Origin of the sequence: Streptomyces sp. NPDC057682 (genome assembly GCF_042799575.1) — a bacterium.
Lineage (GTDB): Bacteria > Actinomycetota > Actinomycetes > Streptomycetales > Streptomycetaceae > Streptomyces.
The window spans coordinates 452,513-510,183 of sequence record NZ_JBHVIN010000001.1 but is presented as its reverse complement, the minus strand read 5'-3'; the positions used below and the strand labels follow the sequence as shown (position 1 = coordinate 510,183).

At 73.9% G+C, this 57,671-nt stretch carries 25 protein-coding genes and 1 pseudogene (2 of these 26 running past the window's edge); 11 read left to right on the top strand and 15 right to left on the bottom strand.

The features are described 5' to 3' along the window. A protein-coding gene (locus tag ACFVDM_RS02155) for a fatty acyl-AMP ligase (RefSeq protein ID WP_383631748.1) crosses the window boundary here: on the bottom strand, positions 1 to 662 show its beginning. The gene continues 1,162 nt to the left of window position 1, outside the view; the window shows 662 of its 1,824 coding nt (coding positions 1–662); its start codon is at positions 660 to 662; its stop codon lies beyond the left edge, outside the window. A gap of 154 nt (positions 663 to 816) precedes the next feature. Here ACFVDM_RS02155 and ACFVDM_RS02150 point away from each other — a divergent pair, with 154 nt between their 5' ends. Beyond that, a complete protein-coding gene (locus tag ACFVDM_RS02150) occupies positions 817 to 1,782 on the top strand; it encodes an ACP S-malonyltransferase (protein ID WP_383631745.1) in 966 nt (321 codons plus the stop codon). 67 nt (positions 1,783 to 1,849) lie between these two features. On the opposite strand, the gene ACFVDM_RS02145 is transcribed toward ACFVDM_RS02150, so the two are convergent. Together ACFVDM_RS02145 and ACFVDM_RS02140 are read right to left on the bottom strand one after the other, a co-directional pair. After that, positions 1,850 to 3,445 carry a PQQ-binding-like beta-propeller repeat protein gene (locus ACFVDM_RS02145; protein WP_383631743.1) on the bottom strand — a complete coding sequence of 532 codons (1,596 nt, stop codon included), beginning with the start codon at positions 3,443 to 3,445 and terminating at the stop codon, positions 1,850 to 1,852. A gap of 127 nt (positions 3,446 to 3,572) precedes the next feature. Continuing rightward, positions 3,573 to 5,180, bottom strand: a complete 1,608-nt coding sequence (locus ACFVDM_RS02140) for an AMP-binding protein (protein ID WP_383631740.1) — start codon at positions 5,178 to 5,180, stop codon at positions 3,573 to 3,575. 115 nt (positions 5,181 to 5,295) lie between these two features. Between ACFVDM_RS02140 and ACFVDM_RS02135 the strand changes: the two genes are divergently transcribed. Further along, positions 5,296 to 5,565: a phosphopantetheine-binding protein gene (locus ACFVDM_RS02135; RefSeq protein ID WP_383631738.1), complete on the top strand. Its 270-nt coding sequence runs from the start codon at positions 5,296 to 5,298 to the stop codon at positions 5,563 to 5,565. An 82-nt stretch (positions 5,566 to 5,647) separates the two neighbouring features. Here ACFVDM_RS02135 and ACFVDM_RS02130 read toward each other — a convergent pair whose 3' ends face one another. The 3 genes from ACFVDM_RS02130 to ACFVDM_RS02120 form a co-directional block, all read right to left on the bottom strand. Further along, positions 5,648 to 6,898: a pyridoxal phosphate-dependent aminotransferase gene (locus ACFVDM_RS02130; RefSeq protein ID WP_383631735.1), complete on the bottom strand. Its 1,251-nt coding sequence runs from the start codon at positions 6,896 to 6,898 to the stop codon at positions 5,648 to 5,650. Then, positions 6,895 to 8,277 (bottom strand): KamA family radical SAM protein, encoded by a 1,383-nt coding sequence (locus ACFVDM_RS02125; protein WP_383631732.1) that lies wholly within the window; start codon positions 8,275 to 8,277, stop codon positions 6,895 to 6,897. Before ACFVDM_RS02125 ends, ACFVDM_RS02130 begins: the two co-directional genes overlap by 4 nt. Before the next feature lie 263 nt (positions 8,278 to 8,540). Further along, a complete protein-coding gene (locus tag ACFVDM_RS02120) occupies positions 8,541 to 10,214 on the bottom strand; it encodes an MFS transporter (RefSeq protein ID WP_383631729.1) in 1,674 nt (557 codons plus the stop codon). Positions 10,215 to 10,494: 280 nt separating this feature from the next. On the opposite strand from ACFVDM_RS02120, the gene ACFVDM_RS02115 reads away from it, so the two are divergent. Next, positions 10,495 to 10,944, top strand: a complete 450-nt coding sequence (locus ACFVDM_RS02115; RefSeq protein WP_383631726.1) for a helix-turn-helix domain-containing protein — start codon at positions 10,495 to 10,497, stop codon at positions 10,942 to 10,944. 42 nt (positions 10,945 to 10,986) lie between these two features. Next, positions 10,987 to 11,565: a PIN domain-containing protein gene (locus tag ACFVDM_RS02110; RefSeq protein WP_383631723.1), complete on the top strand. Its 579-nt coding sequence runs from the start codon at positions 10,987 to 10,989 to the stop codon at positions 11,563 to 11,565. 117 nt (positions 11,566 to 11,682) lie between these two features. Here the strand turns inward: ACFVDM_RS02110 and ACFVDM_RS02105 are convergent, their stop codons facing one another. Continuing rightward, the gene (locus ACFVDM_RS02105; protein WP_383631720.1) at positions 11,683 to 12,576 is read right to left on the bottom strand and encodes a LysR family transcriptional regulator; all 894 of its coding nucleotides are present in this window, start codon (positions 12,574 to 12,576) and stop codon (positions 11,683 to 11,685) included. An 80-nt stretch (positions 12,577 to 12,656) separates the two neighbouring features. Here ACFVDM_RS02105 and ACFVDM_RS02100 point away from each other — a divergent pair, with 80 nt between their 5' ends. Next, complete coding sequence (locus tag ACFVDM_RS02100; protein WP_383631717.1) at positions 12,657 to 13,679, top strand: NADP-dependent oxidoreductase; 1,023 nt, start codon at positions 12,657 to 12,659, stop codon at positions 13,677 to 13,679. 50 nt (positions 13,680 to 13,729) lie between these two features. On the opposite strand, the gene ACFVDM_RS02095 is transcribed toward ACFVDM_RS02100, so the two are convergent. Continuing rightward, positions 13,730 to 14,242: a Scr1 family TA system antitoxin-like transcriptional regulator gene (locus tag ACFVDM_RS02095; RefSeq protein WP_383631714.1), complete on the bottom strand. Its 513-nt coding sequence runs from the start codon at positions 14,240 to 14,242 to the stop codon at positions 13,730 to 13,732. Here ACFVDM_RS02095 and ACFVDM_RS02090 point away from each other — a divergent pair. The 4 genes from ACFVDM_RS02090 (at position 14,151) to ACFVDM_RS02075 (ending at position 16,753) form a co-directional block, all read left to right on the top strand. After that, the gene (locus tag ACFVDM_RS02090) at positions 14,151 to 14,651 is read left to right on the top strand and encodes an ATP-binding protein (RefSeq protein ID WP_383631711.1); all 501 of its coding nucleotides are present in this window, start codon (positions 14,151 to 14,153) and stop codon (positions 14,649 to 14,651) included. The genes ACFVDM_RS02095 and ACFVDM_RS02090 overlap by 92 nt on opposite strands. 279 nt (positions 14,652 to 14,930) lie before the next feature. Beyond that, complete coding sequence (locus tag ACFVDM_RS02085; protein WP_383631708.1) at positions 14,931 to 15,200, top strand: hypothetical protein; 270 nt, start codon at positions 14,931 to 14,933, stop codon at positions 15,198 to 15,200. Beyond that, positions 15,193 to 15,804, top strand: a complete 612-nt coding sequence (locus tag ACFVDM_RS02080; protein ID WP_383631705.1) for a DUF6879 family protein — start codon at positions 15,193 to 15,195, stop codon at positions 15,802 to 15,804. The genes ACFVDM_RS02085 and ACFVDM_RS02080 overlap by 8 nt, the downstream gene beginning before the upstream one ends. A gap of 97 nt (positions 15,805 to 15,901) precedes the next feature. Continuing rightward, complete coding sequence (locus ACFVDM_RS02075; protein ID WP_383631703.1) at positions 15,902 to 16,753, top strand: methionyl-tRNA formyltransferase; 852 nt, start codon at positions 15,902 to 15,904, stop codon at positions 16,751 to 16,753. 21 nt (positions 16,754 to 16,774) lie between these two features. Here ACFVDM_RS02075 and ACFVDM_RS02070 read toward each other — a convergent pair whose 3' ends face one another. Together ACFVDM_RS02070 and ACFVDM_RS02065 are read right to left on the bottom strand one after the other, a co-directional pair. Further along, positions 16,775 to 18,931: a tetratricopeptide repeat protein gene (locus ACFVDM_RS02070; protein WP_383631700.1), complete on the bottom strand. Its 2,157-nt coding sequence runs from the start codon at positions 18,929 to 18,931 to the stop codon at positions 16,775 to 16,777. Further along, positions 18,928 to 19,338, bottom strand: coding sequence for a hypothetical protein (locus tag ACFVDM_RS02065; RefSeq protein ID WP_383631697.1), 411 nt, complete (start codon positions 19,336 to 19,338; stop codon positions 18,928 to 18,930). Before ACFVDM_RS02065 ends, ACFVDM_RS02070 begins: the two co-directional genes overlap by 4 nt. A 211-nt stretch (positions 19,339 to 19,549) precedes the next feature. On the opposite strand from ACFVDM_RS02065, the gene ACFVDM_RS02060 reads away from it, so the two are divergent. Together ACFVDM_RS02060 and ACFVDM_RS02055 are read left to right on the top strand one after the other, a co-directional pair. Further along, positions 19,550 to 20,005 carry a VOC family protein gene (locus ACFVDM_RS02060; protein WP_383631694.1) on the top strand — a complete coding sequence of 152 codons (456 nt, stop codon included), beginning with the start codon at positions 19,550 to 19,552 and terminating at the stop codon, positions 20,003 to 20,005. Positions 20,006 to 20,090: 85 nt separating this feature from the next. Further along, on the top strand, positions 20,091 to 21,581 hold the full coding sequence (locus ACFVDM_RS02055) for a S1 RNA-binding domain-containing protein (RefSeq protein ID WP_383631692.1): 1,491 nt from the start codon (positions 20,091 to 20,093) through the stop codon (positions 21,579 to 21,581). A 42-nt stretch (positions 21,582 to 21,623) separates the two neighbouring features. Here the strand turns inward: ACFVDM_RS02055 and ACFVDM_RS02050 are convergent, their stop codons facing one another. From ACFVDM_RS02050 to ACFVDM_RS02030, 5 genes and pseudogenes are all read right to left on the bottom strand, one after another. Beyond that, on the bottom strand, positions 21,624 to 23,219 hold the full coding sequence (locus ACFVDM_RS02050; protein WP_383631689.1) for an AMP-binding protein: 1,596 nt from the start codon (positions 23,217 to 23,219) through the stop codon (positions 21,624 to 21,626). A gap of 43 nt (positions 23,220 to 23,262) precedes the next feature. Continuing rightward, entirely contained in the window at positions 23,263 to 39,714 is a 16,452-nt protein-coding gene (locus ACFVDM_RS02045) for an SDR family NAD(P)-dependent oxidoreductase (protein ID WP_383631686.1), read from the bottom strand. Positions 39,715 to 39,825: 111 nt separating this feature from the next. Then, on the bottom strand, positions 39,826 to 44,706 hold the full coding sequence (locus ACFVDM_RS02040; RefSeq protein WP_383631683.1) for a type I polyketide synthase: 4,881 nt from the start codon (positions 44,704 to 44,706) through the stop codon (positions 39,826 to 39,828). Between the two features lie 32 nt (positions 44,707 to 44,738). Next, positions 44,739 to 48,044: pseudogene (locus tag ACFVDM_RS02035) on the bottom strand (type I polyketide synthase); the annotation flags it as partial. A 330-nt stretch (positions 48,045 to 48,374) separates the two neighbouring features. Next, on the bottom strand, positions 48,375 to 57,671 hold the 3' portion of the coding sequence (locus ACFVDM_RS02030) for an SDR family NAD(P)-dependent oxidoreductase (RefSeq protein ID WP_383631680.1). The gene runs 1,080 nt beyond the window's last position; 9,297 of the gene's 10,377 nt are visible here — the last part of the coding sequence; the start codon falls outside the window, past its right edge; its stop codon occupies positions 48,375 to 48,377.

Below are 57,671 nucleotides of genomic sequence, written 5' to 3'. Positions count from 1 at the left end.
AAGTAGGGCAGCCAGCTGCCGAAGACGTCCTCGCGGGTGGTGCGCAGCAGGGTGCGCAGGCTCGCCTGGTTGGCCAGCAGATTGCGGTGCGAGACGGTGACGCCGCGCGGCTCGGAGACCGAGCCGGAGGTGTACTGGAGGAAGACCAGGTCGTCCGCGCGGGCGGCGACGGGCCGCCAGGCCTCCGGGTCGCCGATCTCGGGCACGTCGGTGACCAGGCACTCCGCGGTCGAGCGGGTGTTGCGGGCCAGCCAGAGCGCCACCTCGGGGGCGGCGGAGGTCTCGGTGAGGACGACCGCGGCACCGGTGTCCTTGAGGACGGCGGTGGTCCGGTTGAGCCGCTTGTCGCGGCCGGCCTCGCCCGGCAGCGGGACGGGCACCGCGACGGCGCCCGCGTACAGGCAGCCGGCGAAGGCCTTCAGGAACTCCACGGTCGAGGAGTAGGCGAGCAGCACCGGCTGCTCGGCCACGCCGTAGTCCTGGAGGCTGGCGGCTATCCGTCTCGCCTCGCGGTCGAGCTCTCCGTACGTGAGGTGCTCGGCCACCGGCCCGGCTGCCGTGTCCCGGAGGAAGACGTGCACGTCCTCGTCGGCGAGTTCGGCCGTGCGGTCGCGGAGCAGTTCGGTGAAGGTGGCGAAGCGTGACTCTGACATCCGCGGCATCCCCTCGCGTCTGCGGGCCCGTGGATGGTGCGGCCCTCGTTCCCGCCGATCCTCCGCAACCGCGCTTAAGGTTCGCTTGCGCCGCCGTGCGCGCTCCCCGACTCAGGGGGCGGCAGGGGTGCTCCCGGCGCCGGGCGCGGGCCACGCTCGGCGCATGGACACTCACACCCACGGCGCCGGAGCGCCGAAGACGGCGATCGTCTTCCCCGGCATGCAGCCGACGGCCTTCTCCGAGGTCGGCCGGTTCATGCTGGTCAACCCGTACGCGCGCGAGCTGTTCGCGCGGGCCGACGACACCCTCGGCTACCGGCTGGCCGACCGCTACCAGCGGGCGGAGGGCGACTACTCCCTCTACGGGCAGATCTCGTTCGTGGTCAACTGCCTGGCGCTCGGCCGCTGGGCGACCGAGCGGATGGGGATCGACCCGGTCTGTGTGACGGGGCCGAGCTTCGGCGCCCGCGCCGCCGCCGTCCACTCCGGGGTCCTCGGCTTCGAGGACGCGGTGACGATGACCGCCCGGCTCGCGGACACCATGGAGGACTACTTCACCCGGGAGCACCCCGCCCTGGTCACCCAGTCGATCGCCCGGGTCGGCCGGGAGGGCGTGGAGCTGCTGCGCGGGGAGCTGGAGGAGCGCGGCGAGTGGAGCGACGTCTCCTGCGTCGTGGACGAGGACTTCACCATGCTCACCGTCCACGAATCGGTTCTGGAGTGGCTCCAGCGCCGGATCCGGGCGCTCGGCGGGATGGCGATGTACACGATGAAGCCGCCGATGCACTCGTACCTCTTCGACGGGCTGCGCGACCGGGTCGCCGAGGAGATCTTCGCCCCGCTGACCTGGTCGGATCCCCGGCTGCCGGTGATCGCGGACCAGGACGGCCGGACGGTCACCACCGGTGAGGGCGTCCGGGACATGCTGCTCGACGGTTTCGTGCGCACGGTGCGCTGGCCGTCGGTGGTGGACGCGCTGAAGGAGGCCGGGGTGGAGCGGCTGTGCGTCTCGGGCGCGGACGGGCTGTTCACCCGGGTCGGCTGCACCACGCGGAACTTCCGCGTGCTCCCGGTGACGCCCCGGTCGGCGATGCGGCCGGAGCGGCGCCGGATGCCGGTGGCCGCCTGATCGGCACCGCCCCGCACACGACGGGAGGGGCCGGCGCCCGAAGGCGCCGGCCCCTCCCGTGCGTCGGTTACTTGCCGTCCACGGTGAAGGCGTAGAACGTGCCCTCGGTGCTGCTGCCCGTGGTGCCTGCGCCGTCCGCGAACCGGGCGTAGCCGTTGCCCCAGTAGACGGTGCCGTCGACGACGGCCGGGCCCGCGTTGGAGGAGTACGGTGCGGTGAACTCCCACAGGTACTGCCCGGTGGCGCCGTCGAACGCGTACATGTGACCGCTGGTGGAGCCGCCGAAGACGACGCCGTTCGCGGCGGTCAGGGCGCCCCAGGCGAAGCCGTCGGTGCGGTCCTCGACCTGCCAGAGGATCTTGCCGGTCTGCGGGTCGAGCGCGGCGAAGGAGCTGCGGTTCGTCGTCGAACCGTCGGCCATCTGGTAGTCGAGCCGGTTGAAGTTGGCCTCGGCGAGGTAGATCCGCTTGTCGTCGTTGGCGGTGCCCCACTCGATGCCGCCGATGTGTCCGCCGGGACCGGCCGCCGCGCTCCAGACGACCTCACCGGTGGTGGCGTCCATCAGCCAGTACTCGCCGCTCTTCTCGCCCGCGCCGATGACCTTGCGGGGGCGGCCGTCCGCGCCCTTGATCGTGAACAGGTGCGCGCCGTCACCGAAGTCGTAGTCGTAGCCCGGGTTCGGCGGGCAGTTGTTCGGCGGCAGGCCCGGCAGGCAGCCGGTGTTCCAGGCGTCGAACCGCTTGGCGCCGGTGTGCCACTTGATCCTGCCCGTGGTCATGTCCAGGGCCAGCACGGTGTCGACGTAGTTGTCCTCCGCGTAGCAGGTCGGCGGGGTGCCGCCGGCCGTCTGGCAGTCGGAGACGGACTGCGGGACGGTGTAGTTGTTGCCGGTGGTGAAGTACACCGTGTTCGTCGACGGGTCCAGGGCCGGGGTGCCCCAGACGGCGACGCCGCTGTAGCCGCCCGGCTTGCCGCCGTTGTCCGGGGTGGTGAACTGGCGCCACAGCACCTTGCCGGTGGCGGCCGAGATGGCGTTCACACTGCCGCGGAAGGTGCAGCAGGGGTACGACGGGTCGTAGGCGCCCTCGGACTCGCGCGAGGAGACGCCCTGGTAGACGACCCCGTTGTGCACGACCGGCGACTGGGTCAGCACGGCCTTGTACTGCGTGTCGATCTCGTTCTTCCAGACCAGCTTCCCGGTCCGGGCGTCCACCGACATCAGCAGCGCCTTGGTCCAGTCGGCGATGTAGACCTTGCCGTTGACGACCGTCGGGCTGGACCGGGAGACGGAGGCCGGGTCACCGGTGTACTCGGAGACCTTGTGCGACCAGATCTCCTGGCCCGTCTTCGCGTTGATCTTGTGCAGATAGCCGCCCCAGTCGGGGAAGTACACCGCGCCGTCCACGACCGCCGGCGTCGCCGACACGTCGCCGTGCGTGGCGTACGTCCACTTGGCCTTGAGCCGGCTCGCGTTGGCCGTGGTGATCGTGTGCTCGGCCGAGGCGGAACGGCTGTTGGCCAGGTCGTGGCCGCCGGTCGACCACTCGGCCTGCGGCACGCACGCCTGGGACGGGGCGGCGCCGAGGGTGGTCGCCATCGCCACGGCGGCGAACAGGGTGAACCTGCGGGCCGTTCGGTGCGACGACCGGAGTCTTGTGAACATGACTGACTGTCCTCCTGAGGACGGTGGTGACGGTGGTTCCGGAGATACGTGCGAAGGCTCCGAGGGGCGGCGGCCCACCGGGGCGGGTCTCGAACGGCGCGGGCCTCTTGAGCGGCCCGCGCCGGACTCAGGCGGCGTGCGCCGGTACGGGGGCCGGCGCCGGGGCGCCGTGCCGTTCGGCGGCCAGCGCGGTGAGCGCCAGCCGGTCGGTCTTCTTGTTGGTGTTGAGGGGGAACTCGTCCAGCCGGTGGTAGTGGCGCGGGATGAGCTGCGGCGGCAGGACGGCGGCCAGCTCCCGGTGGAACTCCCGCGGCGGATGCTCCTCGCCGAGGTAGAACGCCACCAGCTCGGTGCTGTTGGCCACCGGTACGCCGACCACGACCGCCCCGGACACCGGGCAGGCCCCGCGCATCGCGTGCTCGACCTCGGCCAGCTCGACGCGGTAGCCCTGCACCTGCACCTGCGAGTCCATCCGGCCGAGGTAGACCAGCTCGCCCCCGGCCAGCCGGCGCACCCGGTCCCCGGTGCGGTACCACCGTGCCCCGTCCCGCTCCAGGTACTTGCCGCGCCCGTCCTCCGGGTCGAGGTACCCGGCGGACAGCTGCGGGCCGGAGAGCCACAGCTCGCCCTCGGACTCCGCCTCCGCGCCCCGCTCGTCCAGGAGCAGTTCGCCGTGGCCGTCGTGGAGCAGGCCGAGCGGCACGACCCCGTTGACGCCGAGCCGCGTCGACTCCTCGGGCGACCAGCGGTGGCGGTGGGTGGTGATCGTCATCTCGGTCGGCCCGTAGACGTTGATCACCGCCGAGCCCGGGGCGGCCCGCTGCCAGGCGTCGGTGTCGTCGAACTGGAGGGCCTCGCCGCCGAAGTACGTCCAGCGCAGCGACGGCATCGAACCGGGCACCAGCCGGCCGGTGCGCCGGGACAGCGAGATCACGCTCGGCGCCGAGAACCACACCGTGATGCCGTGGGCCTCCACGAAACCGGGCAGGTCCCGGTAGGCGTGCGGCGGCACCGACACCAGCGGGGCACCCGCCGCCCAGGCGCACCACAGGTCCGAGACGGCCGAGTCCCAGTTGAGCCCGGCGGCCTGCGAGAAGACGTCGTCGGCGGTGAAGTCGTACCAGGCGTCCATCAGCGCGAAGTAGTGCGCCGTGTTGCCGTGGGTGAGCCGCACCCCCTTGGGACGGCCGGTGGACCCCGAGGTGAACAGGATGTACGCCACGTCCTCGGGCGTCACGGACCGCGGCTCCGCCAGGGCGGTCCCCGCACCGGCGACCAGCACCGGCAGTCCCGAGGCACCGGCGAGCTCCCGCGCCCCCGCCGCGTCCAGATGGGGTGCCAGCACCGGCAGTTCGCCCAGCTCCGCGCCGAGACCGCCGGCCAGCAGCGCCGCACCCTCCTCGTCCACGACCAGGGCGGAGACCCGGGCCGCGTCCAGCATCGAGACGATCTTCCCGGGCGGGAAGTCGGCCGGCATCGGCACGGCCGGCAGGCCCGCGTACAGGCTCGCCAGGATCGCCAGGTACGCCGTGGTGCCGCGCCCGGTCAGGATGCCGATCGCGCCGGGCGGACCGCCGGGCGCGGCCAGGAGCGCCCCCGCCCAGGCCAGTGCCGTCTCATGGGCCGTGGTGTAGTCGACGGTGTCCTCGCCCACCCGGACCGCCACACCGTCCGGGGACTTCTCCAGCCCCCGCAGGAAGCGCGCGTGCAGCGCCCCCGACGCCATTGAATTCATTCCGCTCCTCATTCCCCGGCACTTGATCGGGACATTCAAGCGACCTTCCCGGACATTCCCGGGACCTTTCCGTGACACATTGACAGCCGTCGACGGGCGCCTTCATCATTCCCTTATGCCAGAACTCGCGAATCACACCTGGGACGAAGCCTTCGAGGCCGTCATCCGTCCGTTCCTGCCCTATCTCTCGCCGGGCGAGAAACTGTCCGACGACTCCCAGCTCAAGGAACTCGGGCTGGACTCGATGGGCACGATCGAGCTGCTCGCGGCGCTGGAGAGCGCCTATTCCGTGCGCTTCCTGGACGACGCCCTGAAGCTGGAGAATTTCGCCAGCCCGGATATCCTCTGGAATACCCTGATCACCAAGACAGAAGCCGCCGCCTGAGAAAGTGCGACCCCGCCCGGCCCGACAGGGAATTCATTTCCCGGTCGGGCCGGTCTCATTTACACGCCCCACGGGACGGCCGTCATAAAAGCCGCCCGAAGCCCGCCTCCACCCGGTCGAGCACCGCGCGCACATGAGGCAGGGCGACCGGGTCCGGAGCGGCCAGCGCCTGCTCCTGCTGGGCGGCCGTCTCGCCGTAGAGCATGCTCGTGGCGCACTTGAAGCGCAGCGCGCCGGGCTCGTCGCCGAGGAGGTGCCCGGCCAGGACCACGATCCCGTGGTCGAGCATCCGCCGGGCCAGCGAGGCGGAGTCGGTCACCCCGTGCTTGCCCAGCTCCTCGCGGACCGGCTCGAAGTCGGGGTAGACGTAGAACGCGCCGGTGGGCGGCCGGCAGCGGGCCCCGGCCCCGACGGCGATCCGGTGGACCTCGCGGGCGACGGCGCCGTGCAGCCGGGCGCTGCGGCGCAGCCGTTCGCGGATCTCCTCGGGCTCGCCGAAGGCGTACGCGGCGACCTCCTGCATCGGCCCGGCGAGCGTCGACCAGACCTCGCTGGCCACCGAGACCACCCCGTCGCGCACCGAGGCGCCCCACGGGCCGTCCGGGAAGCGGGCCGCGCCGATGCGCCAGCCGCCGAGCGCCAGGCTCTTGCTGAGCCCGGTGCAGACGACGGTGCGCTCGGGCGCCACCTCGGCGGGGCTGAGGTAGTCGGCGTCCGGGTCGTGCACGACGTCCCGGTAGATCTCGTCCGAGACGATGACGAGGTCCTCCTCCTCGGCGATCGCGCACAGGGCGCGGATCACCGAGGGCGGGGCGAGCGTGCCGGTCGGGTTGTCGGGCAGGGTCAGGATCATGACGCGCGGGTCGTGGCCGAGCCGGCGGGCGGCCCGGATGTGCTCGCGCAGCACGGCCGGGTCCGGGACCCCTCCGCACTCCTCGGGGATCGGCACCGCGATCGGCCGTTTGCCGGCCAGCCGGGCCTGCGGGGCGTAGGTGTTCCAGGCCGGGCGGGGCAGCAGCACATCGCCGGGGACGGTGAGCCCGATCGCCATCAGCAGCGGCTTGCTGCCCGGGGCGACGACGATCCGGTCCGGGTCGGTGGGCAGCCGGCGGCGGTCGAAGTACCCGGCGACGGCGGCCCGTACCGCGGGCGAACCGGCCACCGGGCCGTAGGCGTTGCGCCGCGCCCCGGCCGCCAGCCGCTCCACCAGCGGGGCGAAGGCGGGCAGCCGCGATTCGCCGAAGCCGAGGTGGACCAGGGGCTCACCGGCGGCCTGCCGTTCGGCGACCAGCTGGTTGAGCGCCAGGTTCGGGGACATGCCGTTGCCGCTCATGACCGCCTCCCCGCCGGGGCGACGGCCCGGCTGCCGAAGAGTTCGGGTTCGCCGGACCGGACCGGGCCGACGACCGCGCGGGCGATGTCCTCGGGCACCGAGTGGTCGTAGCGCAGTTCGTCGAGCCAGGCGGCGTCGGCGTCGTAGTGCGCGAGGAACGGGCGGCCGACCAGCGAGGGGTCGCGGGCCTGCAGCATCCGCAGCTGGAGGAACAGCCCCTCGGCCCGCTCCACGACCCCGTCGACGGCGACCTTGCCCGGCGTCGCGGACATGACCGGCCCGCGCACCGTACGGGCGAGGCCCGGCAGGGTCGCGTAGGCGTCGCGGAAGATCTCCGCGGCACGGGCGAGCGGCACCCGGAAGTAGTCGTGCGGGCCGGTGTCGCGCTCCACGAACATGTAGTACGGCACGGCCCCGGCGGCGAGTTCGGCCCGCCACATCCGGGCCCACACCCGGGCGTCGTCGTTGACCTTGGCGATCAGCGGCGCCTGGCAGTAGACGAGCGCTCCGGTGGACCGGATGCGGGCGATCGCGCGGCGCGCGAGGTCGGTCTCCAGTTCGCGGGGGTGGCTGAAGTGGGCCATGACGGCGAGGTTGCGCCCGGAGGCGACGACCTTCTCGAAGAGCCGCAGGGCGTCGTCCGCGTCGGGGTCGGTGACGTAGCGCTGCGGCCAGTACGCCACGGACTTCGTCCCGATCCTGATGGTCCGCACGCTCTCCAGCGACAGCAGCGGCTCCAGATGGCCGCGCAGCCGTTCGGTGGTCATCACCATCGGGTCGCCACCGGTGACGAGCACGTCGCCGGCGTCCGGGTGGGCCTCCAGATAGGAGATCAGCCCGCGCGGGTCCGGGGCGGCGAACCGCAGCTCGCTGTCGCCGACGAACTGGGCCCAGCGGAAGCAGTAGGTGCAGTACGCGTGGCAGGTCTGGCCCTGGCTCGGGAAGTAGAGCACCGTCTCGCGGTACTTGTGCTGGAGTCCGGGGATCTCGACGCCGTCGCGGCTGGGGACGTTGAGCGCCTTCTGCCCGGAGGGGTGCGGGTTGAGCCGGCCGCGGATCTGCTGGACGAGGGCGCGCAGGGCGACCTTGGAGGACGGGTCGGCGGAGAGCCGGGCGAGATCGCGCTCGTTCTGTTCGGTCAGCATCCCCTTCTGCGGGAACACCAGCTGGAACATCGGGTCGTCGGGTATCCGGTCCCAGTCGATCAGCTCCGACAGCACATAGGCGTTGACGCGGAACGGCAGCACCATCGACACCAGTCGGACGGTCTCGCGGAGGTCGGCGGGCAGGCCGTGGCGGTCGGCGATCTCGTCGAGCTGCCGTGGTCCGTAGGCGCGGAACCGTGCCGCCTCGGCAGAATCGGTTGCCAGCAGGGACATGCGGATATTCCTCCAGCCTGGTGCCCGGCCGTTCGAGCGAGTGCTCGAACACGAAGCGATGCTATGGACGCGAATCGGCCACCGGACCCCAGAACCGACCCCAGCCGGACCCTTAGGTCGCACCCGTCAACTCCTGTTCCTCCTGGCCGAGTCCGGGCATGGGGAAGCCGCCCGGGGACGACGGGGGATGCGTCCCTGGACGGCTGGTCCCGGCCCCGTGAGGGGTGGGGGTGCCGGGCGGGCCCGAGCCGGCCCGGAGGGCGTTACGCCAGTCCGGCGCCGGGCTCCTGGGCTCCGGAGGAGGCGGACGCCCGTACCGCCCGTTCGGCCACCGGCTCCCCGGCGCCGGAACCGGCGTCCGGATCGACGGCGTCGGCTCCGGCCGTGGCGGTGGCGTTGTCGTGCTGGACGGAGCGCAGCCCGACGACGGCCACCACGGCCGCCCCGGCCATCACGACGGCTCCGGCCAGCGACGCGGCGTGCACCTCGGTGGTGAACGCCGCCCGCGCCGCGTCGACGAGGTTCCCGCCCGCCTCGCCGGGCAGCCGGGCCGCCGCGGCCAGCGCACCGCCGATGGTCTCGCGGGCCTGGTCCAGCGCGGAGGCCGGCACCCCGGCCGGGCCGTCGAGCGCGGAGCTGTTGCGGTAGGCGGAGGCGCCGATGCTGCCGAGGACGGCGACCCCGAGGGCGCCGCCCAGCTCCTGGCAGGTCTGGAGCAGCGCGGAGGCGGTCCCGGCGCGCTCCGGCGGCACCTGTCCGACGACGAGTTCGGTGACGAGCGTGAGGACGGGGGTGAGCCCGACGGCGAGCGCGATGATGCCGATGAGGATGAGAACGAGGCCGTCCTCGTCGGGGACCTGGGTGAGCATCAGCAGGGCGACGGTGGCGAGCCCGAAACCGCTCGCGATGATGACGGCGGGTTTCACGGTCCGTACGAGCACGGTGGCGACGGGCACGACCGCGCCGACGGCGATGGTGCCGGGGATCGTCCACAGCGCCGACTTCAGCGCGCTCATGCCGAGGACGGACTGCATGTACTGGGTGGAGAACAGCGAGTACCCGACCAGGGTGAAGCACGCCAGCATGTTGACGGTGACCGAGGCGCCGAACGCCCGGTTGCGGAACAGCGAGACGTCGACCATCGGGTCGCTGCTGGTGCGCTGACGCCGCAGGAACACCGGGACGATCGCCAGCCCGACCACGATCGCGACGACGTACGTCACCGAGAACCCGTCCACCGCGATCTTCTTGAACCCGTAGATCACCGGCAGCACCACGGCCAGCGACAGCACCGCGCTGATCAGGTCGAACCTTCCGGCCGCCCGGTCCTTGAACTCCGGCAGCAGGAACGGCCCCGCCACCAGCAGGAGCACCATCACGGGCACGTTGATGATGAACACCGAGCCCCACCAGAACCCGGCCAGCAGCGCACCGCTGACCACCGGCCCGAGCGCCGCGCCCGCCGCCATCCCGGTCGACCAGACGGCCAGCGCGGTGCGCCGCTGCGTCTGGTCCGGGAACAGGTTCCGGATCAGCGCCAGCGTGGACGGCATCAGCGTCGCCCCGCCGATGCCCTGGAACGCCCGTGCGCTGATCACCATCTCCGGGCTGTTCGCGTACGCCGCGAGCAGCGAGCCCGCGCCGAACACCACGGCCCCGATCAGCAGCAGCAGCCGGCGCCCGATGCGGTCGCCGAGCGCGCCCATCGTGAGCAGGACCCCCGCCAGGACGAACCCGTAGATGTCGATCATCCACAGCTGCTGGCCGCTGCTCGGCCGCAGGTCCTCGCTGATCGAGGGGATCGCGAAGTACAGGACGGTCAGGTCCATGGAGACGAGCAGCACGGGCAGCAGCAGAACGCCGAGGGCGATCCACTCCTTGCGGCCCGCTCTGGTCTCCGGTCCGTTCGTGTTGTTCTCGCTCGGGGAGCTGGTCATGAGGACGGTCCAATGCTGGGGGGAGGGAACGTACTCACCAGTGAACGGACGTACCCGCGCGTAGGGGCCCTCCGTTCCCGGAATCAGGGGTGCCGATGCGACCGGGAGTAGGGGTGGGGTGGGGGTGGGGCGGGGTTGCGGCGGGCCCGGGACGCACTCGGGGCCACCGCACGTCGCCCCGGACAGGGCGGAGGCACCCTTCCGGGGTTGCCCGCACCGGACCCCCTGGTTACAGTTATTTCAGATGTAGCCGCGCAGAAGCCAGTGACCGGAGGCGACCATGGCTCGCTCCAGCGTTCTCGCCCACGCCGAGAGGGTCGAACCGGACCCCTCCCACCAGCAGGCCCTCGCCGCGACCGCCCGGATGGCACCGGACTCCGTCGAACTGCTGATGCGGACTCCGGACGGTGCCGAACTGTTCCTGCCGAAGGAATTGATCCATCTCCTTCTGACCTCGGCCGGCGAGCTGGCCCGTGGGCACGCGGTGACGGTCCTGGCGTCCGAGGTGCAGCTGTCCCCCGCCGAGGCGGCCGAGCTCCTGGGGCTGTCCCGCCCCTTCGTCGCCCGCCTGCTCGACGCCGGCGACATCCCCTCGACCAACCTCCCCGGCAGCAGCCACCGCGTGGTTCGCCTCGCCGACATACTCGCGTTCCAGCAGCGCCGCGAGCGCCGCAGGGAGGGACGGCGCCAGATCGCCGAAGCTCTGGCGGACACCGGCCCGTCCGATTGATGCGCGTGCCATCGGCAGCGCAACGGAAGGAAGAGGGGGAGCGTGGCAACGCGGGTCTTCGCGGATACGAACGTCCTGTTTCCGTTCTCGGTGATGGACCTGGTGCTGGCCCTCACCGAGGACTCCGTCCATGACATCGTGTGGTCCGAGAGACTGCTCGCCGAATGGGAGCGGGTGATCGTTCGGGAGGGTGGACGTTCCCCGGAGTCTGCCGCCGCGGTCGCCCGGACCGTTCGGCGCTTCTTCGCCGACTGCGAGATCCCGGCGGCGCTCTATGAACACCTCGTCGACGAGATGCCGGGCGACGACCCCGACGATCGGCACCATGCGGCAGCGGCGGTGGCTGCGGGCGCGCACGCGCTGATCACCTGGAATCTCTCCGACTTCCCTGCCGATAGCCTGGCCGAGCACGGATTGCGGGTGATCGACCCGGATTCCTATCTGTGCGAGTTGTACGACGAGTTACCCCATGAAGTGGCCGACACCGTGTTCAGGCTCGCCCGGGAGAAACGCAACCCGCCGGTGACACGCGCCGAAGCCGTCGCCCGCCTCGCGAAGGCCGGCCTGCCCCGCTTCGCCGATCTGCTGACGCGCGACCCGGGGCGCCGCACGACGTCATGAAGCACGCCCGGTCCGGGCAGACCTCGGCGGCCGGCCGGTGGCATGCATGCGCGGTTCCCGGCAGCAGTGTCCTGGGCCCAACCGCGCCAGATCCCCTTCCGGACGCGCCCTGCCCCATCACCCGCGGGACGGCCGCCCCACCCCCGCCGCTCGTAGTTCCCGTACGAGCGCGCGGACCCCTGCCGTGCGGGCCAGTTCGGGTGTCGCGGCGTAGCCGATGCGGCGGGTGGGGCGGTCGGGGCCGAGGTCGACAGTTTCGACGGAGGGGGGTGCGTCGCGCAGGGAGAGTTCGGGCATGACGGCCATGCCCCGGCCCTGGGCGACCAGGGCGAGGACGGTTCCGTCGTCCTCGGCGGTGACGGTGGCCGGGGGCAGCCAGCCCTGGGCGGACCACCAGGCGGCGGTGTAGGAGGAGCAGTTCTCCTGCCAGTCGACGAGCGGCAGGGTGCGGGGAGCCGGATGGCCGCGGGGGTGGACCAGGGCGTACGGCTCCTCCAGCAGATCGCCGGTGATCAGTCCCGCCGGCAGGGGCGTGGAGCCGCCGAGCGTCGCGATCGCCAGATCGGCGCGCCCGTCGGCCGCTTCACCGGCCGGGCCGGGCCCGATGTCCCGGACCACCCGGACCTCCGGGACGAGGCCGGGGTGACGCCGGGTCAACCGCTCCAGGGCGTCCGGGAGCAGGTGGAGGGCCGCGCTGCGGAAGGCGGCCACACGCAGCGGACCGGACAGCGCGGCGCCGGTGGCGCCGTCGGCGCGGACCTCGGCGGCCATCACCTCGTACAGCCGCAGGATCCGGCGGGCGTGCCCGGCGGCGCGCTCACCGGCCGGGGTGGGCACGGCCCCGGTGCGGGCGCGGTCGAAGAGGACCGCGCCGAGCTTGCGCTCCATGCCGCGAACGGCGTGGGAGACGGCGGACTGGGTCAGGCCCAGGGCGGTCCCGGCGGCGGTGAAGCCGCCCTCGTCCCGCACGGACAGCAGAATGCGCAGCTCGGCGGGGGTGAGTTCGGCCATGAGCGCCTTTCATGTCCAGCGGTGGAGCCATGAGCGTTACGGTCTGCCCGAGCCCGGACGTCCTCCGTAGCGTCGTGGCCATGACGATCACAGCACAGGCCGTGCACCAGGTTGCACGCCCCTCCGGTTTCCCGTCCCTGTCGGACTTCGCCCTCACCGAGCACGTACTCGACGCCCCGTCGCCCGGCACGGCCCTCGTCGAGAACGTCCTGTTGTCCGTCGACCCCTACATGCGCGAACTGATGGACCAGGCCGGCCTTCCCGGCGGCGAGAGCTGGTGGGGCCTGAACGCACCACTCGAAGGCCGCACCATCGGCCGCGTCCTGACCTCCGCCGACCCGTCCCTCGCCCCCGGCGACCTCGTCCTGCACCGCAAGGGCTGGCGCACCCACGCCCTGGTGGAGGCCTCGTCCGTACGGGTGCTGCCGCGCTACGCCGGTGTCCCCCTCACCGCCCACCTCTCCGTCCTGGGCGGCACCGGCCTCACCGCGTACGTGGCCCTCACCCGCACGCTGCGCCTCCAGCCGGGAGAGGACCTCTTCGTGTCCGCCGCGGCGGGCGGCGTCGGCACGGCCGTGGGCCAGTTCGCCCGGCTGATGGGCGCGGGCCGCCTCGTCGGCAGCGCGGGATCACCGCTGAAGGTCGACCGCCTGGTGAAGGAGCTGGGCTTCGACGCCGCCTTCGACTACCACGACGGCCCGGTCCCCACCCTGCTCGCCGAGGCGGCCCCGGACGGTCTCGACGCGGCCGTCGAGAACGTCGGCGGCGACCACCTGGAGGCCGCCATCGGCTCCCTGCGCGACTTCGGCCGCATCGCCTGGGTGGGCGCGATCGCCCAGTACCACTCCCTCGGCACACCCCCGCCCGCCCCCCGCAACCTCTTCGACGTGGTCGGAAAGTCCCTCCGCCTCGAAGGCGTCCTGGTCCGCGACCACACGGACGCCCAGCCCCTCCTGGAGGACTTCGCGGTCCCCCACATCCGCTCCGGCGCCCTCGTCCCGCAGGAAACGGTGGTCGACGGCTTCGAGAACATGCCCGCCGCCTTCCTGGGGGCGCTGCGGGGCGACAACGTGGGGAAGATGATCGTCCGCGCGGGGGCGTGACGGCCGCACCGCCTCCGCGCGCCCACCGGGGGTCCCGGGACAGGCGGGGATCAGCCGACGAAGTCGTCTCTCTTCACAGCTTCGACGAAGGGCCTCCAACTCACCGTGGAGAAGGCCAGTACGGGACCGTGGACAGCCTTGCTGTCCCGCACCGGCACCAGGCCGGCGACCCCATCGGCGACCTCGACGCAGTCGCCGCCCTGGCCGCTGTAACTACTCGTGCGCCACGCGGCGCGTTCAAATCTACGAGTGCTCATGCCTCTTCGGCCCTTCCTGAAGTCCCGCCCGTCACAGCTCGCGATGCGCCCTGGCGATCGCATCCGGGCCGTCACCAGGGCGTCCTCCTCGTCCTGCCCCAGCGTGCAAGGCGGCACCGACAGCACGGCTCTCGCATAGTCCGGGGTCTGCAGCAGTCCGGCGACCACGCTGTTCTGGAAGGAGCGCACGTAGTCGGCCGTGCGCTCGTAGTCGATGAAGTCCGTGTACGAAGGAGGCGCGAGCCCCGCACGCTGGACCCATCCGGGTTCCCGGCTCCGCCGCGCGAGGGCGACGGCTTCATCCACCTGCGCCGAGCCTCGACCCCGTAGAACCGCAGCAAGTCACGCAGTTCACCGAGCGAGATGCCCAGACGCGCGTTCTCGAGCCGGTTGGTTGGGGCCGACTCCCTTGGCCGACTCCGCGATGCTGGTGCTGTCGGAGCTGCTGACGAACGCCGGTCGGCATGCGCGGGTCTCGCCCGGCCGGGAGATCGAGACCCGCTTCGTCCCGGTGCAGGACGGTCCCCGCATCGAGGTCCACGACGCCTCGGAGATGCCACCGGAGGAACAGGATCCGGACGTGGACGCGTGTGAGGGCAGGGGCCTCCTGCTCGTGCGTGCGCCCTCGGACGCCTGGGGGTTTCGGCGAACGCAACGGCCCCGGCAAGGTCGTCCGGGCGGAACTGCGGCTCGGCCCGTCGCCCGGGAGCGGTGATGACGACGACGGCGTGCCGTAGATCCCGGATCCAGGCCGCCGTAACGCGACGAGCCAGGTGATCACCGCACCGGTCGGGCAGACCGAAGCCCCATTGACGCGCCTCGCGGCTTCGGGGGCTGCCCGATCGGTGTGCGTACGGTCGGCCGAGGCACAGAACGCCCAGGGCGACCCACTCCTTGGGGTGGGCCGCTGCCCTCGCCTGGCCGGAAGCCGTTACCCGGCGTTGCGGCACATGTGATCCTGGTTACCTTCGACACGACTGAATGGAGATCGGTCATGACGCGGCCCTGGGAACCCGATCCCTCCTCACCACCGGTCCGCCGTCTGGGCAGATCTCCCGCCGAGCTCGGAACCACGGGCGGCGAGCAGGGATGCCCGGACATCTGGGAACTGGAGAACGGTGACATCGCCGTCGTCGGCCGCGACCTCACCGACTCCTACCTGCCCGGCCTCCCCCCGGGCCTCACCGTCGGCCCCAGCGAGCGGATCGTCGTCGTCCCCCGCCGGACAGCGGCCGCCGCGAAGACGGACCTTCCCGATGCTTAGTCCACGGCCCGAGGGGCCGGGCCTTCGCCTCGGACTCGACGACTACACGGAGGACTTCGGGCGCCACTTCTGGCACTCCGGCTCCGAGGGGTTCTGGAAGCTCGAACGCCAGCAGACCTTCCGGGAACCCGGGGTGGAGAGCTGGGAAGCCTTCCACGCCGGGCACTGGGACGAGTCCCTGGCGCTGCTCGAAGGGCAGCGGGGGCACTACGAGGAGTACTTCCGGCGCATCGCCGCCAGTGGATTCGCCCTCCACCGTGTCCGCTGCGTGGAAGATCCCATCTCGCCGTACCTCCAGTGGGAACTCCATCTGCTGCACCTGAAGGCCCAGTACGGAGAGGACACGAGAGTTCTCGGCGACAACGGAATCCTCCCGTACGAAACGCCGCGCCCGCTTCCGGAGATCGTCGTCCTCGGATCCTCGGTGATGTACGAGGTGCTCTACGACGGGGACGGGAAACTCGCCGGCGGTGTCCGCTTCGACGACCCGGACGACATCCTCCGGTGCCGGCAGGCGATCCAGGAAATGCACCAGGCCGGTGAGCCGTTGGGGGACTTCTTCAGCCGCCGGGTCGCCGGAATGCCTCCACCGGCCGTTCCCTGACCCGAACCCCGAACGGTCGCCCCGGAACACCGGTGGAGCGTCGGTCACCGGGGCGTGAGACATCCCGGCTCATGCCGGTCACACACAAGGGCTGCGTATGCGCGTCATCCCCATCTCGTACTCCGCACAAGGATTCGCCCTCCTCCACCGCGTGTGCGAGCGGGCTGGACACACGCCCGTCGCCTACCTGCACGCACGGTCGCTGCGGCCGGGCGGGCCGACACGTCAAGGTGCGGGTGATGTCGTCGGCGAGATCGTCGATGCACTGCCGGACGGCGTGGACCTGCTGATTCCGGGGCGGAAGGGCATGCTGCCGCACATCGTCGCGGGGTATCGGGCCGATCTCGTCGTCTGCTACGGATTCCCTTGGAGGCTGCCGTCGACGGTGCTCCGGGCCACGGCTCTGGGTGCCATCAATGTGCACACGTCGATGCTGCCGAAGTACCGTGGCCCCCTCCCGGTGAACTGGGCGATCAGGAACGGCGACAAGGAAATCGGCGTCAGCATCCACTGGATGGACAGCGCCTTCGACTCCGGCGGGATCCTGGCTCAGGAGGCAGGGATCGTGTTGGGCGACGATGTCGTCCCCCGATTGCTGTGGGAAGAGGTCGACCGATCCATCGAGCGCCTTCTGCCCGTCGCGCTCTCACAGGCCGTGACCGGATTCCCCGGTACGCCCCAGGAGGAGGGTGCGGCCACCTACGCGGGGTGGATGGAGCCTGAGTTCTCAGAGATCGACTGGAGCGCCCCGAGGATTGACGTCCACAACCAGGTGCGCGCCATCAGGTTCGGCAGTTCGGGGCGATCCGGACCGGTGGCCGGGGTCGCCGGCCACCGGTTGCGGGTTCTGCGCACATCGTTGCGGCCGGCGGAGGGGGTAGAGGTGATGTGCGCAGACGGTCCCTTGTGGATCACGGAGTCCGCACCGGTGGCGGACTCGGACTCCTGAACGGCGCCGGACCACCGGGGGTCAGGTCGCGCCGTCCTGCGTGGTCTCCGCCAGGGAGCGCCGGTACCGCCCGAGCTTGTCCCGGATCGCCCTCGTCCACGGATGATCCGGGCCCAGTACCTGCTCGCGCCACTCCCTGACGACCTCCGCCTCTTCGATGGCTTCCCGGTTCTCGCCGACCGCGTGCAGAGCGCTGCTGAGCAGGCTTCGTGCCGCCATCGTAATGGGGTAGCCGGCTCCGAACCGGTGCTCGTGCGCCGCCAGCGCACGGCGGGCCGACCGCAGTGCCTCGGCATGCCTTCCGGTGTTGAGCAGCGCTCCCGCGCAGTTGAGGTCGGCCGACAGGGTGATCGGGTGGTCGGGGCCCAGCTCGCGGCGGCAGTCCGCGACCAAGTCCGGTCCGGTGAGCGCCTCCCGGTCCAGATCCGGTCCTGGGGGAAGTTCGAGCAGACACGTTCTCGCCTCCAGCGTCAGCGGGTGCCATGGCCCCAGCAGCGCGGTTCGCCCGTCCACCGTACGGTGCATCAGCTGCAGGGCCTCCGTCAGGTGGCCGAGCCAGACCAGGGGACGGGACAGGTGGAGGCAGGTGGTCAGGGTGTCGGGTGCTTCGGGGCCCGACACCCGTTCGAAGTCTCCGAGCAGCGCTCGGTGGAGATTCGCAGCCTCCTCAAGGCGCCCGAGACGATCGGTCGCCTTCCCGATCCGCTGACGCAGGCGCAGCACCAGCAGGTGATCGTCTACCAGCCGTCGTCGTGCGAGAGCCGTCGCCTGCAGGGCCGCGTCCAGCGCGGAGGCGTAATCGCCGGATCGGTGCTGGGCCGTCACCAGGCGCAGTGCACAGCTCACCGCGGACTCGACGGTGCTCTGGGTCGTCTCGGGCCAGTTGGTGACGCGGCGGAGCTGCGCCAGGACGTGTGGGGCAAGGGGGATGAGCAGACTGTCGCGCAGGCCGCGTTCCGGTGCTGCGGGCAGGGAGTGCAGCAGAAGTCCGGCCGCCGCGGCAGTGAGTCGGTCGCGTTCGTCAGCCGGAGTGGCGCGTGCCACGCTGTCGAGCAGTACTCCGTGTGTGCGCAGGCAGCGGATGTCGCCGGGGACGAGTTCGGTGAGCGAGTGATCGAGCAGCCCTCGGAGCGCCGGCTCCACCCGGCCGGCGGGCAGTGGCAGGTCGCCCCCGTCGTGGGCCAGCAGTGACAGGGGCAGCGGGTCATGAGACCAGCAGGCCAGCAGGCGCATCAGGGTGACGGCCTCGGGCAGGTTCTGCCCGGCCAGGGAGTTCAGCGAAAGCTGCCATGTTCCGCTGACCAGATGACGTGAGTCGTCGCCTGTGCCAGCGGCTCCCTGGTCGATCAACTCGATGGGGTCCGGACGTTCCCGCAAGTGGCGCCCGTACTCCTCCATCGTCCAGGGGACGATCACCTGATGCGCCAGGAACCCACCGGCCAGGGTCAGGGCGAGCGGCAGGCGGCCGAGGCTGTCGGCGATGGCGGCCGCGTCCTCGGACGAGCCCGTTCCCGGGGCGAGGTCGCGCAGGACCTGCGCCGCCTCCTCGCGGGGCAGCACATCCACGTACAGAAGCTCGGCGGCGGGCCACCAGTGGCCGGCGGCCTGCCGTGTGGTCACGAGAACGGTTCCGCGCGGGCTGGTGCGCAGCCACCCGCCGTCCCGCAGCACCGCCGGGTCATCGGCGTTGTCCAGCACCAGCAGCCACGGCACGTCGGACCGGTCGAGACGGTCCCAGACCAGATCCGCGGCCGCGCGCAAACCGTTGCGCGCGGCCATCAGCTCGCCGTCCCCGGCGCCTCGGTCGGCGGCCACAGCGAGCATCCCGGCCCGCAGGGATGCCTGGTCGGAGGCGTTGACCCACAGGCCCAGACGTCCGCGTTCACGGGTGGCGTAAGCAAAGAGTGCGCAGGCCACGGCCGTCTTTCCGCACCCGCCCAGTCCGTGCAGGACGAACACGGTGCCTCCGGCGTCGTCGGCCACCGCCTCCCTGAGGCGCCCGACGAGTTCGGAGCGATCCCTGAGGATCGCGGGGGCCCGGCCGATGGGCGGGTGCCTCACCGAGTCCGGGCCGGTCCAGGCGACGCTGTGGTGGTGGTGCTCGGTGATGTGCTGGTCTCCGGAAGCCTGGTAGACCCGCGCCTGATCAGCGGCCCGACCGTCGTTGCGCCCGGTCACCGCTGGTCGATGTTCAGGTCGCGGCCGGCCTGGTACACGCGGGAGCTGCCGGAGGCGGTCGCACGTTGGGTAACGGCCGGGGGGACGGATGTGCCGGGATCCAGCTCGGTCAGCAGGGAGCGCAGTTCCGCCACCAGTTCGGGATGGGCGACGAGCAGGCGGCGCATGCGGCCCTGCCACTCCGCCGCGACCTCCCGCCCGGTCTCCTCGTCCCCGTCGTGCTGCGCGCCCAACAGGTCCCGCCGCGACGCGTCGAGTTGGGCGGCGACCTGCTCCTCATGGTCCGGCCGGACACGTCGCCACAGCGTGATCACGCCGTTCCGCACGCCGTTCCAGGTGTCGGTCGCCAGCAGCGCCGCAATCGTCGTCCCGGCGGTGCCTGCTAAAAGGGTGATCTCCGCGTCCATCCTTCGTCCTCCCTCGCTCCGGCCCGGAATCCCACTCTAGGGAGCCGTGACGGTGGCGGTACACCGGGCGGGAGAGTGAACACCGCACGGGTCGGACAGGCCTCCGAGACCGGGCAGAAGCGCCCCAGGGCCTCGGAGTCCGCCCCGTCGGTGCGGGCGCCACGGCGTCCCGCAAGGGTCGGTTGTCACACCCCTCTGGGACGCTGCACGGATGGAGATGACCGTGCAGCTGACCATCGATTGTGCCGATCCGCAGCGAATGGTGGCCTTCTGGGCCGAGGCCCTGAACTACGTCCCCGAGCCCCCGCCCGCCGGCCACGCCACCTGGCGCGCGTACTGGCAGGACATGGGTGTCCCCGCGGAGGAGCTGCCGCCCGGTGCCGGCGACCTCCCGGAGTCGATCGTCGATCCGGCCGGCCACGGGCCCCGCATCTGGTTCCAGCATGTCCCCGAGGCCAAGACCGTCAAGAACCGCTCGCACCTGGACCTCAAGGTCGGCGGCGGCCGCGACGTCCCCCTCGATGTCCGCACCGAGCGTGTCAGGGCCATGGCCGCCCGGCTCGTCGAGGCCGGTGCGACCGTCGTCGAGTTTCGGGAGGAGCCGGAGATGGGCTTCTTCGCGGCGGCGATGCGGGATCCGGAGGGGAACGAGTTCGACGTGGTGTAAGGGAAGCGGAACCGGCCGGACTGTGCCCGCCGGTGCGCTCCGCACGCCCTGGACAGGTTCCCCGGCCCGGGGCCACCATCGCGACGTGCTTCCCCACGTCCACCGAATCACCCAGTACGACCCCGCCGACCGAGACACGACCGGCGCGTACACCGGCAGCGTCGAGGCGGTGAGCGATCACGGGCCCGTCGAGGCGGCCTATCTGCGCGCGGTGGCCGCGTTCGCGGAGGAGTGCGGTGTCGACCGGCTGGAGATCCGGGAGCCGCAGATCGGCTCGGGGGTGGCCGAGTTCGGGGCGGAGCCCGCCGTCGAGGGGCACGGACTGGAGGGGCTCCTCCCCGCCGGTCTCGCGGGCTTTCACGACGGGGCGGTCGTCCCGCTCGGCGTCGGTCTGGAGCTGGTCCGGGCGATGCTGCGGGAGAACGGGGCCTGGTGCCGGCTCGAAGTGGAGGGGCGGTTCGCGATTCACGTGGGGTGGGACCAGTACGTGTACGTCGGGAGCAGCGAGCCCTGTGAGGAGGCGGTGGCCCGCACCCGCTCCCTCGGCCTGTTCCCGGAACGGATGGACTCCTCCCCGTACGACGCCGCCCACGACGCGGAGCCGGGGGAACAGCGGCCCGCCGACGACGACTTCTGGGCGCGGGTGGGCTGGTGCGTGACGACCGGACAGGCCGGGATGCTGGAGGAGGCGTACGTCGGCAATGCCACGCGCTGGCACCGGCTCCGCGCGGACGGGCTCGACGAAATCCGGGCCGGGCTTACTCCCCGCGCGCGGCTGGCTGTCTGGCCGAGGCTGTCGGAAGATGTCGCCGGTGTGCTCGCGGGCCTTCCCGAGGAGGGGCTGATCGAGCTCGTCTCCGAGGACGCGGAGGGGCGGATCACGAACACCGTGGCCGATGAGACCCGGTTCGCGGAGCTCAGGGCGCAGATCGCAGGGGCCCGTGCGGCGGCGGTACTGTCCATGGACGCGGACGAACGCCGGCCCCTCCTCACCGCCGTCCTGCCCGACAGCGACGGCGTCCTGCGGGCCCGCTGGCGTACCGAGCCGACCCTGAGCGATCGCCACTGGGCCCTGCTCAAGACCCTGCGCCCGGGGCAGATCGTCACCGGGACGGTGGCCGAGATACCCCCGTTCGGTGTCACGTTCGTGGATATCGGCGGCTTCTGCGCGATGATCAACGTCCCCGAACTCTCCTGGCGCCACATCTCCGCCGTCACCGACGTCGTCACCGTCGGCCAGACCGTCACGGCGGAGATCCTCGGCGTCGACATGATCGACGAGCGCGTGCACCTGTCCCTCAAGGCCCTCCAGCCGGATCCGATGCAGAACCTCGTGCACCAGGTCGGCCGCGTCGTCACCGGCCTCGTCACCAAACTCGTCCCGTTCGGTGCGTTCGTCCGCGTCGAGGACCGCGAGGACGGCTTCGAAGGGCTCGTCCACCTCAGCGAACTGGCCGACACACCGGTGGAGAAGCCCGAGGACGTCGTCCGGGTCGGCCAGTGGCTCACCGTCGTCATCCTTCTCGTGGACCCCGAACGGCGCCGGATCGCGCTGTCGCACAAGCAGGCGGTGTAGGCACTCGCCCACGGGAAGGGGGCTGGGCCCACGGCCCCCCGCTCACCCCTCCTCCGCCGCCCGTGCCGCCAGGGCGCGGCGGTCCGTCTTGCCGTTGGGGGTGAGGGGGAGGGAGGGGACGAGGGCGACCTTGCGGGGGATCATGTAGTCGGGGAGCGTCTGCCGGCAGAAGGCGCTGAGGGCCACGGGTTCGGCGGTGAAGGCGCGGCCGGGGACGACGTAGGCGTAGAGCTCGGGGTCCTGGCCGGGGCGGGGGCGGACGACGACGGCGGCGGCCTCGGTGTCGGGGAATTCGAGGAGGCGGCGTTCGATCTCGCCGAGTTCGACGCGGTTGCCGCGCATCTTGACCTGGAGGTCGGAGCGGCCGACGAAGTACAGCTCGCCGCTCTCGCCCCGGTAGGCCAGGTCGCTGGACTTGTAGACGAGCTGGCCGGTGCGGGGGTCGAGGGGGTCGGGGACGAGGACGGCGCGGGTGGCTTCGGGGTCGTCCCAGTAGCCGGTGAAGAGGGAGGGGCCGCGGAGGTGGATCTCGCCGATCTCGCCCGGCTCGTCGACCGGGTGGCCCTCCTCGTCGAGCAGCAGCATCTCCGCGCCCGGGTAGGCGAAGCCGATGGACAGCTTGTCGATGGTGTCGGGGAGCGGGTTGGGGACGTCGGTGAGGGAGAAGGCCATCGCCTCGGTCGGGCCGAAGCAGTTCACGACCCGGACCCGCTCCAGCAGCGTTTGCAGTTGACGCAGCTCGGGAAGCGGGAACGCCTCACCGGAGAACAGCACCCCGCGGATCTGCCCGGACAGGGCGGCCAGTCCCGCCGCCTCGTGGCGCAGGACGGGGCGCCAGATGGACGGGACGCCGTCGACCTGGGTGGCGCCCGTGTCCGCGAGGAAGCGGAGGAACCGGCGCGGCCAGTGCATGAGTTCGCGCGGTACGGGGATGAGCTGGGCGCCCGAGCCCAGGGCGAGGCCGATGTCGAGCAGGGCGAAGTCGAACTGGAGGGGCGAGGTCGTCGCCAGGCGGTCCTGCGGGCCGACGATGCCGTGCCGGAGCATGCCCCGGTAGAAGGACAGGACGCCCCGGTGGCTCATCACGACGCCCTTGGGGCGGCCCGTGGTCCCCGAGGTGAAGATCATGTACGCGGCGTCGGTGGTGACCGGCTCGCGGCGGTGCCGGGTCCGGGGCGCGGGTGCCCGTTCCACGGTCACGCCGTCCGGGCCGAAGCGGGCCGTGCCGACGGTGTCCGGGACGCCCGTACGGGTGCCCTTCACCGTCTGGAGGTGCAGGGCCGGTTCCGCCGTGTCGACGATGGTCCGCAGCCGGGCGTCGGGGACGTCCGGGCTCACCGGGACGAAAGTGAGCCCGAGCATCGAGCAGGCCAGCAGCGCGGCCACCGCGGCGGCCGAGTTGTCGGACTCCAGGACGACGCGGTCGCCGATGTCCAGGCCGAGCGCGTCCAGCGTCACCGCGTAGTCGTGCGCCCTGCGCTCCAGCTCGCGGTAGCTGAGCACCCGGTGCGTGCCGTCCTCGGCGGCCTCCCAGGCGGCCGGGGATTCGGGTGCGGTGCGGGCTGCGGCCAGCATGAACTCATGGATCCGCTCGGCCGGGGCGCCCACCGCCGCCGGGTGCTGCGTACTCAGGCTCATCGGTCTTCCTCCTGCGCTCGTCCAAGTGCGTTGCTCCGCGTGGTCACGAGGAGATCCGCTCCTTCAGGTCCTTCAGCCAGCCGTCGACGACGGGGGCCGTCGTGTCGACGTGCTGTTCGACGATGGTGAAATGCGTGCCGGGGACGGTCGCGACGGTGTCCGCGCCCTTCCAGTCGGCCTGCCACGCCCCCTGGCCGACGCCGGCCTGTTCGCCGGCCTCGAAGAGGTCCCCGGCCCGGACGAAGAGGACGGGCGCCTCGATGTCGGCCTGGGTGAACTGCGGGAGCAGTTCGACGTACCGGCCCATCGCGGAGAGTTCGGCACTGCTGAACGCGCCGAGGGTGGACCCCTTGTCCTCGACGGCGGAGGCCATCTGGTCGAAGATCGCGTCGTTGGCCGCGCCCATGTAGTACGTGTCCAGGAGGACGAGCCCGGCGGGGCGCACCCCGTGGACCCGCTCCAGCCGGGACACGGTGGCGTGGGCGAGGAGCCCGCCGGAGGAGAAGCCGAGCAGGACGAACGGTTCGCCGTCCGCCGTCCGCAGCACGGCCTCGGCGAGGACGTCGACGGCCGCGTCGAACGACTCGGGCAGGGCCTCGCCCCGGGCGAATCCGGGGGTCGGGAGACCGGAGACCGGGACGGACAGCCGGGCCGCGAGGCGGGCGTGCTGGTGGACGCCGCCGGCGACGGTCGGGGTGCTGAGGCAGATCAACCGGGGCCCGGAACCCTCCGCGTCCGGCTTGGTGCGCGCCCCGTAGGACACCGGCTCGGGCAGGGTTTCGAGGTCGGCCGCCGTGGCGAAGGAGGGCCGCAGCGCCGCTACCGAGCGGAGCATCGCCAGTCCGGGCTGGATGTCGCCCGCGGTGATCGCGGACAGGAACAGCCCGTAGAGGGTGTCGTCCAGCGGGGTCGCCGCCGCCGGTTCCTGGGTGGTGACCGTCTCGGCCGGGGAGGACGCCGAGGCGAGGCGGGCCGAGACCAGCCGGGCCAGGTCGAGCGGGTTGCGGCTGTCGAAGACGACCATGGCGGGCAGGGAGAGACCGGAGGCCGCGCCCAGCCGGTTGCGGAGTTCGACGGCGGTCAGCGAGTCGAACCCGGCTTCCAGGAAGCCCGCTTCGGCGTCGACCGCCGTGGCGTCCGCGTGGCCGAGGACCTCGGCGGCGTGGTGCAGGACCGCGTCGAGGACCGCCCGGTCACGGGCCGCGTCGTCGAGTCCGCGCACGGTCCGGGCAAGCCCCCCGGCCTCCCGGGGCGCGGCCGCCGCACCGGCCCGGCGGCGTCCGGCGGGTGCCAGGCCCCGCAGCAGCGCGGGCACCTCGTCGGTGCGGGCGCGCAGCGCGGCCAGGTCGACGCGGAGCGGGACGAGCGCGGCGGTGTCGGCGGCGACCGAGGCGTCGAAGAGCCACAGGCCCTCCTCCTCGGTCAGCGCGGGCGTTCCGGTGCGCCGCATCCGCTGGAGGTCGGCCTCGCCGAGCCACTGGCTGAGCCCGGTCTCGGTGGCCCAGAGGCCGAAGGCCATCGCGGTGGCGGGGAGGCCCCGGGAGCGGCGGTGGGCGGCGAGCGCGTCGAGGAAGACGTTGGCCGCCGCGTAGTTGCCCTGGCCGGCCGCCATGACCTGGCCGCCCGCCGAGGAGAACAGCGCGAAGACGGTCAGGTCGAGGTCGGCGGTCAGCTGGTGCAGATGCCAGGCCGCGTCCGCCTTGGCCTTCAGCACGTGGTCCATCTGCTCGGGGGTGAGCGCCCCGACGAGTCCGTTGTGGGCGACGCCCGCCGCGTGGACGACGCCGCGCAGCGGGTGCGCGGGGTCGACGGCGGCGATGAGCGCGGCCAGGGCGGCCCGGTCGGAGACGTCGCAGGCGGCGATCTCCACCCGGGCGCCGAGCGCGGTCAGTTCGTCGCGGAGCCCGGAGGCGCCGGGGGCGGCCGGTCCGCGCCGCCCGGCGAGCAGCAGATGCCGTACGCCGTGCCCGGTCACCAGGTGCCGGGCGACGATCGCCCCGAGCCCTCCGGTGCCGCCGGTGATCAGGACGGTCCCCTCGGGGTCCCACGGGGTGTCGCCGCCGGCCGCCGAGGACCGGGCGAGCCGGGGGGCGAGGACCTTCCCGCCGCGCACGGCCAGTTCGGGTTCGCCGGAGGCCAGCGCCGCGGCGAGCGTACGGGGCGACGGGGCGTCGTCCTCCAGGTCGAGCAGGACGAACCGGCCCGGGTTCTCCGCCTGCGCGGCCCGCAGCAGACCCCAGACCGGGGCCTGGCGCACGTCGACCGGGTCGCCGTCCCCGACGGCGACGGCGGACCGGGTCACCAGCACCAGCCGGGACGGCGCGTGCTCCGGTGCGGCCAGCCACCGCTGGACGGCGGCTAGGGCCGTGTCCACGGCGGTCCGGGTCCCGGCCGGCACCTCGTCCTCCGTACCGGCACCGGCCCCGTCCGCGAGGACGGGCAGCAGCACCGCTTCGGGCACCTCGGCCCCGAGGGCGTCGAGCCCGGTGACGGCCGGCACCCCGGCCACGACCAGGCCGGGCCCGGCGACCGCCCAGTCGCCGCGCGGCCCGCTGCCGCCGCCGACGGGCTGCCATTCGACGGCGAGCAGCGCGTCGCGGAACCCGCCGCCGCCGAACTGTTCGGCGGCGACCGGCCGCAGCTGGAGCGCCGCGACCGTGGCGACGGGTGCTCCCGCCGGGTCGGCGAGGTCGAGCCGGACGGCGTTGCGCTGCCCCTCGACGGGGGCGAGCCGGACCCGTACGGAGGTCGCGGACGTGGCGTGCAGGGTGACGCCGGTCCAGGAGAAGGGGAGCAGCGCCCGCCCTTCGTCCTCGTCCGCGCCGAGCCCGCCGAATCCCAGCGCGTGCATGGAGGCGTCGAGCAGCGCGGGGTGGAGGCCGAAGCGGGCCGCGTCCTCGTGGGCCTGCTCGGGCAGGGCGATCTCGGCGTACAGCGTGTCGCCGTGCCGCCAGGCCGCGGTGAGGCCCTGGAAGACGGGGCCGTAGCCGAAGCCGCGTTCCTGGAGGCCGTCGTAGAGCCCGTCGGCGTCCAGTTCCTCCGCCCCGGCGGGCGGCCAGTCGGCGAGCCCGTCGCCGGTCTCCTCCGCGGCGGGCGCGAGGAGCCCGTCGGCGTGCCGGGTCCACGGCTCGTCGGGGTGGCTCTCGGGCCGGGAGTACACCCGGACCGTGCGCCGGGCCTCGGCGTCGGGCTCCGAGACGACGACCTGGAGCAGCACACCGCCGCGCTCGGGCAGCACCAGCGGCGCGTACAGCGTCAGTTCCTCCACGAGGGCGCAGCCGACGTGGTCGGCGGCCCGCAGGGCGAGTTCGACGAAGCCCGTGCCGGGCAGCAGCACGCTGCCGTGCACGGCGTGGTCGGCCACCCAGGGCTGGGTGTCCAGGGAGACCCGGGCGGTGAAGGTCACGGACTCCGAGTCGGGCGAGGCGACGACGGCCGCGAGCAGGGGGTGGTCGAGGGCGTCCTGCCCGACGGCGAAGGCGTCGGTGGCGGGCTTCGCCGCGTCGACCCAGTACCGGGTCCGCTGGAACGGGTACGTGGGCAGGTCGACCGTGCGGGCGCCCGTACCGGCGTAGAAGGCCGCCCAGTCGACCCGGGCCCCGTCCGCGTACAGCCGTCCCAGCGCCGTGACCAGCGCCTCGGCCTCCGGCCGGTTCCGGCGCACCGACGGCACGACGACCGTCTCGCCGTCCGTGCCGTCGCGGTCCAGGATCTGCTGGGCGAGGCCGGTCAGGATGCCGTCCGGGCCGATCTCCAGGAAGCGGGTCGCCCCCTGTTCCGCCAGCGCGGCGACGGCGTCGGTGAAGCGGACGGCCTCGCGGACCTGGCCGGTCCAGTACTCCGGGGACCGCCAGTCGGTGGCCGGTTCGCCCGTCACGGTCGAGACGGCGGGGATGCGCGGTTCGGCGTACGTCAGCGACGCGGCCACCGCGCGGAACTCGTCGAGCATCGGCTCCATCAGCGAGGAGTGGAAGGCGTGCGAGACGGAGAGGCGGTTCGTCTTGCGGCCGGCGGCGGCGAAGTGCTCGCCCACCGCCACGGCCTCGGACTCCACACCGGAAACCACCACGGACTGCGGCCCGTTGACCGCCGCGATGGAGACACCGCCGGTGAGGAGCGGAAGGACTTCGTCCTCGGTGGCCTGGACGGCGACCATCGCGCCTCCGGCGGGCAGCGCCTGCATCAGACGCCCGCGCGCGACCACGAGCCGCGCCGCGTCGGCCAGGGACAGCACCCCCGAGACATGGGCGGCGGCCAGTTCGCCGATGGAGTGTCCGGCGACCACGTCCGGGGTGACGCCCCAGGCCTCCACCAGCCGGTACAACGCCACTTCGAAGGCGAAGAGGGCGGGCTGGGTGAGCGCGGTCGCGTTCAACGCGTCCGCGTCCTCGCCCCAGACCACGTCCCGGAGCGAAGACCCGAGATGGACATCGACCTCCGCGCAGACCTGGTCGAAGGCCTCCGCGAACACCGGGAAGGCGTCATACAGTTCGCGGCCCATGCCGAGCCGCTGCGCACCCTGCCCCGTGAACAGGAATGCCGACTTCCCGCTGCGGCGGGCCTGGCCGGCGGCCACGGCGGGGGCGTTGCGGCCCTGGGCCAGGGCGGTGAGGCCGCGCAGCAGTTCCTCGGTGCCGGAGCCGACGACGACGGCGCGGTGCGGGAACGCGGTGCGGGTGGAGACGAGGGAGAGCCCCAGGTCGGCGGCGTCGGGCGCGGGGCCGTCGGCGAGCCGGTCGATCAGCTGCCCGGCCCGGTCGGCGAGGGCCTGCGGGCTCTTGCCGGAGAGCACCCACGGCACGACGGGGAGCGCGGTGCCCTCGCCCCGTGCGGTGTCGGTCGCGGGGGCCTCCTCGACGATCACATGGGCGTTCGTCCCGCTGATCCCGAAGGAGGACACGCCCGCGCGGCGCGGGCGGTCGGCCCGCTCCCATTCCCGGGCCTCGGTGAGCAGGGCGACGTGTCCGGCCTCCCAGTCCACCTGGTCGGAGGGGGCGTCCACGTGCAGGGTCCCGGGCAGGACGCCGTGGCGCATCGCCATGACCATCTTGATGACCCCGGCGACGCCCGAAGAGGCCTGGGTGTGGCCCATGTTGGACTTGATGGAGCCCAGCCACAGCGGCCGGTCCTCCTCGCGTCCCTGGCCGTAGGTGGCGAGCAGCGCCTGGGCCTCGATGGGGTCGCCGAGGGTGGTGCCGGTGCCGTGGGCCTCGACGGCGTCGACCTCGGTGGCGGAGAGGCCCGCGTTGGCGAGGGCCTGGCGGATGACGCGCTGCTGGGACGGGCCGTTGGGGGCGGTCATCCCGTTGCTGGCACCGTCCTGGTTGAGGGCCGAGCCGCGCAGGACGCCGACCACCGGGTGGCCGTTGCGGCGGGCGTCGGAGAGCCGTTCCAGGAGCAGCACACCGGCGCCCTCGCCCCAGGCGACCCCGTCGGCGGAGGCGGCGAAGGACTTGGACCGGCCGTCGGGGGCGAGCCCGCGCTGCCGGCTGAACTCGATGAACATGCCCGGGGTGCCCATGACGGCGACGCCCCCGGCCAGGGCCAGCGCGCACTCACCGGAGCGCAGGGCCTGGGCCGCCATGTGCAGGGCGACGAGCGAGGACGAGCACGCGGTGTCGACGGTGACGGCCGGGCCCTCCAGGCCCAGGGTGTAGGCGGTGCGGCCGGAGACGAGGCTGCCGCCGCTGCTGGCCGCGGCCTCCACGCCGAGCGCGTAGTCGTGGTACATCACCCCGGCGAACACCCCGGTCGACGAGCCCTTGAGGGTCGTCGGGTCGATTCCGGCGCGCTCGATGGCCTCCCAGGACACTTCGAGGAGGAGCCGCTGCTGCGGGTCCATCATCAGCGCCTCGTTGGGGCTGATCCCGAAGAAGACCGGGTCGAACTCGGCCGCGTCGTAGAGGAATCCGCCCTCGCGGGCGTAGGTGCGGCCGGGGGTGCCGGGCTCGGGGTCGTACACCTCGGCGTCCCAGCCCCGGTCGTCGGGGAAGTCGCCGATGGCGTCGGTGCCCTCGGCGACGAGCGTCCACAGCTCCTCGGGGGTGGTGACGCCTCCCGGGTAGCGGCAGCCCATGCCGACGATGACCACCGGGTCGTCGTCGGTGTCCGCGCCGCCGCCCGTGGGCAGGGCGCGGGCGGGTGCGGGCAGCGCGTGGTCCGGGCCGGTCACCTCGGTGCCGATGTACGCGGCGACGGCGTCGGCCGTCGGATAGTCGAAGATCAGCGTGGCGGGCAGCCGGAGGCCGGTCGCCGAGCCGAGCCGGTTGCGCAGTTCGACGGCGGCGAGCGAGTCGAAGCCCAGCTCGCTGAAGGCCCGTTCCGGTTCGATCGCGTCGGCGGAGGCGTGGCCGAGGACCCCTGCGACGTGCGTCCGGACGAGGTCGAGGAGCGCGTCGGCACGGGCAGGCGCGTCGAGCCCCGCCAGCCGGGCCAGCAGCCCGTCGCCGCCGTCCGTGGACCGCGCGGTCCTGCGTACGGGGACGCGGACCAGGCCCCGGAGGAGGGCGGGGAGTTCGGCGGCGCGGTTGCGCAGGACGCCGGTGTCGACACGCAGCGGCACGGTGGCCGGGAGGCCGGAGGCGAGCGCCGCGTCGAAGAGGGCCAGGCCCTCCGCCTCGGAGAGCGCGGGCAGCCCCTGGGCCGCCATCCGCTCCTCGGCCAGGCCGAGCATGTCGACGCTGGTCATGCCGGTGTCGACGCCCCAGAGCCCGAAGGCCATCGCCGTGGCCGGGCGGCCTTCGGCCCGGCGCTGGGCGGCCAGGGCGTCCAGGAAGACGTTGGCGGCGGCGTAGTTGCCCTGCCCGGCGGCCAGGACGAGCCCGCCGGCCGAGGAGAACATCACGAACGCCGACAGGTCCAGGTCCCGGGTCAGCTCATGGAGGTACCAGGCCGCGTCCACCTTCGGACGCAGCACCGCGTCGACCCGCTCGGGCGTCAGCGCGCCGACGACCCCGTTGTCCACGACCCCGGCGACGTGCACGACCCCGGTCAGCGGGCGGTCCGGGCCGACCGAGGCGAGGAGCGCGGCGAGGGCGTCCCGGTCGGCGGCGTCGCAGGCGGCGACCTCGACCGTGGCTCCGAGCGCGGTGAGTTCCGTGACGAGTTCGGTGACCCCGGGGGTGTCGGCACCCCGGCGGCCGGCCAGCAGCAGTCCGCGTACGCCGTGCTCGGTGACCAGGTGCCGGGCGACGCGCCCGCCGAGACCGCTGGTGCCGCCGGTGATGAGGACGGTCCCTTCGGCGTCCCACACCGGTGCGGGGTCCTCGTCGGGCGCCGCCGCCAGGGCGAGCCTCGGGACGCGGACCTCGCCGTCGCGCACGGCCAGCTCCGGTTCGCCCAGGGCCACCAGCCGCTCCCAGGGCACGGAACCGTCGGTGTCGATCAGGACGAACCTGCCCGGGTTCTCGGCCTGCGCGGCGCGCACCAGGCCCCAGACCGGGGCGTGGCGCACATCGACGGGGTCGCCGTCGGCGACGGCCACGGCGTCCCGGGTGACGACGGCCAGGACCGCGCCCTCGGGACGGTCCTCGGACAGCCACTCCTGTACGGCGCCGAGGACCTGGCCCACCAGGTCGTGGACGGCGCCCGGGACGTCCTCGACGTCCAGGGCACAGGCCCCGCAGTCGAAGACGTCGGAGAGGGCCGCCTCGGACGGGGTCTGGTCGAGGGCCGCCGGCAGCGGGTTCCACCCGATGCGGAACAGGGAGTCGCTGCCGTGCGTGGCCAGCTGTTCGCCGGACACGGGCCGGCCGACGACCGCGCCGACCGTGGCCACGGGGGCCCCGGTGACGTCCGCGACCTGGAGGGAGAGGCTTTCCGGGGTGGGCTGGGTGATGCGGACGCGGACGGCGGAGGCACCCGTGGCGTGCAGGGTCACGTCCCGCCAGACGAACGGGAGGACGGTCTCGTCGCCGCCCGTCCCGTTGACGAGCGCCGCGTGCATCGCCGCGTCCAGCAGTGCCGGGTGCAGCCCGAACGCCTCGGCCTCGGCGTGCGCCTGCTCGGGCAGCGCGACCTCCGCGTACAGCACGTCGTCCGCGCGCCAGGCCGCCTTCAGGCCCCGGAACACCGGCCCGTAGCCGAAACCGCGCTCGCGCAGCCCCGCGTAGGCCCCGTCCAGGGGAAGTTCCTCGGCCCCGGCGGGCGGCCAGGCCGAGAGGTCGAACGCGGCGGGGGCGGCTCCCGGGGCGAGCACCCCGTCGGCGTGCAGGGTCCACGCCAGGTCCGGCCGGTCCTCGGCGCGCGAGTACACGCTCACCGAACGGCGGGCGCTCGCGTCGGCCGCGCCCACGACCATCTGCACGATCACGGCCCCGCGCCCGGGAAGGATCAGCGGCGCCTGGAGGGCCAGTTCCTCCAGCACCCCGCAGCCGACCTGGTCCCCGGCCCGTACGGCCAGCTCCACGAAGCCGGTGCCCGGAAGCAGCACGCTGCCGAGGACGTCGTGGTCGGCGATCCAGCCGTGCGTCGCGGCCGACAGCCGGCCGGTGAACGTCACCATGTCCGTGTCCGGCGACGGCACGACCGCACCGAGCAGCGGGTGCCCGGCATCGGTCAGTCCGGCCGTCGCCATGCTGCTTCCGCCGCCCCCGATCCAGGAGTTGGCGAGGTACTCGTCCATGCCGATCCAGTACCGCGTGCACTGGAACGCGTACGTCGGCAGCTCCACGCGCCGCGCCCCCGCCCCGTCCCAGAACGCCTCCCAGCCGACCCGCACCCCGTCCGCGTACAACCGGCCCAGCGCCGCCACCAGCGACTCCGGCTCCTCACGGTTCCGCCGCACCAGCGGCACGAAGGCACTGTTCGCGTCCTCGGCCGAGCCGGCCCCGAGGGCGGTGAGGACGGCGTCCGGGCCGATCTCGACGAACGTACGGGCCCCGAAGCGCTCGGCAGCACGTACGGCGTCCGCGAAACGGACGGCTTCCCGCACCTGACCGACCCAGTACTCCGCCGACTGCCAGTCGGACGTCAGCTCACCCGTCACGGTCGAGACCGCCGGAATACGCGGCTCGGCATACGTCAACGAGGCGGCCACGGACCGGAACTCATCCAGCATCGGCTCCATCAGCGAGGAGTGGAAGGCGTGCGAGACGGAGAGGCGGTTCGTCTTGCGGCCTGCGGCAGCGAAGTGTTCGCCCACCGCCAGGGCCTCCGCCTCCGCACCCGAGACGACCACCGACTGCGGCCCGTTGACCGCCGCGATCGAGACACCTTCGGTCAGGACGGGCAGCACCTCGTCCTCGGTGGCCTGTACGGCGACCATCGCACCGCCAGCAGGGAGGGCCTGCATCAGCCGACCGCGCGCGACCACGAGCCGGGCCGCGTCGCCCAGCGACAGCACCCCCGACACATGCGCGGCGGCCAGCTCACCGATCGAGTGCCCCACCACGACGTCCGGGGTGATCCCCCATGACTCCACCAGCCGGTACAACGCCACTTCAAAGGCGAACAGCGCGGGCTGAGTGACCCCGGTCGCGTTCAGCGCGTCCGTGTCCTCACCCCACACCACATCACGGAGCGACGACCCGAGATGCGTGTCGATCTCCGCACAGACCAGATCGAAGGCACTCGCGAACACCGGGAAGGACGCGTGCAGTTCGCGGCCCATGCCCAGCCGCTGCGCACCCTGCCCCGTGAACAGGAACGCCGACTTCCCGGCCGGTCGGGCGGTGCCGCGCACCAGGCCCGGGTGGTCCTCGCCCGCCGCGAGGGCGGTGAGGGCTGCGGTGCGGTCGGGGCCGAGCACCACCGCGCGGTGCTCGAAGGAGGGCCTGGCCGTGGCGAGGGAGTGGCCGATGTCCTCGGGGCGCGCGTCGGCGGCACCGGCCAGGGGGAGGAGGGCTTCGGCCTGGCCCGCCAGGGCCTGGGGGCTCTTGGCGGAGAGGATCCAGGGGGCGGCGGGGAGTTCCGTACGGCTCTCCGGGTCGGGCGCGGGAAGCGGCGGGGGCTCCTCGACGATCACATGGGCGTTGGTGCCGCTGATCCCGAAGGAGGAGATGCCGGCGCGGCGCGGGCGGTCCGTGGGCGCCCATTCCCGGGCCTCGGTGAGCAGGGAGACGTCACCGGCCGACCAGTCGATCTGGTCCGAACGCTCCTCCGCGTGCAGGGTCGGGGGCAGGATGCCGTGGCGCATGGCCATGACCATCTTGATGATGCCCGCGACACCGGCCGCCGCCTGGGTGTGGCCCATGTTGGACTTGATGGAGCCCAGCCACAGCGGCCGGTCCTCCTCGCGCCCCTGACCGTACGTGGCCAGCAGCGCCTGCGCCTCGATCGGGTCGCCCAGGACCGTGCCCGTGCCATGGGCCTCGACGGCGTCGACCTCGGCGGCGGTGAGGCCCGCGTTGGCGAGGGCCTGGCGGATGACGCGCTGCTGGGACGGGCCGTTGGGGGCGGTGAGGCCGTTACTGGCACCGTCCTGGTTGAGGGCCGAGCCCTTGACGACGGCGAGGACGGGATGGCCGTTGCGGCGGGCGTCGGACAGCCGCTCCAGGAGGAGCATGCCCGCGCCCTCGCCCCAGCCGGTGCCGTTGGCCCCGGAGCCGAAGGACTTGCAGCGGCCGTCGGGGGCGAGGCCCCGCTGACGGCTGAACTCCACGAACACCTCGGGGGTCGCCATGACGGCGACGCCGCCCGCCAGGGCCAGCGAGCATTCGCCGGACCGCAGGGCCTGGGCGGCCAGGTGCAGGGAGACCAGCGAGGACGAGCACGCGGTGTCGACGGTGACCGCCGGGCCCTCCAGGCCGAACACGTACGAGACGCGGCCGGAGGCGATGGCGCCCGTGCTGTTGTTGGCCGCGTAGTCGTGGTACATCATCCCGGCCCAGCAGCCGGTCATGCTGCCGCGCAGCGTCTCCGGGTCGATCCCGGCCCGCTCGAACGCCTCCCACGCCGTCTCCAGCAGCAGGAACTGCTGCGGGTCCATGACGGCGGCCTCGTTGGGGCTGATCCCGAAGAACGCCGGGTCGAACTCGCCCGCCTCGTGCAGGAATCCGCCCTGGTTGGCGTAGGTGGTGTGCGGGCGCTCCGCGCTCGGGTCGTACACCCGGTCCAGGTCCCAGCCACGGTTGCCGGGGAAGTCCGAGACCGCGTCGACGCCGTCCGCGACGAGCCGCCACAGCTGCTCGGGGCTGCGGACGCCGCCGGGGTAGCGGCAGGCCATGGAGACGATCACGATCGGGTCGTCGTCGGCGCCGGGGGCCGCGACGGCGCGGCCGGTGGGGGCCGACCGGACGAGGGAGCCGTCGAGTTCGGCGAGCAGGTGCCGGGCCAGGGCGCGCGGGCTCGGGTAGTCGAACGCCAGGGTCGCGGGCAGCCGGACCTCGGCGGCGGCGCTGACGGCGTTGCGGAACTCGACGGCCGTCAGCGAGTCGAAGCCCAGTTCGCTGAAGGCGCGCGTCTCGTCGACGGCCTCCGGGCCCGGGTAGCCGAGCGCCGCCGCGACCTGGGTGCGTACCAGGTCGAGCAGGGCGCCCTCGCGGTCCTCGGGGGCGAGGGCGGCCAGCCGGCCGCGCAGCGCGCCCGCCGCCTCGGGCGCGGTGGCGGTGGCCCGCCGGGGCCGTATCCGCACCAGCTTCCGGAAGAGCGGCGGCAGCGCCTCGCCCGCCTCGGCGAGGGTGCGCACGTCGAGCCGGATCGGCAGGACGACGGGGGTGTCCACGGTCAGCGCCCGGTCGAGCAGCTCCACACCGTACGCGGAGGTCAGGGCGCCGATGCCGGTACGGCTCATGCGCTGGAGGTCGGCGTCGGTGAGGGTGCCGGACATGCCGCTCGCCCACAGGCCCCAGGCCAGGGAGCGGGCGGGCAGGCCGTGGGCGGTGCGGTGGGTGGCGAGGGCGTCCAGGACGGCGTTCGCCGCCCCGTAGTTGGCCTGGCCGGGGACGCCGAGGACCCCGGTGGCGGAGGAGAACAGGACGAACGACGACAGCGCCCGGTCCCGGGTCAGGTCGTGGAGGTGGAGCGCGGCGTCGGCCTTGGCCCGCAGGACCGTGTCCAGGCTCTCCGGGGTGAGCGAGGCGATCAGGGTGTCGTCGAGGACCCCCGCGAGGTGGACGACACCGGTGAGGGGCACGCCGTCGAGGACGGCGGCGAGCGCGTCGCGGTCCGCGGCGTCGCAGGCGGCGAAGGTCACCTCGGCGCCGAGCGCCCGCAGTTCGTCGCCCAGCTCGGCGGCGCCGGGGGCGGCCTCGCCGCGCCGGGAGAGCAGCAGCAGCGCGCGTACGCCGTGGGCGCCCACGAGCTGTCGGGCGACCAGCGTGCCGAGCGCGCCGGTCGCCCCGGTCACCAGGACCGTTCCGTCGCCGAAGTCGGGCGCGGTCCGGGTCTCCGGGTCGTCGGTGAGCCGGACGAGGCGGGCGCCGTACACGGCCGTGCCCCGGACCAGGGTCTGGGACTCCCCGGTGGCGAGGGCGGCGGCGGCCCGCGCGTCGTCGGCCGGGTCGTCCAGGTCCGCGAGGAGGAACCGTCCGGGATGCTCGGCCTGCGCGGAGCGCACCAGGCCCCAGACGGCGGCACCGGCCAGGTCGGTGACGTCCTCGCGGGGTGCGCCGGTCCGGGCGACCGCGCCGCTCGTCGCGACGAGCAGCCGGGAGCCCGCGTACCGCTCGTCCGCCAGCCAGTGCTGGAGCGCGGCCAGCACCTCGGTGGTGGCCGCGCGCACGGCGTCCGGGCCGGTGCCGGTGGTGGCGGGGCGCAGGACGACGTCCCCGGGCACGGGCCCGTCGGTGCTCAGCGCGGACCAGTCGACGGGCGCTGACTGCGGGGCGGCGGCGGGGAGTTCGGTCCATTCCAGGCCGAACAGTGACTCATGGGCGACGGTGCGGGCGGCGGCCAGCTGCTCGGCGGAGACCTCGCGCAGGACGAGCGCGTCGACGGAGAGGACGGGCCGGCCCGTCTCGTCGGCGACGGACAGGGCGACGGCCCCGGCCCCGTCGGGGACGATCCGGACCCGCAGCCGGGCGGCCCCGGAGGCGTGCAGCCGGACGCCCGTCCAGACGAACGGCAGCACCGGCCCGGTGGCCTCCGCGAACAGGTCCGTGAAGACGGAGCCGTGCAGGGAGGCGTCCAGCAGCGCCGGGTGCAGCCCGAACGCGGCGGCCTGGGCGCGGGCCCGCTCGGGCAGCGCGACCTCGGCGCAGATCGCCGTCCCGGACCGCCAGGCGGCCGTCAGTCCCCGGAAGGCGGGCCCGTAGGCGAGACCGGCCTCGGCCAGGCCCGCGTACACCCCGTCCGTGTCCAGCGGCGTCGCCCCGGCGGGCGGCCAGGCGGCCAGGTCGAAGGCGGCGGCGTCCGCCGTGGTGGCGGCGAGGACACCGGCCGCGTGGAGCGTCCACGGCTGGTCGGGCTGGTCGTCGCGGCGGGAGTGGACGCTGACCGGGCGCCGCCCGGAGGCGTCCGCCGCGCCGACCTCGACCTGGAGCGCGACCGCGCCCCGGGCGGGCAGCACCAGCGGGGCCTGGAGCATCAGTTCGTCGAGCGTCTCGCAGCCGACCTGGTCCCCGGCCCGTACGGCCAGTTCCACGAAGCCGGTGCCGGGGAAGACGACGGAGTCCCCGACGACATGGTCCGCAAGCCAGGGCTGCGCCGAGAGGGAGACCCTGCCGGTGAGCACGACACCGCCGGAGTCCGCGAGGGAGACGACGGCGCCGAGCAGCGGATGCCCGGCGGCGGCGAGACCGGCGGCGGTGACGTCCCCGGGGGCGCCGGTGCCCTCGACCCAGTAGCGGCCGCGCTGGAAGGCGTACGTGGGCAGCGCGACGCGGCGGACGCCCGTACCGGCGTAGAACGCCTCCCAGTCCACGGAGGTGCCGGTGGTGTACAGCCGGCCGAGCCCGGTGACCAGGGCCGCCGGTTCGGGCAGGTCCTTGCGGAGCAGCGGGACCAGTCCGGTGGCCTCGTCGGTGACGGAGGCCGCGCCGAGGGCGGTGAGGACGGCGTCGGGGCCGATCTCCACGAAGGTGCGGACCCCGCTCGCCTCGGCGGCCCGGACGGCGTCGGCGAACCGCACGGCTTCGCGGACCTGGCCCACCCAGTACTCCGGCGAGCGCCAGTCCGGCCCCGGCCCGCCGGTCACGGTCGAGACCGCCGGGATGCCCGGCTCGGCGTACGTCAACTCCTGTGCGACGGCCCGGAACGCGTCGAGCATCGGCTCCATCAGCGAGGAGTGGAACGCGTGCGACACCGCCAGCCGGGTCGTCTTGCGGCCCAGCGCGGCGAAGTGCTCGCCGATGACGAGGGCCTCGATCTCGACGCCGGAGACGACGACCGCACGCGGGCCGTTGACGGCGGCGATCGACACCCCGTCGGTCAGCAGCGGCCAGACCTCGTCCTCGCCCGCCTGCACGGCGACCATCGCGCCCCCGGCGGGCAACGCCTGCATCAACCGGCCCCGGGCAACCACGAGCCGGGCCGCATCGCCCAGGGACAGCACCCCGGAGACATGCGCGGCGGCCAGCTCACCGATCGAGTGACCCACCACCACGTCCGGGGTGATCCCCCACGACTCCACGAGCCGGTACAACGCGACCTCGAAGGCGAACAGCGCGGGCTGGGCGATCCCGGTCGCGTTCAGCGCGTCCGCGTCGTCCCCCCACATCACGTCCCGGAGCGACGAACCGAGGTGGACGTCGATCTCCGCGCAGACCTGGTCGAACGATTCCGCGAACACCGGGAAGGAGGCGTGGAGTTCACGGCCCATGCCGAGCCGCTGCGCGCCCTGTCCGGTGAACAGGAACGCGGTCGTGCCCTTCGTGGCGGTGCCCCGGAAGAGCGCCGGGTGGGTCTCGCCCTCGGCCAGGGCGGCGAGGCCCTCCCGGGCCGTGTCACGGCTGCCGGCCAGGACGACCGCCCGGTGGTCGAGGGCGGCGCGGGTGGTGGCCAGGGAGTACGTGAGGTCGCCGGGGGTCTGCCCGGCCGCGTCCCCGGCGAGGTGGGCGTGGAGGCGGCCGGCCTGGGCGGCCAGGGCCTGCGCGTCGCGGGCGGAGACCGGCCAGGGCAGCACGGCGGGAAGGGCGGCCGGGGCGGCCGCGGGGGCCTCCGAGGGCTCTGCGGTGTCCGAGCCCTCCGGGGACTCGGGGGTCTCGTCCGTTCCGGCGGCCGGGTCCGGGGCCTCCTCCAGGATGATGTGGGCGTTCGTCCCGCTCACCCCGAACGCGGAGACACCGGCCCGCCTCGGCCGGTCCTCGGCGCGCTCCCACTCCCGGGTCTCGGTCAGCAGCCGGACCCGGCCCGCCGACCAGTCGACATGGCTCGACGGCTCGTCCACGTGCAGGGTCCTGGGCAGCACGCCGTGGCGCAGCGCCTCGACCATCTTGATGACGGAACCGACACCGGCGGCGGCCTGGGCGTGCCCCATGTTGGACTTGATGGAGCCCAGCCACAGCGGCCGGTCCTCCTCGCGCCCCTGGCCGTAGGTGGCCAGCAGGGCCTGGGCCTCGATGGGGTCGCCGAGCGTGGTGCCGGTGCCGTGGCCCTCGACGACGTCGACATGGGTGGCGGAGAGCCCGGCGTTGGCGAGGGCCTGGCGGATGACGCGCTGCTGGGCGCGGCCGTTGGGGGCGGTCAGTCCGTTGCTGGCCCCGTCCTGGTTGACGGCGGAGCCCTTGACGACGGCGAGGACGGGGTGGCCGTTGCGGCGGGCGTCGGAGAGCCGTTCGAGGACGAGCATGCCGGCGCCCTCGGACCAGCCGGTGCCGTCGGCGGCCTCCGCGAAGGCCTTGCAGCGGCCGTCGGGGGCCAGTCCGCGCTGGCGGCTGAAGGCGATGAACGGGGACGGGGTCGACATCACCATGACGCCGCCGGCCAGGGCCAGCGAGCATTCGCGCTGCCGCAGCGCCTGGGCGGCGAGGTGCAGCGAGACGAGCGAGGACGAGCAGGCGGTGTCGACGGTGACGGCGGGGCCCTCCAGGCCCAGGGTGTAGGAGATCCGGCCGGAGATGACGGCGGCGGCGTTGCCCGTCGTCATATAGGCCTCGGCGACCTCGCCCGCCGCGCCGACGATGTACTCGTAGTCCTGGATGCCGGAGCCCGCGAACACGCCGACGGGCTTGCCGCGCAGCGACGCCGGGTCGATCCCGGCCCGCTCGATGGCCTCCCAGGACACTTCGAGCAGCAGCCGCTGCTGCGGGTCCATCGTCAGGGCCTCGTTGGGGCTGATCCCGAAGAAGCCGGCGTCGAAGTCCGCGACGTCCCGGACGAAGCCGCCCTCGTTGACGTAGCTGCCGCCCGAGGCTGTGCCGTCGTCCTCGCCGCGCAGCGCGTCCAGGTCCCAGCCCCGGTCGGTGGGGAAGGTGGAGACGGCGTCCCGGCCCTCGGCGACGAGCTCCCACAGTTCCTCGGGGGTGGTGACGCCCCCGGGGTAGCGGCAGCTCATCGCCACGACGGCGATGGGCTCGTGGTTCTGGCCCTCGGCTTCCTGGAGCCTGCGCCGCGTCTGGTGCAGATCCGCCGTGACCCGCTTGAGGTAGTCGAGAAGCCGTGCGTCGTCATTGGACATGTTGGGTCCCACCGAGTCCTTGTTCATGCCGGTTCATGCCGTGAGGTCGAGTCGGGTGCGGATGCGGGCGGAGGCCGGTGCCGGGTCCGGCACCGGCCGCCCGCGGTCGGGTCAGGTGAGGCCGAGTTCGTTGTCGATGAAGGCGAAGATGTCGTCGGCCGACGCGGATTCGAGCTGGTCGCCGACGTTCGGGCCGGTGTCGCCGGACCGGGCGTCGAGCGTGCCGGTCAGCGTGGCCAGCAGGGCCTGGAGCCGGGCCGTGATCCTGGTCGCCTCGATGTCCTCGGCGGCGAGCCCGGACGCCGCCTCCTCCAGGCGGTCGAGCTGGGCCAGCACCGGGAACTCGCCGTCGCCGTCGTCCTCGCACAGCTCGGACCGGAGATGGGCGGCGAGCGCGCCGGGGCTGGGGTGGTCGTAGATCATGCTGGTGGGCAGCGGGCGCCCGGTCGCCGCGACGAGCTTGGTGCGCAGGTCGACGGCGGCCACGGAGTCGAAGCCGAGGTCGGTGAAGCCGCGTTCGGGCGCGACCTCGGACGGTCCCTCGTAGCCGAGCAGGGCGGCCACATGGGTGCGGACCAGGTCGAGCAGGACGGCCCCCTGCTCGGACGGGGACAGCGTGGCCAGCCGGTCCGCGAGCGCCGAGTCGCCACCGGCGGACTCCGGGGTGCCGTCGGCGCCGAGTGCGGCCCGTACCTCGGGCAGCGCGTCCAGGAGCGGGCGCGGCCGGGCCAGGACGTACGTGGGGGCGAACCGCTCCCAGTCGAAGTCGGCGACGACCGCGTGCGATCCGCGCCCGGCGAGGATCCGGCGCAGTGCGCCGACGGCGAGGGCCGGGTCCATCGCGGGGGCGCCCATCCGGCGCATGACGGCGGCGAGTTCGGCGTCCACCATGCCGCCGTCCCAGGAGCCCCAGGCCACCGACGTGGCGGCGAGGCCCCGGGCGCGCCGGCGGTGGGCGAGTCCGTCGAGGTAGGCGTTGGCGCTGCCGTACGCGGCCTGCCCGGCGCTGCCCCAGACGGCTGCGCCGGAGGAGAACAGGACGAACGCGTCGAGCGGGGTGTCGCCGAGGAGGGCGTCGAGGTGGCGGGCGCCGAGCACCTTGGCGGCGGCGACCTCCGCCAGATCGTCGGCGGTCAGTTCGGTGAGCGGGGCGATGCGCTGCGGGAGCCCGGCGGCGTGGAAGACGGCGGTGAGCCCGGTCAGCCCGTCGAGCAGGGTGCGCACGGCGTCCCGGTCCGCCATGTCGCAGGCGGCGACGGAGACCCGGGCGCCGCTCGTGCCCAGCTCCTCGACGAGTCCGGCGACCCCGGGGGCGTCGGCGCCGCGGCGGCCGGCCAGGACGATGTGCTCGGCCCCGTCGGCGGCGAGCATCCGCGCCACATGGGCGCCGATCCCGCCGGTGCCGCCGGTGACCAGGACGGTGCCCCGGGCCTGCCAGGGGCCGGCCGGGTCGGGCCGGTCCGGGCGGACCAGGCGACGGGCGAAGACCCCTTGGCGGCGGACCGCGATCTGGTCCTCGCCGGTGGCCCCGGCGAGGGTGTCGCAGAGCCGGAGCAGGGCCGCCGGGTCCGGGGCCGCATCCCCGGCCGGGAGGTCGGCGAGGCCGCCCCAGGTGTCGGGGGCCTCCAGGGCGAGGGCCGCGCCGAGCCCCCAGACGGCGGTCTGCGCGGGGTCCACGGGATGGGCCGCCGCGTCGCCGTCGTCGGTGGCGACGGCGCCCCGGGTCAGGCACCACACGGGCGCCGCCCACCCCCGTGCGGCGGTCTGCCGCAGCAGCTCCGCGGTGTCCGCGAGCCCCTGGGACAGGGCGGGGCGGCCGGGGTGGTCGGCGGTGTCGAGCGCGAGCAGGCTGACGATCCCGGACGGGTCGGCCGCCGCCTCGGGGAGTGTGCCGCCGGTGATCAGGACCGGGGTGGCGCCCCGGGCGGTCAGGGCCTCGGCGAGGGCGTCCGCGAGGGGGCGCTCCGCCTCGGGGTGGACGACCAGCCAGTCCCCGGTGAGCGGGGCGGCCGGGACGGGTTCGGCGACCGGGGCCCAGGAGACCCGGTAGCGCAGCGCGTCCACGGCCGCGGCCTCGCGCCGGCCCGCCCGCCAGGTGGTGAGCGCGGGCAGCACGGGGGCGAGATCGGCCGGGTCGATGCCGAGCCGTTCGGCCAGTCCGTTCGCGTCCTCGCGCTCCACGGCCTCCCAGAACCGGGCCTCGCCCGGGTCCGCCGCCGGGTCCGTCCCCGGGGTGCCGGTGTCCGCCGGGGCGGCCCAGTAGGTGCGGTGCCGGAAGGCGTAGGTGGGCAGGTCCACCCGGTGCGGGCGGTGTCCGGCCGCGGTGAAGCAGGCGCTCCAGTCGACGGGGACGCCGCGGGTGTGGGCGAGCGCGACGGCCTCGGCCAGGGACCGGACCTCGTCGCGGCCCCGCCGCAGCGCGGCCGTGAACACCGGCTGCTCGGCGCCCTCCACCACCTCGTCCGCACCGGCCAGGCAGTCCGGGCCGAGCGGGGTGAGCGCGGCGTCCGGGCCCAGCTCCAGGAAGGTGTGGACGCCCTTGGCCGCGAGCGTGCGGACCGCGTCGCCGAAGCGGACGCTCGCCCGGACGTGGCGGACCCAGTAGTCGGCGCAGCCCAGTTCGTCGTCCCCGGCCGGTTCGCCGGTGACGGTGGAAACGACCGGGATGCGGGCGGTGCCGTAGACGACGGACTCGGCCTCGGCGCGGAACGCGTCGAGCATCGGCTCCATCAGCGGCGAGTGGAAGGCGTGCGACACGGCGAGCCGCTTGGTGCGCCGGCCCAGGGCGCTGAAGTGCGCGGCGACGGCCAGCGCGTCGCTCTCCTCCCCGGACACGATCACCGCGCGCGACCCGTTGAGCGCGGCGATCCCGGTGTCCTGGGTGAGCAGCGGCGTCACCTCGTCCTCGGACGCCTCGACGGCGATCATCGCGCCGCCCGCCGGCAGGGCCCCCATCAGCCGGCCGCGCGCGGCGACCAGCCGGGCCGCGTCCGCCAGGGTCAGCACCCCGGCGACATGGGCGACGGCGAACTCGCCGACGGAGTGCCCGGCCAGGAAGTCCGGGCGCATCCCCCACGACTCGACGAGCCGGTACAGCGCCACCTCGCAGGCGAACAGCGCGGGCTGCGCCAGCCCCGTACCGTCGAGCAGGTCCCGGTCCTCGCCCCACATCGCGGCGCGCAGCGAGGTGTCCAGATGGGCGTCCAGCGCGTCGACCGCCTCGTCGAAGGCGCGTGCGAACACCGGGTACGCGGCGTGCAGTTCGCGGCCCATGCCCAGGCGCTGCGCGCCCTGCCCGGTGAACAGGACCGCGCTCAGGGCGTCGGGCCGGGCGTCCCCGACGACCGCGCCCGCGGCCTCGGGGGAACCGTCCGCGAGGGCCCGCAGCGCGCGGACCAGCTCACCGGTCCCGGCCTCCGTGTCCGCGACGAGCACGGCACGGTGTTCCAGGGCGGCACGGGTGGTGGCCAGCGACCAGGCGGTGTCGGTGACCGCGCGGTCCGGATGGGCCTCCAGGTGGTCCGCGAGCCGGGCGGCCTGCGCGGCCAGCGCCTCGGGGCGCCGGGCGGACAGCGGCACGGGCACGAACCGGGGGGCCCCGGCGACGGCCCCGCCGGGCTCCGGGGTCTCCTCCGGGGCGGCGGGGGGCTCCTCCACGATGACGTGGACGTTGGTGCCGCTGAGCCCGAAGGACGACACCCCGGCGCGCTTGGCGCGGCCGAGGTCCGGCCAGGCGACCGGTTCGGTGAGCAGCCGTACGCTGCCGGCGCTCCAGTCGACGTTGTGGCTGGGCTCGTCCACGTGCAGGGTGCGGGGCAGCACCCCGGCCTTCATCGCCTGCACCATCTTGATGATGCCGCCGACCCCGGCGGCGGCCTGGGAGTGCCCGATGTTCGACTTGAACGACCCGAGCCACAGCGGCTGTTCGGGCGAGCGCTCGCGCCCGTAGGCGGCGATGAGGGCCTGGGCCTCGATGGGGTCGCCGAGGGTGGTGCCGGTGCCGTGCGCCTCGACGGCGTCGACATCGGCGGGGGCGAGCCCGCCGGATGCCAGGGCCTGCTGGATGACCCGCTGCTGGGAGGGGCCGTTGGGCGCGGTGAGTCCGTTGGACGCGCCGTCGGAGTTCATGGCGGAGCCGCGGATGACGGCGAGGACGGGGTGGCCGTTGCGGCGGGCGTCGGAGAGCCGTTCGACGAGGAGCATGCCCGCGCCCTCGGACCAGGTCGTGCCGTCGGCGGCGTTCGCGAAGGACTTGCACCGGCCGTCGGGGGCGAGGCCCCGGTCCTGGCTGAAGCCCACGAAGGAGTCCGGGCTCGCCATGACGGTGACCCCGCCCGCGAGCGCGAGACCGCACTCACCGCTGCGCACGGACTGGACGGCGAGGTGGAGGGCGACGAGCGAGGAGGAGCAGGCGGTGTCGACGGTGACGGCGGGGCCCTCCAGGCCCAGGGTGTACGCCACCCGCCCGGAGGCGACGCTCGCCAGGCCGCCGGTGCCGCCGCCGCCCGGGTAGTCGTGGTAGACGACCCCGGCGAACACCCCGGTCCTGCTGCCCTTCAGCGAGGTCGGGTCGATCCCGGCCCGCTCGACGGTCTCCCAGGACACCTCCAGGAGCAGCCGCTGCTGCGGGTCGGTGTCCCGGGCCTCGCGCGGGCTGATCCGGAAGAAGTCCGCGTCGAACTCCCCCGCGTCGTGGAGGAATCCGCCCTCCCGGCAGTACGTCTTGCCGGGCGTGGACGGCTCGGGGTCGTACAGGGCGTCCATGTCCCAGCCGCGGCCGTCCGGGAAGAGCGAGACGGCGTCCCGGCCGGAGTCCACCAGCTGCCACAGCTCCTCGGGCGAGGTGATGCCGCCGGGGAACCGGCAGCCCATCGCCACGATCGCGACCGGCTCGTTGCTCCGCGCCTCGGCCTCGGACAACTGACGGCGGGTGCGCTGGAGTTCGGCGGTGGCACGCTTCAGATAGTCCCGGAGCTTGTCGTCGTTGCTCATCGAACCTCAACCAATCTGCAGCTGATCGCTGGCTAGGAGATGCCGAATTCGCTGTCGAGCACGTCGAACAGCTCCTCGTCGGTGACCGTTTCGAAGTCGGGTCCGTCCCCGGCCGCGGCCGGGTCGCCCTGGGCGTCGCGCCAGCGCCGCACGATGCCCTCCAGCCGGGCGGTGATCGCGTCCGCGCGGGCGCTGACCGTCTCGGCGTCGCCGCCTGCGGCGGGGAACCCGCCGAGCACGTCCTCGATCCGGTCCAGTTCGGCCAGCAGCTCGGCGGCCCGGTCGCCGCCTCCGGCCTCGGACTCCAGCCGCTCCGCGAGGAACACGGCGACGGCGCGCGGGGTCGGGTAGTCGAAGATCAGCGTGGCGGGCAGATCGCAGCCGGCGGCCGCGGTGAGCCGCTTGCGCAGTTCCACGGCGGCCAGCGAGTCGAAGCCCATGTCCCGGAACGCCAGGTCGGTCTCCACGACCGCGACGGAGTCATGGCCGAGGACGGCCGCCACATGCGTCCGCACCAGCCCCAGCAGCACCCGGCCCCGCTCGGCCGCCCCGAGCCCGTCGAGCCGGGCCCGCAGCCCGGCCGCGGCCCGCTGCGCCTCCTCGGCGGTCGGCTCGTCGTGGACGGGTACGGGGGCGGGGGCGGCGGCCCCGCCGGCTCCGCCGCCCGCCACCCAGAAGCGGCTGCGCCGGAAGGCGTACGTGGGCAGCTCGACCCGGCGCGCGCCCGAACCGGCGAAGTACGCCGCCCAGTCGACGCGGACCCCGTGCGCGTACAGCCGGCCGGCTCCGCCGACCAGGGACTCCGCCTCGTTCCGGTTCCTGCGCTGGAGGGGCACGAGGGCGGTGTCCTCGTCGGTGACGGAAGCGGCGGCGAGGGCGGCGAGGACGGCGTCGGGGCCGATCTCCACGAAGGTGCGGGCGCCCAGCTCCTCGGCGGCCCGTACGGCGTCGGCGAACCGGACGGCTTCGCGGACCTGGCCCACCCAGTACTCCGGCGAGCGCCAGTCCGGCCCCGGCCCGCCGGTCACGGTCGAGACCGCCGGGACGCGCGGTTCGGCGTACGTCAACTCCTGTGCGACGGCCCGGAACGCGTCGAGCATCGGCTCCATCAGCGAGGAGTGGAACGCGTGCGACACGGACAGCCTGCTCGTCTTGCGGCCCAGCGCGGCGAAGTGCTCGCCCACGGCCAGGGCCTCCGTCTCCCCTCCGGAGACGACGACGGCCTCGGGTCCGTTGACGGCGGCGATCGACACCCCGTCGGTCAGCAGCGGCCGGACCTCGTCCTCGGCGGCCTGGACGGCGACCATGGCACCGCCCGGGGGCAGGGCCTGCATCAGCCGGCCCCGGGCCACCACCAGCCGGGCCGCGTCGGCCGGCGACAGCACCCCCGAGACGTGCGCGGCGGCCAGCTCACCGATCGAGTGACCCACCACGACGTCCGGGGTCACGCCCCAGGCCTCCATGAGCCGGTACAGCGCGACCTCGAAGGCGAACAGCGCGGGCTGGGCGATCCCGGTCGCGTTCAGCGCGTCCGCGTCCTCCCCCCACACCACGTCCGCGAGCGACGACCCGAGATGCGCGTCGATCTCCGCGCACACCGCGTCCCACGCCTCCGCGAACACCGGGAAGCCGTCGTACAGTTCACGGCCCATGCCGAGCCGCTGCGCGCCCTGTCCGGTGAAGAGGAAGGCGGTGCGGCCGACGCGTCCCGTGCGGCCGGTGACGACGGCCGGGTGCTCCTCGCCCGCCGCGAGCGCGGCGAGGGCGTCCGCGTGGTGGCCGAGGACGACCGCGCGATGGGTGAAGGCGGTGCGTGTGGTGGCCAGGGAGAGCCCGATGTCCGCCGCATCGGCACCGGACTCCCCCAGGGCCTGTTCCCGCAGGCGGGCGGCCTGGGCACTGAGGGAATGCCCCGACTTCGCCGACACCACCCAAGGAACCACGGGGAGCGCGGCCCGCACGGCCGTCTCCCCCGTCTCTTCCGGCGCCTCCTCGACGATCACGTGCGCGTTCGTCCCGCTGATCCCGAAGGAGGACACCCCGGCCCGCCGCACGGCGCCGCCCGGCGTCCAGGGCCGGGATTCGGCCAGCAGCTCGACCGCGCCGTCCGCCCAGTCGACCTTGTCCGACGGCAGGTCCGCGTACAGCGACTTCGGCAGGGTGCCGTGGCGCAGCGCCATGACCATCTTGATGATCCCGGCGACACCGGCGGCGGCCTGGCTGTGCCCCATGTTGGACTTGATGGAGCCCAGCCACAGCGGCCGGTCGGCGGAGCGCTCCCTGCCGTACGTCTCCAGGAGCGCCTGGGCCTCGATCGGGTCGCCGAGGGTCGTGCCGGTGCCGTGGGCCTCGACGGCGTCGACCTCGGCCGCCGTGAGGCCCGCGTCCTCCAGGGCGCGGCGGATGACGCGCTGCTGGGCGGGGCCGTTGGGGGCGGTCAGTCCGTTGCTGGCGCCGTCCTGGTTGAGGGCGGAGCCGCGGAGGACGGCGAGGACGGGGTGGCCGTTGCGGCGGGCGTCGGAGAGCCGCTCCAGGAGCAGCACCCCCGCCCCTTCGGAGAGGGCGACCCCGTCGGCGGAGGCGGAGAAGGACTTGGAGCGCCCGTCGGAGGCCAGCCCCTGCTGGGTGCTGAAGTAGACGAACATGTCGGGGGTCGACATGACCGTCACCCCGCCCGCCAGGGCCAGGGAGCACTCGCCGTCGCGCAGGGCCCGGACCGCCAGGTGCAGGGCCACCAGGGAGGACGAGCACGCGGTGTCGACGCTGACCGCCGGACCCTCCAGGCCCAGGGTGTACGCGACGCGGCCGGAGACCACGCTGCCGGCGGTGGTGCTGCCGGGCTCCGCGCCGAGCGCGTAGTCGTGGTACATCACCCCGGCGAACACCCCGGTGTCGGAGCCCTTGAGCGTCGTCGGGTCGATTCCGGCGCGCTCGATCGCCTCCCAGGAGACTTCGAGGAGGAGCCGCTGCTGCGGGTCGGTGACCAGGGCCTCGTTGGGGCTGATCCCGAAGAGGACCGGTTCGAAGTCGGGGGCGTCGTAGAGGAATCCGCCCTCGCGGGCGTAGGTGCGTCCGGGGGTGCCGGGCTCGGGGTCGTACACCTCGGGGTCCCAGCCCCGGTCGTCCGGGAACGCTCCGATGGCGTCGGTGCCGTCCGCGACGAGCGTCCACAGCTCCTCGGGGGTGGTGACTCCGCCGGGGTAGCGGCAGCCCATGCCGACGACGACCACCGGATCGTCGTGGTGCGCGGCGCGGCCGGACGGGCCGGCCGCCTCCAGGCGGCGCTCGGCGTCCGCCAGTTGGCGGCGCACCTCCCGCAGGTCGGTCGTGGCCCGCTTCAGGTAATCGAGAAGTCGCTCCTCGTTGCTCACCGAGACCTACTCCCTCTGGTCGACGATCCGTGGCGACTCACTCACGCGGCGTCCAACGCTGATCGGATGTGAACGCTACTGAGCGCTCCGAGGGGCGGCCTACCCTTAGCCCACCCCTGCCGCGGGCCCCGGTCGGGCAGGGGAAAAGCAGGGGAAAGGCGGGGGAGAACGCGGGCGCGCAGAGGCTTTTGCGCACGCGTCCGAGCACGTCTCCGGGTACGCGGAAGGCCGGGGTGCGCGGCGGCTGTGGTCCAGCTACCGCGCGCCCCGGCCGGAGGCCGTGGATACGGGGGCCTGTCAGGGGGTGGCGGAGGTGCCGAGCTCGTTGTCGAGGATGTCGAACAGCTCGTCCGCGGTGACCTCGCCGAGGTCCTGGCCGGGCTCCGGGATCTCCGGACCGGCATACCCCTCTTCCGCGCCGAAGAGTGGTGCGTCGAGCCGGCCGGCCAGCTCCCGGAGGCGCTGGACGAACCGGACACGTTCGGGCCCCTGCGGCGGGGCGTCGGTCGTCAGCAGGGCCTCCAGCCGTTCGAGGTCCGCCTCCGCCCGGGACACGGTCACGGCGGGCGCCAGCCGCGCCACGATGTAGGTGGCGACCTCCGCCGCGCTCGGGTAGTCGAAGATCAGCGTGGCCGGGAGCCGCACCCCGCTGACCGCCGTGAGCTGGTTGCGCAGCTCCACCGAGCCCAGCGAGTCGAAGCCCAGCTCGCCGAAGGCCCGGTCGGGTTCGATCGCCTCGCCCGAGGCGTGGCCGAGGACGGCCGCCGCCTGGTTCCGTACGGCCTCCAGGACGAGCGCGGTCCGCTCCTCCTCGTCGCACCCGGCGATCCGGGCGGCCAGCCAGGCCCCCTTCGAACCTCCGGCCGCACCGCGCTTACGGGCGGGCGGGGCGAAGGCCCGCAGCAGGGCGGGGAGTTCGTCGGTCCGGGCGCGCAGGGCGTTCGCGTCCACGCGCAGCGGCACGGTGGCCGCCAGGCCGGAGGCGAGCGCCGCGTCGAAGAGCGCCAGCCCTTCCGCCTCGGAGAGCGCGGGCATGCCGGACCTGCGCATCCGGTCCAGGTCGGCCTCGCCGAGGTGGGAGGCCATGCCGGTGTCGACGTTCCAGAGCCCGAAGGCCATCGCGGAGGCCACCAGCCCCTCGGACCGTCGGTGAGCGGCGAGGGCGTCCAGGAAGACGTTCGCGGCGGCGTAGTTGCCCTGCCCGGCGGCCAGGACGAGCCCGCCGGCCGAGGAGAACATCACGAACGCCGACAGGTCCAGGTCCCGGGTCAGCTCATGGAGGTACCAGGCCGCGTCCGCCTTGGGACGCAGCACCGCGTCGACCCGCTCGGGCGTCAGCGCCCCGGCCATGCCGTTGTCGGCGACCCCGGCGACATGGACGACACCGGTCAGCGGGTGCGCCGGAGCGACACCGCCGATCACGGCGGCCAGGGCCTCCCGGTCGCCGGCGTCGCAGGCGGCCACCTCGACGGCCGCGCCGAGCCCGGTCAGCTCCGCGACCAGCTCGGCCACGCCCGGGGCGGAGGCGCCCCGCCGCCCGAGGAGCAGCAGATTCCGCACACCGCGCTCGACGACGAGATGCCGGGCGACCCGGGCGCCGAGACCCCCGGTGCCCCCGGTGACCAGCACGGTTCCGTCGGCGTCCCACACCGGTTCGGCCTCCGCGTCGGGGGCCCCCGCCGGAACGAGCCGGGGGACGCGCACCTCTCCGTCCCGGACCAGCACCTCCGGCTCGCCCAGGGCGGCCAGCCGCTCCCAGGGCACCGACCCGTCGGAGTCGATCAGGACGAACCTGCCCGGGTTCTCGGCCTGCGCGGCGCGCACCAGACCCCAGACGGGGGCCTGCCGCACCTCCACCGGCCCCCCGTCCGCCACGGCGACGGCGTCGCGGGTGACGACGGCCAGCACCGCGCCCTCGGGACGCTCCTCGGACAGCCAGTCCTGTACGGCGGCCAGGGCGTCCCCGACCGTGCCGCGCACCGCGTCCGGCACGTCCCGGCCCGGGTCACGGACCTCGCTGACGAACACGGCGGACCCCGTGTCACCGACCACCGCCTCACCCAGCGGAACGGGCTGCCACTCCACCCGGAACAGCGCGTCCGACGCGGACGGCTGGTCCCACACGGGCCGGGAGAGCAGCGATTCGACCGACAGCACGGAACGCCCGTACTCGTCGGCGACGGTCAGCGAGAGACCGTCCTGCTGGGCGACCGGCGTGATCCGCACCCGGAGCGCGGAGGCACCGGCGGAGTGCAGGGCGACCCCGTTCCACGCGAAGGGGAGCAGCGTCTGCCCGCCGTCCTCGCGGTCGGGTATCGCGAGCAGCCCGACGTGCATGGCCGCGTCCAGCAGCGCCGGGTGCAGCCCGAACCGGGCCGCGTCCTCGTGCGCCGACTCCGGAAGCCGGACCTCCGCGTACAGTTCCTCGCCGCGCTTCCAGGCCGCCGTCAGCCCCTGGAACACCGGCCCGTAGTGATAGCCGGCAGCGGCCAGACCCTCGTAGGCCCCGTCGACCGTCAGCTCCTCGGCCCCGGCCGGCGGCCACTCCATGAGCCCGTCGTCCGGCTCCCGGTCCGCCACCGGCGCCAGCACGCCTTCCGCGTGCCGGGTCCACGGCAGGCCCGGGTGGTCGTCGGCCCGCGAGTGGACGGAGACCGTACGCCGCCCGGTCTCGTCCGCCGCTCCTACGGCCACCTGGACGGCGATGCCGCCGAGGGGCTGGAGAAGCAGGGGGGCCTGGAGGGTCAGTTCCTCCAGCAGCCCGCAGTCGAGCAGTTCGCCCGCGCGGACCGCCAGTTCGACGAAGCCGGTCCCCGGGAGCAGCACGCTGCCGAGCACGTTGTGGTCGGTGATCCAGCCGTGCGTCCCGGCGGACAGCCGCCCGGTCAGCACCGCCCCGCCGTCGTCCGGCAGCACGACCGCCGCCCGCAGCACCGGATGGTCGAGCGCGACCTGCCCGGACGCGGCGACCCCGCCACCGCCGGACACGGGCGCCTCCATCCAGTACCGCGACCGCTGGAACGCGTACGTCGGCAGCTCCACCCGCCGCGCCCCCGCGCGGGCGTAGAACGCCTCCCAGTCCATCCGGCCACCGCCCACGAACACCCGCCCCACGCCCCCGACAAGGGAGGACGCCTCGGGACGGTTCCGCCGCACCAGCGGCACGAAGGCACTGTTCTCGTCCTCGGCCGAACCGGCTCCGAGGGCGGTGAGGACGGCGTCCGGGCCGATCTCGACGAACGTACGGGCACCGAAGCGCTCGGCGGCGCGTACGGCGTCCGCGAAGCGCACGGCTTCCCGCACCTGACCGACCCAGTACTCCGGGGACTGCCAGTCGGTGGTCAGTTCCCCGGTGACGGTCGAGACGGCCGGGATACGCGGCTCGGCGTACGTCAACGAGGCGGCCATGGAACGGAACTCGTCGAGCATCGGCTCCATCAGAGACGAGTGGAACGCGTGCGAGACCGACAGCCGGCTCGTCTTGCGGCCCAGCGCGGCGAAATGCTCGCCCACCGCCACAGCCTCGGACTCCGCACCGGAGACGACGACGGACTGCGGCCCGTTGACCGCCGCGATCGAGACACCTTCGGTCAGGACGGGCAGAACCTCGTCCTCGGTGGCCTGTACGGCGACCATCGCTCCACCGGCCGGCAGGGACTGCATCAGACGCCCACGGGCCACGACCAGCCGGGCCGCGTCGCCCAGCGACAGCACCCCCGAGACATGCGCGGCGGCCAGCTCACCGATCGAGTGCCCCACCACGACATCAGGGATCACACCCCACGACTCCACGAGCCGGTACAACGCCACCTCGAAGGCGAACAGCGCGGGCTGAGTGACCCCGGTCGCGTTCAGCGCGTCCGCGTCGTCCCCCCACACCACGTCCCGGAGGGACGACCCGAGATGCGCATCGACCTCCGCACAGACCGAGTCGAAGGCCTCCGCGAACACCGGGAAGGAAGCATGCAGTTCACGCCCCACCCCCAGCCGCTGCGCACCCTGCCCCGTGAACAGGAACGCCGACTTGCCCTTGGTCACGGCACCGCGTACCAGTTCCGGGTGGTCCTCGCCGGAGGCCAGGGCGGCCAGGGCCTCGGCGGGATCGGCGAGGACGACGGCACGGTGCTCAAAGAGGGAGCGGGTCGTGGCGAGGGAGTGGCCGATGTCGGTGGGGTGGTGGCCGTCGGGAAGGGCGAGGAGGCGCCGGGCCTGCTCGGCCAGGGCGTCGGGGCTCTTCGCGGTCAGCACCCAGGGGGTGACCGGGAGTTCGGCGGCGCGCTCCGGTGACTCGGCGGGGGCGGCGGGGGCCTCCTCCACGATCACGTGGGCGTTGGTGCCGCTCAGACCGAAGGAGGAGATGCCGGCGCGGCGCGGGCGGCCGGACTGCTGCCATTCCCGGGCCTCGGTGAGCAGGGAGACGTCACCGGCCGACCAGTCGATCTGGTCCGAGCGCTCCTCCGCGTGCAGGGTCGGAGGCAGAACGCCGTGACGCATGGCCATGACCATCTTGATGATGCCCGCGACACCTGCCGCCGCCTGGGTGTGACCCATGTTCGACTTGATGGAGCCCAGCCACAGCGGCCGGTCCTCCTCGCGACCCTGACCGTACGTCGCCAGCAGCGCCTGCGCCTCGATCGGGTCACCGAGACGCGTCCCAGTGCCGTGCGCCTCCACGGCGTCGACCTCGGCGGCCGACAGGCCCGCGTCGGACAGGGCCTGGCGGATGACGCGCTGCTGAGCGGGGCCGTTCGGGGCGGTGAGGCCGTTGCTCGCGCCGTCCTGGTTGAGGGCCGAACCCTTGACCACGGCCAGGACGGGGTGGCCGTTGCGGCGGGCGTCGGACAGCCGCTCCAGGAGCAGGACGCCCGCGCCCTCGCCCCAGCCCGTGCCGTCCGCACCCGCGCCGAAGGACTTGCAGCGGCCGTCCGGCGAGAGGCCGCGCTGCTCGCTGAAGTAGACGAGCATGTCGGGGGTCGCCATGACCGTGACACCGGCCGCGAGGGCCAGGGAGCATTCCCCGGAGCGCAGGGCCTGGGCGGCCGAGTGCAGGGCGACGAGCGAGGACGAGCAGGCGGTGTCGACGGTGACCGCCGGGCCTTCGAGGCCCAGGGTGTACGCGACGCGGCCGGAGACGAGGCTGCCCGCCGTGCCGCCCGCGTAGTCGTGGTACATCACCCCGGCGTAGACCCCGGTCCGGCTGCCCTTCAGCGTCACCGGGTCGACGCCGGCCCGCTCGATCGCCTCCCAGGACACCTCCAGGAGCAGCCGCTGCTGCGGGTCCATCGTCAGGGCCTCGCGCGGGCTGATCCCGAAGAACGCGGGGTCGAACTCGGCGGCGTCGTACAGGAATCCGCCGTCCCGGGCGTACGACTTCCCCGGCGTGCCCGGCTCGGGGTCGTACACGTCCGGGTCCCAGCCCCGGTCGTCGGGGAGCGGGGCGATGGCGTCCACCCCGTCCGCGACGAGCGTCCACAGCTCCTCGGGCGTGGTCACCCCGCCCGGGTAGCGGCAGGCCATGCCCACGATGACGACCGGGTCGTCGTCGGCCCGGACGGCGGCGGCCGGCTGCTCCCGGTCCGCGTCCGGCACCCCGTCGAGCAGGGTCAGGACGAACGCGGCGACGGCCTCGGCCGTCGGGTGGTCGAAGATCAGCGTGGCCGGGAGCCGGAGCCCGGTCTCCGCGTCGAGCCGGTTGCGGAGTTCGACGGCGGTCAGCGAGTCGAAGCCCAGCTCGTCGAAGGCGCGGCCCGGTTCGATGGCGTCGCCGGAGGCGTGGCCGAGGACGGCGGCGATCTTCGTCCGGACCAGGTCCAGGACGGCGGCCGCCCGCTCGTCGCCGGTCAGCCCCGCGAGGCGGGTGCGCAGCACCGGGGAGCCGCCGCGTGCGGTCCGGCGGCCGGGGCCGCGTACGAGACCGCGCAGCAGCGCCGGGACCTCGTCGGCGTGGGCGCGGAGCACCCCGAGGTCGAGGCGGACGGGGACGGAGGCGGGGACGCCGGAGCACAGCGCCGCGTCGAAGAGGGCGAGTCCCCGGTCGGCGGTGATCGCCGGGGTTCCGGCCTCGCGCATGCGGTCCAGCTCGGCGGAGCCGAGCTGCGTGCCCATGCCGCCGGGGGTGTCCCAGAGCCCGAAGGCGAGGGACGAGGCGGTGAGGCCGTCGGCGCGGCGGTGGGCGGCGAGCGCGTCCAGGAAGGCGTTCGCGGCGGCGTAGTTGGCCTGGCCCGTGGAGCCGAGGGTGCCGGCGACGGAGGAGAACAGGACGAACGCGGTGAGGTCCAGGCCCCGGCTCAGCTCGTGCAGATGCCAGGCGGCGTCCGCCTTCGGGGCGAGGACACCGTGGAGGCGTTCGGGGGTGAGCGCGGTGACCATGGCGTCGTCGAGGACACCGGCCGCGTGGACCACGGCGCGCAGCGGGTGGGCCGGGTCCACTCCGGCGAGCAGCGCGGCCACGGCGTCCCGGTCGGCGACGTCGCAGGCGGCGAACGCGACCCGGGCCCCCGACTCCGCCAGCTCCGCGCCGAGTCCGGCGGCTCCGGGGGCGTCGGCCCCCCGCCGCCCGACGAGCAGCAGATGCCGTACGCCGTGCTCGGCGACGAGGTGGCGGGCCACGAGCGCGCCGAGACCGCCGGTCCCGCCGGTGACGAGGACGGTCCCGTCGGTGTCCCACACCGGCGCGGGTCCGGCGGGCACGGTGACCCGGGCGAGCCGGGAGGTCAGCACCCGCCCGTCGCGGACCGCCGACTCCGGTTCGCCGCCGGGGGCGACGGCCCCCGGAGCATCCGTGTCGAGCAGGGCGAACCGGCCAGGGTTCTCCGCCTGCGCGGCCCGCACCAGCCCCCACACCGGGGCCTGCCGTACGTCGAGGGGGTCGCCGTCGGCCACGGCCACCGCGCCGCGTGTGACGACGAGGAGGGTGGCGTCGGCGAACCGCCGGTCGGCCAGCCATCGCTGGACCACGTCCAGGGCGTGCGCGGTCACCGCGTGGGCGGCGGCCGTCACGTCGTCGGACGCCTCCGCGAGGGCGGCGCAGTCCAGCACGACGGTGCCGGTCACCGCACCCTCGGCCGGGATGTCCTCCCACCGCGTGACCTCGCCCGGAGCGGGCGGGCGCGCGGAACCGGCCGGCTGCCACACGACCCGGTACAGCGGGTCGGTGGCCGTGCCGCTCCCGGCGGGTGCCGCGTCCATGGCCCGGCCGACGACCCCGCCGACCGACGCGACCGGCGCACCGGAGGCATCCGCGATCTCCAGGGCCAGGCTCTCCGGGGTGGGCCGGGTGATCCGTACCCTGGCCGCGCCCGTGCCGTCCGCGAACAGCCGGACGTCCTTCCACACGAACGGCAGCACCGTGCCGCCGTCACCGCCTCCGGCGGCGTCCACCAGCGCGGCGTGCATCGCCGCGTCCAGCAGGGCCGGGTGCAGCCCGTACTCCTCGGCGGAGACGTCCTCGCCGAGGACGACTTCGGCGTAGAGGGCGCCGTCGTGCCGCCAGGCGGCCGTCAGCCCCTGGAACGCCGGCCCGTAGGCCAGACCCTGATCGCGCAGCGTCTCGTACGCCCCGTCCAGGGCGAGAGGTTCGGCCCCCGCCGGCGGCCAGGCCGCCAGGTCGAAACCGGGTGCCTCCGCGTCCTCGGCCAGGACGCCATCGGCGTGCAGCACCCAGTCGGCGTCCGGCAGGCTCTCGTCCCGCGCGTACACCCCGAGCGAACGCCGGGCCGTCTCGTCGGCGGCACCGACCACGACCTGCACGGCGACGGCACCGTCGGCGGGCAGCACGAGGGGCGCGTGCAGGGCCAGTTCCTCCAGCGCCGGGCAGCCCACGTGGTCGCCCGCGCGCACGGCCAGCTCGACGAAGCCCGCACCCGGGAACAGCACGGTGTCCCGCACCACATGGTCACCGAGCCACGGCTGCGCGCCCACCGCCAGCCGCCCCGTCAGCACCGCGCCACCGGAGTCGGCCAGCGTCACCACCGATCCGAGCAGCGGATGGACGGGCCCCGCGCCGCCCGGCCGCACCGCGTCCAGCCAGAAGCGGCTGCGCTGGAACGGGTACGTCGGCAGCTCCACCCGCCGCGCCCCCGCCCCGTCCCAGAACGCCTCCCAGCCGACCCGCACCCCGTCCGCGTACAACCGGCCCAGCGCCGCCACCAGCGACTCCGGCTCCTCACGGCTCCGCCGCACCAGCGGCACGAACGCACTGCCCGCGTCCTCGGCCGAGCCCGCACCCAGGGCGGTCAGCACCGCGTCCGGCCCGATCTCCACGAACGTACGAGCACCGAAGCGCTCGGCAGCACGTACGGCATCGGCGAACCGCACGGCTTGCCGGACCTGACCGGTCCAGTACTCCGGAGACTGCCAGTCGGTCGCCAGCTCGCCGGTGACCGTCGAGACCGCCGGAATACGCGGCTCGCTGTACGTCAACGAGGCGGCCACGGAACGGAACTCGGCGAGCATCGGCTCCATCAGCGACGAGTGGAACGCGTGCGACACCGACAGCCGGTTCGTCTTACGGCCCAGCGCGGCGAAGTGCTCGCCCACCGCCAGGGCCTCGGACTCGACGCCCGACACGACCACGGACTGCGGCCCGTTGACGGCCGCGAGCGAAACGCCGCCCGTGAGAACGGACAGGACTTCTTCTTCGGTGGCCTGCACGGCGACCATCGCGCCCCCGGCGGGCAGCGCCTGCATCAACCGGCCCCGGGCGACCACCAGCCGGGCCGCGTCACTCAAGGACAGGACCCCCGACACATGCGCGGCCGCCAGCTCACCGATCGAGTGACCCACCACGACGTCCGGAGTGATCCCCCACGACTCCACCAGCCGGAACAACGCCACCTCGAACGCGAACAACGCGGGCTGGGCGAGCGCGGTCGCGTTCAACGCCTCCGCGTCCTCACCCCACACCACATCCCGTAGCGACGACCCGAGATGCGCGTCGACCTCCGCGCACACCGCGTCCCAGGCCTCCGCGAACACCGGGAAGAACGCGTTCAGTTCACGGCCCATGCCGCGCCGCTGCGCACCCTGCCCCGTGAACAGGAACGCCGACTTGCCGAGGGTGCGCGTGGTGCCCCGGATCAGGCCCGGGTGGTCCTCGCCCGTCGCGAGGGCGGTGAGGGCGGCGGTGCGGTCGGGGCCGAGGACCACCGCGCGGTGGGGGAAGGCGGTGCGGGCGGTGGCGAGGGTGTGGGCCAGGTCCTCGGGGCGGTGGTCGCCGGCGACGGCCAGCAGGCGTTCCGCCTGGGCGGCCAGGGCGTCGGGGGTCTTGGCGGAGACCGGCCAGGGGGCGGCCGGGAACGCGGCGGCCGGGGCCTCCTCGGTCACCGGGGTCTCGGGGGCCTCCTCGACGATGACATGGGCGTTCGTCCCGCTCAGCCCGAAGGAGGAGATGCCCGCGCGCCTCGGACGGCCCGTGGACTGCCAGGGGCGGGCCTCGGTGAGGAGTTCCACGCGGCCGGCCGACCAGTCGACCTGGTCCGACGGGGCGTCCACATGGAGGGACTTGGGGAGGATGCCGTGGCGCAGGGCCATGACCATCTTGATGATGCCCGCGACACCGGCCGCCGCCTGCGTGTGGCCGAAGTTGGACTTCAC

Coding starts and splice junctions, on each gene's coding strand:
- ACFVDM_RS02090 (WP_383631711.1), top strand. CDS start 14,151: ATGAAGTCCGTGTACGAAGGAGGCGCGAGCCCCGCACGCTGGACCCAT.
- ACFVDM_RS02120 (WP_383631729.1), bottom strand. CDS start 10,214: ATGACCAGCTCCCCGAGCGAGAACAACACGAACGGACCGGAGACCAGA.
- ACFVDM_RS02065 (WP_383631697.1), bottom strand. CDS start 19,338: ATGGACGCGGAGATCACCCTTTTAGCAGGCACCGCCGGGACGACGATT.
- ACFVDM_RS02050 (WP_383631689.1), bottom strand. CDS start 23,219: ATGAGCCTGAGTACGCAGCACCCGGCGGCGGTGGGCGCCCCGGCCGAG.
- ACFVDM_RS02060 (WP_383631694.1), top strand. CDS start 19,550: ATGGAGATGACCGTGCAGCTGACCATCGATTGTGCCGATCCGCAGCGA.
- ACFVDM_RS02150 (WP_383631745.1), top strand. CDS start 817: ATGGACACTCACACCCACGGCGCCGGAGCGCCGAAGACGGCGATCGTC.
- ACFVDM_RS02080 (WP_383631705.1), top strand. CDS start 15,193: ATGCTTAGTCCACGGCCCGAGGGGCCGGGCCTTCGCCTCGGACTCGAC.
- ACFVDM_RS02085 (WP_383631708.1), top strand. CDS start 14,931: ATGACGCGGCCCTGGGAACCCGATCCCTCCTCACCACCGGTCCGCCGT.
- ACFVDM_RS02040 (WP_383631683.1), bottom strand. CDS start 44,706: ATGAGCAACGACGACAAGCTCCGGGACTATCTGAAGCGTGCCACCGCC.
- ACFVDM_RS02045 (WP_383631686.1), bottom strand. CDS start 39,714: ATGTCCAATGACGACGCACGGCTTCTCGACTACCTCAAGCGGGTCACG.
- ACFVDM_RS02125 (WP_383631732.1), bottom strand. CDS start 8,277: ATGTCCCTGCTGGCAACCGATTCTGCCGAGGCGGCACGGTTCCGCGCC.
- ACFVDM_RS02145 (WP_383631743.1), bottom strand. CDS start 3,445: ATGTTCACAAGACTCCGGTCGTCGCACCGAACGGCCCGCAGGTTCACC.
- ACFVDM_RS02105 (WP_383631720.1), bottom strand. CDS start 12,576: ATGGCCGAACTCACCCCCGCCGAGCTGCGCATTCTGCTGTCCGTGCGG.
- ACFVDM_RS02075 (WP_383631703.1), top strand. CDS start 15,902: ATGCGCGTCATCCCCATCTCGTACTCCGCACAAGGATTCGCCCTCCTC.
- ACFVDM_RS02140 (WP_383631740.1), bottom strand. CDS start 5,180: ATGAATTCAATGGCGTCGGGGGCGCTGCACGCGCGCTTCCTGCGGGGG.
- ACFVDM_RS02130 (WP_383631735.1), bottom strand. CDS start 6,898: ATGAGCGGCAACGGCATGTCCCCGAACCTGGCGCTCAACCAGCTGGTC.
- ACFVDM_RS02135 (WP_383631738.1), top strand. CDS start 5,296: ATGCCAGAACTCGCGAATCACACCTGGGACGAAGCCTTCGAGGCCGTC.
- ACFVDM_RS02100 (WP_383631717.1), top strand. CDS start 12,657: ATGACGATCACAGCACAGGCCGTGCACCAGGTTGCACGCCCCTCCGGT.
- ACFVDM_RS02115 (WP_383631726.1), top strand. CDS start 10,495: ATGGCTCGCTCCAGCGTTCTCGCCCACGCCGAGAGGGTCGAACCGGAC.